Source organism: Allorhizobium undicola ORS 992 = ATCC 700741 (genome assembly GCF_000621665.1).
In the GTDB taxonomy this organism is placed as follows: domain Bacteria; phylum Pseudomonadota; class Alphaproteobacteria; order Rhizobiales; family Rhizobiaceae; genus Allorhizobium; species Allorhizobium undicola.
The window spans coordinates 169852-226614 of record NZ_JHXQ01000005.1 but is presented as its reverse complement, the minus strand read 5'-3'; the positions used below and the strand labels follow the sequence as shown (position 1 = coordinate 226614).

The 56763-nt window shown below is 61.2% G+C and carries 49 protein-coding genes and 2 pseudogenes (1 of these 51 only partly in view); 22 read left to right on the top strand and 29 right to left on the bottom strand.

The features are described 5' to 3' along the window. Positions 1-434 precede the first annotated feature (434 nt). A complete protein-coding gene (locus tag T424_RS21725) occupies positions 435-1073 on the top strand; it encodes a TetR/AcrR family transcriptional regulator (RefSeq protein ID WP_051558855.1) in 639 nt (212 codons plus the stop codon). On the opposite strand, the gene T424_RS0108115 is transcribed toward T424_RS21725, so the two are convergent. Further along, positions 1074-2027 (bottom strand): LysR substrate-binding domain-containing protein, encoded by a 954-nt coding sequence (locus T424_RS0108115; protein WP_027487292.1) that lies wholly within the window; start codon positions 2025-2027, stop codon positions 1074-1076. It abuts the gene before it with no gap. Positions 2028-2220: 193 nt separating this feature from the next. On the opposite strand from T424_RS0108115, the gene T424_RS20470 reads away from it, so the two are divergent. After that, on the top strand, positions 2221-2517 hold the full coding sequence (locus T424_RS20470) for a DUF1127 domain-containing protein (RefSeq protein WP_245269488.1): 297 nt from the start codon (positions 2221-2223) through the stop codon (positions 2515-2517). A 301-nt stretch (positions 2518-2818) separates the two neighbouring features. On the opposite strand, the gene T424_RS0108105 is transcribed toward T424_RS20470, so the two are convergent. Both T424_RS0108105 and nspC read right to left on the bottom strand, forming a co-directional pair. Continuing rightward, complete coding sequence (locus T424_RS0108105) at positions 2819-4057, bottom strand: saccharopine dehydrogenase family protein (RefSeq protein WP_027487291.1); 1239 nt, start codon at positions 4055-4057, stop codon at positions 2819-2821. Between the two features lie 38 nt (positions 4058-4095). Further along, entirely contained in the window at positions 4096-5190 is a 1095-nt protein-coding gene (gene nspC / locus T424_RS0108100; RefSeq protein WP_037066960.1) for a carboxynorspermidine decarboxylase, read from the bottom strand. A gap of 330 nt (positions 5191-5520) precedes the next feature. Here nspC and T424_RS0108095 point away from each other — a divergent pair, with 330 nt between their 5' ends. Further along, on the top strand, positions 5521-6396 hold the full coding sequence (locus T424_RS0108095) for a methylenetetrahydrofolate reductase (RefSeq protein ID WP_027487289.1): 876 nt from the start codon (positions 5521-5523) through the stop codon (positions 6394-6396). A 3-nt stretch (positions 6397-6399) separates the two neighbouring features. Here the strand turns inward: T424_RS0108095 and T424_RS20465 are convergent, their stop codons facing one another. From T424_RS20465 to T424_RS0108050, 9 genes are all read right to left on the bottom strand, one after another. Beyond that, positions 6400-8598 (bottom strand): hypothetical protein, encoded by a 2199-nt coding sequence (locus T424_RS20465; protein WP_051558854.1) that lies wholly within the window; start codon positions 8596-8598, stop codon positions 6400-6402. Beyond that, positions 8595-10919, bottom strand: coding sequence for a cellulose biosynthesis cyclic di-GMP-binding regulatory protein BcsB (locus tag T424_RS0108085; RefSeq protein ID WP_051558867.1), 2325 nt, complete (start codon positions 10917-10919; stop codon positions 8595-8597). Before T424_RS0108085 ends, T424_RS20465 begins: the two co-directional genes overlap by 4 nt. A gap of 92 nt (positions 10920-11011) precedes the next feature. Beyond that, on the bottom strand, positions 11012-13192 hold the full coding sequence (gene bcsA, locus T424_RS0108080; protein WP_027487287.1) for a UDP-forming cellulose synthase catalytic subunit: 2181 nt from the start codon (positions 13190-13192) through the stop codon (positions 11012-11014). A 229-nt stretch (positions 13193-13421) separates the two neighbouring features. Next, entirely contained in the window at positions 13422-14333 is a 912-nt protein-coding gene (bcsN, locus tag T424_RS20460) for a cellulose biosynthesis protein BcsN (protein ID WP_051558853.1), read from the bottom strand. A gap of 604 nt (positions 14334-14937) precedes the next feature. Then, on the bottom strand, positions 14938-16704 hold the full coding sequence (locus T424_RS0108070) for an acetyl/propionyl/methylcrotonyl-CoA carboxylase subunit alpha (RefSeq protein ID WP_027487286.1): 1767 nt from the start codon (positions 16702-16704) through the stop codon (positions 14938-14940). Continuing rightward, positions 16701-18311, bottom strand: coding sequence for a 5-oxoprolinase subunit B/C family protein (locus tag T424_RS0108065; protein ID WP_027487285.1), 1611 nt, complete (start codon positions 18309-18311; stop codon positions 16701-16703). Before T424_RS0108065 ends, T424_RS0108070 begins: the two co-directional genes overlap by 4 nt. Before the next feature lie 7 nt (positions 18312-18318). Beyond that, the gene (locus T424_RS0108060; protein ID WP_037066957.1) at positions 18319-19125 is read right to left on the bottom strand and encodes a putative hydro-lyase; all 807 of its coding nucleotides are present in this window, start codon (positions 19123-19125) and stop codon (positions 18319-18321) included. Positions 19126-19132: 7 nt separating this feature from the next. Then, positions 19133-19900: a LamB/YcsF family protein gene (locus T424_RS0108055; protein WP_027487283.1), complete on the bottom strand. Its 768-nt coding sequence runs from the start codon at positions 19898-19900 to the stop codon at positions 19133-19135. 15 nt (positions 19901-19915) lie between these two features. Beyond that, entirely contained in the window at positions 19916-21169 is a 1254-nt protein-coding gene (locus tag T424_RS0108050) for an NRAMP family divalent metal transporter (RefSeq protein WP_027487282.1), read from the bottom strand. A gap of 253 nt (positions 21170-21422) precedes the next feature. On the opposite strand from T424_RS0108050, the gene T424_RS0108045 reads away from it, so the two are divergent. After that, positions 21423-22088 carry a GntR family transcriptional regulator gene (locus tag T424_RS0108045; RefSeq protein WP_027487281.1) on the top strand — a complete coding sequence of 222 codons (666 nt, stop codon included), beginning with the start codon at positions 21423-21425 and terminating at the stop codon, positions 22086-22088. A gap of 3 nt (positions 22089-22091) precedes the next feature. Here the strand turns inward: T424_RS0108045 and T424_RS0108040 are convergent, their stop codons facing one another. Continuing rightward, positions 22092-22556: an Lrp/AsnC family transcriptional regulator gene (locus T424_RS0108040; protein ID WP_027487280.1), complete on the bottom strand. Its 465-nt coding sequence runs from the start codon at positions 22554-22556 to the stop codon at positions 22092-22094. 160 nt (positions 22557-22716) lie between these two features. Between T424_RS0108040 and T424_RS0108030 the strand changes: the two genes are divergently transcribed. Then, positions 22717-23730: a 1-aminocyclopropane-1-carboxylate deaminase gene (locus tag T424_RS0108030; RefSeq protein WP_027487279.1), complete on the top strand. Its 1014-nt coding sequence runs from the start codon at positions 22717-22719 to the stop codon at positions 23728-23730. 73 nt (positions 23731-23803) lie between these two features. On the opposite strand, the gene T424_RS0108025 is transcribed toward T424_RS0108030, so the two are convergent. Together T424_RS0108025 and T424_RS0108020 are read right to left on the bottom strand one after the other, a co-directional pair. After that, positions 23804-24256, bottom strand: coding sequence for a hypothetical protein (locus tag T424_RS0108025; protein WP_154664840.1), 453 nt, complete (start codon positions 24254-24256; stop codon positions 23804-23806). A gap of 119 nt (positions 24257-24375) precedes the next feature. Then, complete coding sequence (locus T424_RS0108020) at positions 24376-24681, bottom strand: hypothetical protein (RefSeq protein ID WP_027487277.1); 306 nt, start codon at positions 24679-24681, stop codon at positions 24376-24378. A gap of 115 nt (positions 24682-24796) precedes the next feature. On the opposite strand from T424_RS0108020, the gene argE reads away from it, so the two are divergent. The 3 genes from argE (at position 24797) to T424_RS0108005 (ending at position 28478) form a co-directional block, all read left to right on the top strand. Then, the gene (argE, locus tag T424_RS0108015; protein ID WP_027487276.1) at positions 24797-25918 is read left to right on the top strand and encodes an acetylornithine deacetylase; all 1122 of its coding nucleotides are present in this window, start codon (positions 24797-24799) and stop codon (positions 25916-25918) included. A 101-nt stretch (positions 25919-26019) separates the two neighbouring features. Then, positions 26020-26943, top strand: a complete 924-nt coding sequence (locus T424_RS0108010) for a 2-hydroxyacid dehydrogenase (protein WP_027487275.1) — start codon at positions 26020-26022, stop codon at positions 26941-26943. A gap of 77 nt (positions 26944-27020) precedes the next feature. Beyond that, positions 27021-28478, top strand: a complete 1458-nt coding sequence (locus tag T424_RS0108005; RefSeq protein ID WP_027487274.1) for an NAD-dependent succinate-semialdehyde dehydrogenase — start codon at positions 27021-27023, stop codon at positions 28476-28478. Between the two features lie 119 nt (positions 28479-28597). Here T424_RS0108005 and T424_RS0108000 read toward each other — a convergent pair whose 3' ends face one another. The 6 genes from T424_RS0108000 to T424_RS0107975 form a co-directional block, all read right to left on the bottom strand. Beyond that, the gene (locus T424_RS0108000) at positions 28598-29470 is read right to left on the bottom strand and encodes a DUF937 domain-containing protein (protein WP_027487273.1); all 873 of its coding nucleotides are present in this window, start codon (positions 29468-29470) and stop codon (positions 28598-28600) included. Positions 29471-29662: 192 nt separating this feature from the next. Next, a complete protein-coding gene (locus tag T424_RS0107995) occupies positions 29663-31036 on the bottom strand; it encodes a glutamate--cysteine ligase (protein WP_027487272.1) in 1374 nt (457 codons plus the stop codon). Positions 31037-31370: 334 nt separating this feature from the next. Then, positions 31371-32108, bottom strand: a complete 738-nt coding sequence (locus T424_RS0107990; RefSeq protein ID WP_027487271.1) for a 16S rRNA (uracil(1498)-N(3))-methyltransferase — start codon at positions 32106-32108, stop codon at positions 31371-31373. 50 nt (positions 32109-32158) lie between these two features. Continuing rightward, the gene (locus T424_RS20455) at positions 32159-33739 is read right to left on the bottom strand and encodes an inorganic phosphate transporter (RefSeq protein ID WP_051558852.1); all 1581 of its coding nucleotides are present in this window, start codon (positions 33737-33739) and stop codon (positions 32159-32161) included. 138 nt (positions 33740-33877) lie between these two features. Beyond that, positions 33878-34333, bottom strand: coding sequence for an NUDIX hydrolase (locus T424_RS0107980; protein WP_051558866.1), 456 nt, complete (start codon positions 34331-34333; stop codon positions 33878-33880). A gap of 256 nt (positions 34334-34589) precedes the next feature. After that, complete coding sequence (locus tag T424_RS0107975; RefSeq protein ID WP_027487269.1) at positions 34590-35486, bottom strand: LysR family transcriptional regulator; 897 nt, start codon at positions 35484-35486, stop codon at positions 34590-34592. A gap of 149 nt (positions 35487-35635) precedes the next feature. On the opposite strand from T424_RS0107975, the gene T424_RS0107970 reads away from it, so the two are divergent. The 6 genes from T424_RS0107970 (at position 35636) to T424_RS0107940 (ending at position 43111) form a co-directional block, all read left to right on the top strand. Continuing rightward, positions 35636-37639: a putative bifunctional diguanylate cyclase/phosphodiesterase gene (locus tag T424_RS0107970; RefSeq protein ID WP_027487268.1), complete on the top strand. Its 2004-nt coding sequence runs from the start codon at positions 35636-35638 to the stop codon at positions 37637-37639. Between the two features lie 97 nt (positions 37640-37736). Continuing rightward, positions 37737-39200, top strand: a complete 1464-nt coding sequence (locus T424_RS0107965; protein WP_027487267.1) for an FAD-linked oxidase C-terminal domain-containing protein — start codon at positions 37737-37739, stop codon at positions 39198-39200. Then, positions 39197-40429 (top strand): FAD-binding protein, encoded by a 1233-nt coding sequence (locus T424_RS0107960; protein WP_027487266.1) that lies wholly within the window; start codon positions 39197-39199, stop codon positions 40427-40429. Before T424_RS0107965 ends, T424_RS0107960 begins: the two co-directional genes overlap by 4 nt. A gap of 1 nt (position 40430) precedes the next feature. Then, positions 40431-41735: a glycolate oxidase subunit GlcF gene (gene glcF, locus T424_RS0107955; protein ID WP_027487265.1), complete on the top strand. Its 1305-nt coding sequence runs from the start codon at positions 40431-40433 to the stop codon at positions 41733-41735. Between the two features lie 93 nt (positions 41736-41828). Further along, positions 41829-42296 carry a hypothetical protein gene (locus T424_RS0107950; protein ID WP_027487264.1) on the top strand — a complete coding sequence of 156 codons (468 nt, stop codon included), beginning with the start codon at positions 41829-41831 and terminating at the stop codon, positions 42294-42296. 365 nt (positions 42297-42661) lie between these two features. Further along, complete coding sequence (locus T424_RS0107940) at positions 42662-43111, top strand: DoxX family protein (RefSeq protein ID WP_027487262.1); 450 nt, start codon at positions 42662-42664, stop codon at positions 43109-43111. Between the two features lie 258 nt (positions 43112-43369). Here the strand turns inward: T424_RS0107940 and hisG are convergent, their stop codons facing one another. From hisG to hisS, 3 genes are all read right to left on the bottom strand, one after another. After that, entirely contained in the window at positions 43370-44062 is a 693-nt protein-coding gene (gene hisG, locus T424_RS0107935) for an ATP phosphoribosyltransferase (protein ID WP_027487261.1), read from the bottom strand. After that, entirely contained in the window at positions 44062-45180 is a 1119-nt protein-coding gene (locus tag T424_RS0107930) for an ATP phosphoribosyltransferase regulatory subunit (RefSeq protein ID WP_027487260.1), read from the bottom strand. The genes hisG and T424_RS0107930 overlap by 1 nt, the downstream gene beginning before the upstream one ends. A 245-nt stretch (positions 45181-45425) precedes the next feature. Then, positions 45426-46943, bottom strand: coding sequence for a histidine--tRNA ligase (gene hisS, locus T424_RS0107925; RefSeq protein ID WP_027487259.1), 1518 nt, complete (start codon positions 46941-46943; stop codon positions 45426-45428). 154 nt (positions 46944-47097) lie between these two features. On the opposite strand from hisS, the gene T424_RS0107920 reads away from it, so the two are divergent. The 6 genes and pseudogenes from T424_RS0107920 to T424_RS0107900 all read left to right on the top strand — a co-directional run bounded on the left by T424_RS0107920 (position 47098) and on the right by T424_RS0107900 (position 50717). Beyond that, entirely contained in the window at positions 47098-48231 is a 1134-nt protein-coding gene (locus T424_RS0107920; protein ID WP_161712545.1) for a glycosyltransferase family 4 protein, read from the top strand. A 10-nt stretch (positions 48232-48241) separates the two neighbouring features. After that, a complete protein-coding gene (locus tag T424_RS0107915; RefSeq protein ID WP_027487257.1) occupies positions 48242-49000 on the top strand; it encodes a hypothetical protein in 759 nt (252 codons plus the stop codon). Between the two features lie 43 nt (positions 49001-49043). Continuing rightward, entirely contained in the window at positions 49044-49379 is a 336-nt protein-coding gene (locus T424_RS0107910) for a hypothetical protein (protein WP_154664839.1), read from the top strand. A 113-nt stretch (positions 49380-49492) separates the two neighbouring features. Further along, positions 49493-49654 (top strand): annotated as a pseudogene (locus T424_RS22940) (CopM family metallochaperone); the annotation flags it as partial. Positions 49655-49764: 110 nt separating this feature from the next. Beyond that, positions 49765-49896: pseudogene (locus T424_RS22005) on the top strand (DUF305 domain-containing protein); the annotation flags it as partial. Between the two features lie 110 nt (positions 49897-50006). Then, complete coding sequence (locus T424_RS0107900; RefSeq protein WP_027487255.1) at positions 50007-50717, top strand: HAD family hydrolase; 711 nt, start codon at positions 50007-50009, stop codon at positions 50715-50717. Here the strand turns inward: T424_RS0107900 and T424_RS0107895 are convergent. Beyond that, positions 50701-51336, bottom strand: a complete 636-nt coding sequence (locus tag T424_RS0107895; protein WP_027487254.1) for a DNA-3-methyladenine glycosylase I — start codon at positions 51334-51336, stop codon at positions 50701-50703. The two genes, T424_RS0107900 and T424_RS0107895, sit on opposite strands and share 17 nt — an antisense overlap. Positions 51337-51508: 172 nt before the next feature. Between T424_RS0107895 and T424_RS0107890 the strand changes: the two genes are divergently transcribed. Beyond that, positions 51509-52300 (top strand): L,D-transpeptidase, encoded by a 792-nt coding sequence (locus T424_RS0107890; protein WP_027487253.1) that lies wholly within the window; start codon positions 51509-51511, stop codon positions 52298-52300. Positions 52301-52447: 147 nt separating this feature from the next. Next, positions 52448-53101 carry a L,D-transpeptidase gene (locus tag T424_RS0107885; RefSeq protein WP_027487252.1) on the top strand — a complete coding sequence of 218 codons (654 nt, stop codon included), beginning with the start codon at positions 52448-52450 and terminating at the stop codon, positions 53099-53101. Positions 53102-53207: 106 nt separating this feature from the next. Here the strand turns inward: T424_RS0107885 and T424_RS0107880 are convergent, their stop codons facing one another. The 4 genes from T424_RS0107880 to T424_RS20445 form a co-directional block, all read right to left on the bottom strand. Then, entirely contained in the window at positions 53208-53636 is a 429-nt protein-coding gene (locus tag T424_RS0107880; RefSeq protein WP_084268429.1) for a hypothetical protein, read from the bottom strand. A 719-nt stretch (positions 53637-54355) separates the two neighbouring features. Further along, entirely contained in the window at positions 54356-55996 is a 1641-nt protein-coding gene (gene groL / locus T424_RS0107860; RefSeq protein WP_027487250.1) for a chaperonin GroEL, read from the bottom strand. Positions 55997-56066: 70 nt separating this feature from the next. Next, positions 56067-56363 carry a co-chaperone GroES gene (groES, locus tag T424_RS0107855; RefSeq protein ID WP_027487249.1) on the bottom strand — a complete coding sequence of 99 codons (297 nt, stop codon included), beginning with the start codon at positions 56361-56363 and terminating at the stop codon, positions 56067-56069. A 194-nt stretch (positions 56364-56557) separates the two neighbouring features. Further along, positions 56558-56763 carry the final stretch of an MFS transporter gene (locus T424_RS20445; RefSeq protein ID WP_027487248.1) on the bottom strand. 712 nt of this gene lie beyond the right edge of the window, so 206 of the gene's 918 nt are visible here — the last part of the coding sequence; its start codon lies off the right edge, out of view; it ends in the stop codon at positions 56558-56560.

Here is a 56763-nt window from a genome sequence, read left to right as displayed (position 1 = left end):
TTTAAATCTGCTGCATAATTTTCACCTTAAATCGATCCCGATTTAAGGAATTATGCAGTAGGATTTTCAGGAAAAGTGTCGGCACGGTTTTCCGTCCGGAAATGCGTAAAACAAAAGCAATGGCGGCGGCGCATTTTATGCGAATGGCCCGTGCCGGGGCCGTTCAGGAATGGGTCACTGGTCCAAGGACGCTGCACGGCATGTGCATAACCCCGGCCGATTTATGGGGGAACGCGCGGGCAAAGGCTTTTGAAAATCAGAAAAATGTATTTTTATGAAGCACTTCGTTCGAAATTGACACGCATGTGAGTGCCGCGTTTCATTAGAATTTACCAGCCTGCGTTAATCAAAATTGAACACCCTTCCCCTAGAGCCGTTCGATGTGTTCCACATGAGGCGGAACAGAGTCCTTGGATGTAGGGAACAGGACGGCAATGAATCGCCCGAAAGACAAGTCGCGCATCGAGACGCGCAAGGAGCCGAAGCAAAAGCGCAGTATTACGCGCTTTCACAGCATTCTCGGGTCGGCGGAAAGCCTGATTGCCGAGCATGGCGTGGTGCAGATGAAAATGACAGATGTTGCCGCTCATGCGGGCGTACCTGTCGGATCGGTCTATCAATTCTTCCCGGAAAAGGCTGCCATCCTGAAGGCGCTTCTCGATCAGCGCCTGCTGGCCCTGAAGCAGGATATTACCAACGGGTTAATGAATATCCGCGATCAGCAGGATGCGCGCCAGCGCGTGGTGAATTTCATCGATCACGCGGCGGCCATGCACCAGACCCACCCGATCTATCGCGAGCTATGGGCGGGCATGTCTCTGGACCCGGAACTGCGCAGCTTGCAGTTTCGGGCGCATGACGAATTGGGGGGGCTTGCGCTTCGCTATCTCGAACCCTTCATTTCCACGCGCGACGGCTGCCGGGAAAGCCGCTTTTTGCTGATTGCCATGCTGACGGGCTCGGTCTTGCGGTGTCTGGCCGAGGGGCATGATCGGGCAGAGGCGCTGCTGGAAGAGTGGAAAACCACGGTTTGCGACATTTTGTTTCCGCAGCAAGCGGTGCCGGCGGCCTGATTACCAGCCGGGGATCGTCTGCCCGGCGCGAAGCCGCGGATAGAGGCGGCTGAAAGACTTCAGCTCGCTATCGAGATTGTCCTCCATGGCTGCCGGGTTGATATTGTCCAGACAGGCCGTGATATGATCGGTAATGGCATTGAGAAGGGAAGGGGAGAGCCCCGGCCTCTTCATGATGCCGATCTGTACGGGCGGCAAGGGCGGAAAGCCGTCATTCTGGGTCAGGACTTTCATGCCGGTGCGCAGGGCCGATTCGGGCAGTACCGAAACCGCCATGCCAGCCAGAACGGCCGCCGCAACCACCGTGGAAGACCAGCTGGTGAAAAGAACCTGATAATCGCGCCCGTCGGCATCGAGCGCCGAGCAGGCAAGCTGTCGCCAGGTGCAATCGCGCCTGCCCACCGCAAGCGGTATGGGGGCTTCTTCCTTGAGCGGATGATTGGATGAGCCCACCCAGCAAAGCGGCTCGGTGCGCACCACATCCGATTGCCGGGCCTGCGGATTGTGGGTGACAAGGGCAATATCCAGCTCGCCACGCGCCATCTTCTCGCTCAGGCTCATGGAGGGCTCACACACGATGTAAAGCTCGACATTGGGATGGGTCTTGGCAAACCGGCCAATGATTTCCGGCATATAGCGATCGGCATAGTCATCGGGCGTGCCGATCCTCAAGGTGCCCTCCAGCCTGTTGTCGTCGAAGGCTGCAATGGCTTCGCTGTTGAGGCGGATGATGCGCCTTGCGTAATTCAACAGCTTTTCGCCCTCGGCCGTCAGCCGGTTGCCGCGCCCGTCCTTGACGAAAAGCTGCTTGCCGACCCGTTCCTCCAGCCGCCGCATCTGCATGGAAACGGCAGATTGCGTTTTGAAAACCCTGGCTGCCGCCTTGGTGAAGCTGCCGGTATCCACAATGGCCGTGAAGGTTTGCAACTGGTCGATGTCGAGGGGAGCTGACATGGAAGAGCCTATCAGAATGTTTGATGACAATTATTAGAAACATTCGTTGGACTGATCAATAGCCATTCTGCAAAAGTCTGGATTGTAAACAACAACCAATGGTCTCCGTGGGAAGAGTGTCGTCGCGGCTTTTTTATCCGCAAATGCTGAACGACGCCGGGAGACCGCCCCTTGATCTATGGAAGGATATAAAGTGACCAGCGCCTCCGGAATGCAGAGATTTGCAGCTCTTGCCCCCTTTGCCGTGGCAAAGGCCGCGGCAAACGCAATCGCGATGCAGGTGCAGGCCGCTATCGCCAGCCGTCACAACCGGCGCATCGTCAATGGCCTTACCGAGCTGGACGATAGCCTGTTGCGGGACATCGGCTTGACGCGCAAGGAGCTGGATTCGGTGTTGCTGACATCGAAAACCTTCGAGGACCCATCCTCCAAACTGGCTGTCAAGGCACGAAATGGCAAAAATGGCCTTGCCGAACTTTCGCTTGGCTGAAACTATGTCGCCGCCATCGCCAGTCCGTTTGCCGCAGCTTAACCGCGACGTGATGGCGCGATGAATTCCATTTTCGATATTTCCGGACGATCTCGCCGGACCTTATCCCCGCAGGGCAAGCCAATCAGCCCTGCCGCTTGCCCGGTAACAGACCCTGTTGCCGGGCCTTTTTATATCCGGCCTGTGGCCTGCGGGTTTTATCAAGCGCACAAGGGGCGCTGTATCCTCAAGCCTTGATATAAGGCAGCAAAAAGGCCCGCATTGCTGCGGGCCTTCCATATCAGGCACGGTTGCGGCCCTGTCAGAATTCCACGGCGCGATCGCCGTTTTCGTCCTGGATGCGGGTCGGCAGGCCGATGCGGTTCAGGAGGTTGATGAAGGGCCTGGGCGGCAGTTCTTCCACATTGGCCATCTTCTTCACATCCCATTCGCCCGTTGCCACCAGCATGGCGGCAGCGACCGGGGGAACACCGGCGGTGTAGGAAATGCCCTGGCTGCCCACTTCGTTATAGGCGTCCTTGTGGTCGGCGACGTTGTAGATGAACACCGTCTTTTCCTTGCCGTCCTTGAAGCCCTTGACGTAATCGCCAATGCAGGTCTTGCCGGTATATTCCGGGGCAAGCGATGCGGGATCGGGCAGGCAGGCCTTGACCACCTTGAGCGGCACGACTTCCGAACCGTCGGCGAGCTTCACCGGCTGCTCGGAGAGCAGGCCGATAGACTTCAGCACGGTGAAGACGTTGATGTAATGATCGCCAAAGCCCATCCAGAAGCGGACATTGGCGCCATCCATGTTCTTGGCCAGCGAATGCACTTCATCATGGCCGCACAGATAGGCCTTGCGCTTGCCCACGACCGGCAGATCGTATTCCTTGCCGATCTCGAACATCTTGTTCACGTTCCACTCGCCATTCTGCCAGGAATAGACGACGCCGGTGAATTCGCGGAAGTTGATTTCCGGGTCGAAATTCGTGGCGAAATACTTGCCATGGCTACCGGCATTGATATCGACGATATCGACATCCGTGACCTTGTCGAGATATTCGTCCTTGGCAAGGCGGGCATAGGCATTGACCACGCCCGGATCGAAACCGGCGCCGAGAATTGCGGTAATGCCCTTCTCTTCGCATTCGGCGGCGCGCTTCCACTCGTAATTGCCGTACCACGGCGGCGTTTCGCAGATCTTGTTGGGCTCTTCATGGATGGCGGTGTCGATATAGGCGGCACCGGTATCCATGCAGGCGCGCAGCACCGACATGTTGAGGAAGGCTGTGCCGACATTGATGACGATCTGGATTCCCAGCTTGCCGATCAGCGCCTTGGTGGCCTCGATGTCGAGAGCATCGAGCGCGTGCGCCTCGAACACGCCCTCCTGCTTCATCGCCTTCTTTTCGTGCACGCTGGCAATGATGGCATCGCATTTTGCCTTGGTGCGCGAGGCGATATGCAACTCGCCCAGCACGTCGTTGTTCTGGGCGCATTTATGCGCCACGACCTGGGCGACGCCGCCGGCGCCGATGATAAGCACGTTCTTTCGCATGATAGGGACCAACTCCTTATGTCCAATCGTCAGACGCCTTATGAAAGGCTTTGTTCATAATCCGTGTAACCGAAGTCACGGACCGTCCTGATGCTGCCATCCAGTTCACGGATGGCGATTGCCGGCATTTTCACGCCGTTGAACCAGTTCTTCTTCACCATTGTATAGCCTGCGGCATCCTGCACGGAGATCCGGTCGCCGATTGCAAGCGGCTTGTCGAATTTGAACTCTCCGAAGATGTCGCCGGCCAGACAGGATTTCCCGCAGATCATGTAGCTATGTTCGCCTGCATTGGGCTCGATCTTGGCATTCTCGCGGTAGATCAGCAGGTCCAGCATGTGCGCCTCGATGGAGCTGTCTACGATGGCGAGGTTCTTGCCATTGTAGAGCGTATCCAGCACCGAAACTTCCAGCGTGGTGGATTTGGTGATCGATGCTTCACCGGGCTCCAGATAGACCTCTACGCCATAATCGCCGGAAAAGCGCTTCAATCGCTCGGCAAATTGTTGCAGCGGATAATCCTCGCCGGTGAAATGGATGCCGCCGCCGAGGCTTACCCATTCGGCGCGTTTGAGAAGCGGCCCGAATTTCTGCTCGATATCCGAGAGCATCCGGTCGAACAGGGCGAAATCCTTGTTTTCGCAATTGTTGTGGATCATGAAACCGCTGATGCGGTCCATCACCTTTTCCACCTTGGCCATGTCCCATTCGCCAAGCCGCGAAAAGGGACGGGCCGGATCGGCAAGATCGAAGGACGAGGAGGAGACCTGAGGATTGAGACGAAGCCCGCGCACGATGCCCGAAGCCTTGTCGGCAAAGCGTTCGAGCTGGCTGATGGAGTTGAAGATGATCTTGTCGGAATAGGAGATCACCTCGTCGATTTCGTGGTCGCCATAGGCCACGCTGTAGGCATGGGTTTCCTTGCCGAAACGCTGACGCCCGAGGCGTACCTCGTAAAGGGACGACGAGGTGGTGCCGTCCATATAATCGCGCATGAAATCGAACACGCCCCAGGTGGCGAAGCACTTGAGCGCCAGCAAGGCCCTGGCGCCGGATTGCTCGCGCAACAGCGCAATTTTCTCCATGTTGCGAAGAAGTTTCGTCTTGTCGATCAGGTAATACGGAGTCTGCATCGCCACGCCCACCTCTTTTCCAATTCGTCGCGGCGGTCCTAGGGAATTTAAAGGAGGAACGCAAGCCGACACGATCAAAATGCAAACGTCCGGCACGATTACCCGAGCTGCCCTGATGTTTTCCCCGTCAATTGCTTCAGTCTCATGACAGGCTTGCCGCAGGCGGGAAAAATCGTCATCCGCCATTGCGCGACATTGCATGGCGAGGGGCTTTGGCTTTAAGGAATTGTTCTGAAAGAGTGACCGCCGTTTTCCCGAAAGCTCGTAGGGAAGCATCACAAAAGAGCAGCCCTTCCGTTCGGTGTGAACGCGAAAGGCGATGGACGCGATATGGATAATCCGGTTTCCAATCCTGACATTGCTGGTCATCTAGCCGCAAGCCTGCCCTGCCGCTCGCTGGAGGTCATGCCGCGCACGGCGGCCGCCATTGGCGATTTTCGCCTTCTCCTGACCGAAAATACCCGCATTTACGTGGCGCATGTGGATGGTACATCGCTGGATGACATGGTTGCCACGGCCCGCAGGTTGAGGCTGGAAGGCTTTGCGGTGATGCCGCATGTTCCGGCCCGATCGCTGGCGGATGCCGCCGAACTGGATGGCCTGCTTGCCCGCTACCGGGCGGCGGGCATTGCCGAGGCGCTGCTTCTGGGCGGCGGTGCAAGAAGCCCGGCGGGCACCTTCACCAGCGTTCGCGACATGCTGGAAACCGGGCTTTTCGAACGGCATGGCTTCACCCGGTTGCATGTGGCCGGTCATCCGGAAGGCAATCGCGACATCGACCCGGATGGTTCCAGCCTGGAAGCCGACCGGGCCCTGCTGTGGAAGCAGGATTATGCCGCCCGCCATGGCGTGGACATGGCCATCGTCACGCAATTTGCCTTCGAACCGCAATGTTTCATCGAATGGAGCGAGCGCATCGCGGCTCTTGGCGTCACGCTGCCGGTGCATGTGGGCCTTGCCGGCCCCACCAAGCTGAAAACCCTCATCAAATACGCCATTGCCTGCGGTGTGGGTCCATCGCTGAAAGTATTGCAGAAGCGCGCCCTGGATGTGCGCCGCCTGCTGACCCCATTCGAACCGGGAGAACTGGCGGATGCCCTGCTGGACTACAAGCGCGCAAATCCGCACAGCCTGCTTACCGCGCTTCACGTCTTTCCGCTCGGCGGCATAGAGCCCGCCGCGCAATGGCTGCGCCGCAGGACTTAGAGCCTAGCGTATGCCCGCCCACTCGTTCATGGCCTGACGGGCATCGTTCAGGCCGCGGCGGGCATCCGTGTTGCCGGTGGCGGCGGCGGCTTCGAAAATCCGCATGGCGTCCCCATACATCTTCAGGCTGAGATAGCTGTAGCCGCGCAACACCATCAGGTCGGTGCGCTCAGGCGCGATGGCGGCACGCTGATCGAGCAACAACAGGGCGTTCTTGTAAAGCTTGGCATTATAAGCGGCGATGGCCCTGTCGGAGAGGATAGAGGCCTGCAATTCCATGGCTCTCGCAGGGGCAAGCGGGGCGCGGGTGGCCGCCACGGCTGCCTTTCCTGTCAGGCCGAGCCGCAAATAGGCAAGGCTCAGGCCGTAGGCGGCATCGGAACGCTCCTGAGACTGGCGGCTTTGCAAAGCCTGCTCGAAGGCCGAGGCCGCCTCAAGCGGCCGGTTGAGCCGCATGAGGCACCAACCCGCCGAAAGGGAGAGAGCGGGAAAGCCTGCGCCCTGAGCCGCGCAGGCGCCGGAACCGGAGGCGGCTGCGGGGCTTGCGGCGGGCTTTGAAAACGCGGCATCGCCAGGCGAAGCCGTCGCGCTGGAGGCAGGTCTTTGACTGGCGGGCGTTTGGGCGGCAGGCATACGCGCAGGCTTGGCAGGCTGTTCCGGCGCGGTCGTTGCACTTGCAAGGCCAACCTCGGCAATGCGCGGCGAACGGTCGGCCCATTGGCCTTTCAATGCGGCAAGGGCGGCTGCATTTTTCTGCTGGTCCAGCGTCAGCGCCAGACCATAGGCGGAGGGCTCGTCATCGGCCTTCCATGAGAGCGCGGTCTGAAACCAGCGGCGTGCCGCTTCCCCCTGATTGAGGGCGCGGGCATACCAGCCGAATTGTTGCGCGGAGGCGGCGTCGCGTCCGGCCATCACCGCCCGCGAGATGCGCGTCAATACCTCTGGCGAAAGAAGGGCGGGCGGGTCCTGCGCCAAAAGATTGGCGGTGGCGGCGAAATAGGTCTTGCGGCTGTCTTCGTTTGCGTCGCGAAAACGGTAAAGGGCGTCCTCCGCCTGGTCGAAGGCTTTACGCTCGATCAGCGTCAGCGCCAGACCCTGGGCAGGATCGGCTTGCGGCTTGCGGTCATTGGCCAGCCGGAACCAGCGCTCGGCATCGGCATATTGGCTGCGGCGGAATGCATACCACCCAAGCAGGGTGGCATCATTCGAATTGCCGCCTTCGGCGGAAACGCGCAGGCGCTCCAGCCAGAGGGGATCGAGCGTCAGGGCCTGATCCTTGTTGGCCTCGGCGGCGAAATGGCGCGCGAGATCGTCGCGAATGCCGTCGAATTCGCGCGCACCGCTCGCTGCCGGCTTCTCCAGAGCCAGCAATTGCATCATGGCCGGATAGGGCAGCAGCGCGGATGCCTTTTGCACGGTTGCAATCCGCTCAGGTGCGGCCTGACAGGTTTTCAGGATATAGCCATAGGCATCCAGGCTGCGTTGCGTTCGCCCCGTGCGGCCAAAGGCCTCCGCAAGCCGCCAGAGCACATCCACGTCACTGCAATTGAGAAGGCTGGGCGTGGCGGCTGCCTTGGCAATGACCTCCTCGAAACGGCCCTTGTCGGAGGCATCGATGATCGCAAGGCGTGTTTCGGCCGCCGCCAGCCGTTCCAGCATATCCTCCGGTGGCGTCCAGCCCTGTTCGGCGGCCAGCCGGTCATTGATGGCCTTGCGCACATCGCCGTAACGGCCTTCGGAATAAAGCCGCCACAGGGTTTCCATCTGCCTGTCGGGATTGGCAGGAACCGTCAGCGGGTCGGCAGGAGGGCGCCAGTTGGGATAAAGCGCCTTGAGGCGGCTGATTTCCGCCTCGAGGCGGGCGGTATCGCCACGGGCGGCGAAATAGCGCAGGGCGCTTTCATCCACATCCTCAGTGGCCGCCGCTGCCTGAGGCACGGGCGAAATTTGCGCGGGCGAAGGGGGAGCTGCCTGCGCCACGGTCTGGGGCAGAGACAGATCGGCCTCGGCCAGCAACCTGAAGCCGCCCTCGTGAAGATCCTCTGCGGAACCGGCAGCGCCAGGCTCCAGTTCCTGCGCCTGCAATGTCCCCGGCATGGCGATGGTGAGGGAAAGGGCCGCAAGCAGGGATGCGGTGAGGAAGCCGCGTGTCCTGGCGTTTATCATTGGGTGGCGAAGCCGAACCGAAGCGCTGGCCGTCATGTCGATCTCCCCAGCCGCCGGAGCAGGAAGGCCATGAGGGCTCCGCAGAGCATGGCCAGCAGCACCAGCGCGAATGCGTAGAACAGGATGTTGGATGAAAGCCAGTTGGCGGCGATCAACCGCATATTGCCGAGCGACACGTCGGTTGGCGTCTCAAGCTTTTCGCTCACGCCCGGACGGGTCTCGATGGCGCCGCTGCGGCTGGAATAGGTCATGATGGCGCCATTCAGCCGGTCCCAGTCGGACAAGCCCGCAACCGCCTGCATACCATTGTCGAGATCGGCGGCATCGGGGGCAGACACCATGGTCCAGTGGTGGCTTCCTTCCGGGCTTGGGCCCTGGGCAATGAGGAAGGTATCCAGCGTGCCCGGTGTGAAGTCCCGCTGACTGCCCGGCAGCAGGTGGAAAGTGGTGGAGGAAATGTCGAAATTGCGCTGCATCCAGGCTTCGATGGCGCGCAGCTTGGCGCGGATCAGATTGTCGGTGATCTTCGAGCGCCAGTCGTCGAGGCGCACGCCCTCCGCGCCGCCACGGCTGAGCGCACTGCTGCTTTTCCAGTTGCTGGTGCTTTCGGCCGAAACGCCGACCTGGGCCAGAACCCGGCCCGGCATCTGGCCAATCGAGCCGATGAAAATGGCATCGCGTTCGCCGACAGCCTGCGGTGTGCTGGCAATTTCGAAGCGCAGCGGTTCGCCGGCCGCAATGGCCAGACGCGCAAGAAAGGTTCCGGCAGCGCCCAGCGTCTGGGCATCGGCGCGGTCGAGGTAAAGGGCGATCGGTTCCGGCGCTTCCGAATAGGGCCAGCCCGTGCCGGCAAGGGCTGCCAGATTGGGAGAGCGACCGATACGGGCAAATTCCGGCATCACGAATTCGGATGTGTCGAAAAGGGCAAAACGGGCCGGCGCCTTGGCGGCATTGCCGGGCGCGCAGACCGCATCGGCCCGGTTCAGCAGGTTGGCCTCCAGCGTGATGCGGTTGAGGCCCGGCTTGAGATGGCGCAGCGTCACCCGCACGGGGAAATGGTTGAGCAGCCCGCCGCCCGCCGCGGTAATCGGCACGGTGGTGGCGATCCGGTCGTTGACATAAACGTCGATATGGCTGCCGGGACCGACTGCCGCCGTATAGGCGGCGTCCATCATGATCTTTGCTTCGCCATAGGCATTTGCATAGAAATCGGCGGGCACGGCAATGTTGAAGCCGGTTCTGTAACGGCTGCCGGAAAACTCGACGCTCGATACGCCCAGTTCAGAAAGCCGCAAGCGGCGCGGCCCGCTCAGCATGGGGGCATCCGGCTCGCTCCAGCGGCTGGTGGCCAGCATGTCGCGGCTATTGCTGTCGGAGCGGCGATAGGTGTTGACCAGCGCATCGGCGGCGCTGGAAATGGCCGACCAGGAGGGGCCGCTCAGCACCAGTATGGGGCGGCCCGAGGCCGGGTCGTTGACATAGCTTGCCCCGGCGCTGTTCTGGATGGAGGCGGGCAGGGCGGGAAAGACCGGCGCCAGCTCCTCCGGCGTTCCGACCGCAATCACCATATTGCCGGGGCGGGAGGCGGGCAGGCTGTCGCGGGAGAATTCCACCCGGATATTCGGCATGGCTGGCAGAACCGAAAGTCCCTGTGCCAGTGTCAGCACAGGCCTTGTCGTTCCCGGCTGTCCAAGCCCCGGCACCAGGAAGGAAAGCGTTGTGTGTCCTTCGCCATCCACGCCGATGGAGCGCAGGACATCGGCGGCATTGATGCGGTTGTCGCTGCTTGCGGCAAACTCGAAATAGGTGCCTTTCGACGACAGCCGTGTCCAGAGTTCGTAAGTCGATTGCAGGTCGCAATCCGTGCGGTGGCGCTGGCTGGCAATGAAGGTCAGGCTGTTTGCGCCGGGCCGCAGAAGACCTGCGGGAATATCGAAGCGCAGCGTGCTTGCATTTGCCGAGGAGCGGATGGCGGTTTCGCCCACCGGGCGGTTGTTGACCATGACCGTCAGCGTCGATGCTTCCGGTGCGACCACCACCGCGTTCTGATAGCTCAACACGAAATGCGCCGGCGCTCCCGCCTGATCGGGCGTGAGGTAAATGCTCCACGACCGGCGGTCATATTCACCGGCAAGGGTCAGGTCGCTCTCGGGAATGGCATAGCGGAGCGTGCGGGCGGGGTCAGACCCGCTGCGGGCGGGCGCAAGGCCGGTTGCCGGTGTGCCGGTCTGCATATTGGCGCCCTGGGAAGCAGGGGGGGCTGCACGCGGGGGCAGGGATTGCGGCGTCTGCACGTTCTGTTGTTGGCGCTCCGGGCTCATGTCGAAGGGCATATCCTCGGCCTGCGCGCTCGCCATGCCGGTGCAAACGCCCGGAAAAAGGCCAGCGCCCAGTAAAAGACCAGTGCCCAGAAAAAGACCGGCGGCAAGACGCAGCTTTCTGGAAAGGGTCATGGCTTTGTCCCCTCCCTTGCCGAACGCTGCGGCTTGAGGCTGCGCAGGAAATAGGTCAGCCCCCGGCTGGTCTGGAACAGCGACATGCCGAGGAACCACACCGTACCGCGAATGAGGCCGGGATTTTTGCGACGTGATTTCTGGAAATCGCTCCACTGGTCGGAGTTGGCGAAGATGAGATCGACGATCTGCCGGTGGTCCTTGGCGCTTTGCGGCATATACTGGCAGCCCAGGGCCAGGATCTCGCCCTGCTGTTCGGTGTTGCGGATGATGAGCGGAAGGGTTGCCATTTCCTCGCGGCCGTGCAGCCGCATCCGGATCTCGGCCACCGCGCCCGGCTGCATTTCGGCAAACCGGCGGCTGAACACGTTCAGCCTTGCGCCCCGCACAGAGACGTCTTCGATCGAGGCGGGAGACCATTGCCCGTCAAAGCCGAATTCGCAGCGCCTGCGAACCCGGATGCGGCGGCTGGAGGCGCGCTCGCCGCGCTCCGACACCACCCCCAGAGCACAACCCGCCATCACGAGGTTGATCATGTTCCAGCCGCCGACCACGAGCGTAACATCGGCCTTGTAGGGTTCGGCATAGATGCGGAAAACGGTGATGGCGACGGCGATGAGCTGGGCGGCAAAAATCACGAAGAAGGGCCGGCTTATTTCCGAAAGGCGGCTTGTGGCCACCGATTCGTCCTTGGCCGTCACCTTGAAGGTCGGCTTGCGCGGGTTCAGCACCACCGAAACGATGGCGGGCAGCAGATGCACGGTCTGGACATATTCGTAAAGCTCGGAAATCCACGGCCACCGGAAGGCGCCGTAGAGATAGTTCTGCATCATCAGGTTCACCAGCATGTATGCCAATGTATAGGCCATGAATTCTCCGCCCGAGGCGGTGAAGATTTGCAGGTCGAACAGCAGGTAACAAAGGGGAGCGAACAGGAAGACGGTTCGCGGGAAGGGGAAAAGCCAGAACAGGGTGGAGGACATGTAGCACAGGCGCTGCGGCAGGCTCAGCCCGCGTTTCAGCAATGGAAAGCGGAAGCGCAGAATCTGCATCATCCCTTGCGCCCAGCGGCTGCGCTGGCCGATGAAGCTGGCGAACGTGGCCGGTTGCAGTCCGGCAATCAGCGGCTTGTCCACGTAGATGCTGTTCCAGCCGGAACTGTGCAGCGCAAGCGCCGTTTCGCAGTCCTCGGTGATGGAGATGCCGCTGAAGCCGTCCGTGGCGTTCAGCGCCTTGCGTGACAGAACTGCCGCCGAGCCGCAGAAAAACGCGGCGTTCCATTTGTCCAGGCCACGCTGGATGATGCCGTAGAACATCTCGTTTTCGCTTGGCATGGTGTCGAAGGTGCGCAGATTGCGTTCCAGCGGATCGGGATTGATGAAGAAATGCGGGGTCTGTACCAGGAAAAGCTTGGGATCCTCGGCAAAATAGCCCACCGTTTCCTTCAGAAAGTCGCGGGCGGGCGCATGGTCGGCGTCGAAAACGGCGATGAGGTCGCCGGAGGAATGCTTCAGTCCGTTATTGAGGTTGCCGGCCTTGGCGTGTTCGTTGCGCTCCCGCGTCAGGTAGTTCACGCCAAGCTCTCGGCACAGTTCCTGCAATTCGGCGTGGCGGGCGGTGGCAATCTGCGCGTCCTGAAGGTCGTGGGCATTGCGCTTTTGCACCGTGCCGCCATCGTCGAGAAGCCAGATCGTCAGCTTGTCTTCCGGATAATCCATGGCCTTTGCCGCAGCCAGCGTGTTGGCCAGAAGCAGGGCGTCTTCGTTATAGGAGGGAACGAAGACGTCAACGCTTGGAAAATCCGTGATGGCCTCCTTGCGGGACGGGCGCGAGGGCAGAGGCAGCGCCACGATGAACAGGCTGAGCCCCAGCATCAGCACGTTATACATTTCGGCCAGATAAAGCAGAATGCCGGGAATGAAGTTTTCGGGCTGGCTCAGCGGCGGAATGGTGCTGGTGCTGCGCCAATAAACATAGCGAAGCACGATGACTGCACCAAAGGACAGCGCAATCAGCCGCCAGACGCCATCTGCCTTGAGGATCTTGATGACCGCCATGACCGAAACCACCGCTATGCTGGCAATGAGCTGCGTTTGCAGGCTCACCGGCAAGGTGGCCAGCACAAGCAGGCCGAATGCCGCCAGCGCTGCCAATACGGAATTGACGATCAAATTCATTCGATCTGCTCCTTTTACCGCCCCGCAAGGGGCGGGCGGCCTGCAACTCATGTTGCAGCCATTCCTGATCTGGCCAATGCGGCGCGGTCGCACGCTGCTTTCCTGCCGGTATGTGAGGACATGTTTATTTCATATTTCTTAAATGATTTGTTCCTTTCTGATCCTCATGTCCAGCATGGGTCTCGCACGCCTTGCCAATGATCGCCTTTCACACCGGCAGATCAACCCTTCATTGCGTCGGCAGCGGTACCACAACGGTCGGCGTGGTGGTTGCCTTGGGCGCGGAACTGTCCCGTTGCGATGCAGTTGCGGCTTGAGGCAGGGGAACGGGCGGGCCTTTCGCCACGGGCTCCACCATGCTGTCGGGCACCGGGCTTGCGGCCGGCTTCGGCGCGGCCGGTCTTGCGGGGTGGGGTGCTGCCACGGGCGCTGTGGGGATGGATGGAGAAAATGCTGCGGAGGCCGGGCGCGCCGTGCCGGCCAGCACGGCCTCTGCCGATCTCGGTGCGCCATAGGGGTTCCATGCGGCAGAGCCGTAAGCCCCGGTGACGGTATAGCCCAGCATGGTTTTCAACAATTCGTTCTCGCCCGCCTGCCGGTCGCAAAGTCTCGCCCGGATGTCCACCACGCCGAGATTGCCAAGGGAGGACCGCTGGTTCTCGGGGCTCCTGATCTGCTGCCAGCCATAGATGCAATGATCGCCGCTCGGCCCCTTGCCTGAGGCGAAGCCGAAAGGCCCGTAGCTGTTTTGCATGAAAAGGGCGGAAGGCTGGGATGCCACGCCATTGGTGGCATTATAGGCTTCCCTTTGCAGGCCGGGCGCGCTCAAGCCACGGTGGCTGCCGCCCTCGCCGGCGGGGGTTGAGCCATAAAGCCTGATGTTGAGATAGTTCTGCCCCGGCACGTTGGAATTTGTCGCCAGCAGAACCCGCTGTTCCGTGAGGTTTCCGGCAGTTTTCTCGATCACCCCGGAGACCGAATGGCTGCCGGGTGGCGGCAGGATCATGGCCCGATCGGCCTCCACCATGCGCACGCTCTCCAGTGGCTTCGCCACCTGCTGACTGGCGCAGCCGGAAAGCAACAGCACCGCAAGAGCGGTGCAAAGCGGCAGATGCCGGCGGGGTGAAAAATGGGCTTCCATACAGTCCGCCTGCGAAAATCCGTCTGCTTGCCATGGGCGTTGCCGTATCCGGCGAAATTGCGTCATTCCCGGTTGCGCGGTGCCTGTCCGATCTCCAAACGGTTGAAAGCCGGACTCTACCTGTTTATGTCTCGCATAGTTAACTATTAGTTAATGGAAGCGGAAGCGTCGGGCGTCAGGAACCACAGTCCGTTTTTGGGCGGGAAAATTGCTGCCGGAAACGGCAAGGGGAAAATCCAAATGATCTCGCCGCGCGGTTTCGCAAACGGACAAAGAACGTTTTAATGCTTTGAATATAAATGATAAATATTACCTGAAGCTGGTTCCGGTCCAAGGAATTATGCAGGCGCAAACAATGATCTTCCATGGCGTCGGGCTCTGGTCCACCAATGCATTGTTCCGGAAAAAGTGGAACCCGGATTTCGTCCGAAATTGCGTAAAAACAAACGGTTAGAGTGGTCCATCGTTTCCTTTGAACAGTGAACTGCTCTTGTGCGGCGGTCTTGGTGAATTGAAGTGTGGAAAAGCCCTTGGCCCCAGGCGGGCCGGAGCAGAAGAGGTGCGCCCAAGCTGGCCGCACCTCCATTTCTGGCGTGAAATTCCGTTACTGAGGGGTGATTCGCCCGAGAACCTTGCCCGCCTCGATATAGTCTCCGGCCTTGGCGTCCTGCTCGAAAGTCCCGTCGGCGTCTGCCAGAAGCTGGGTTTCCATCTTCATGGCCTCCATCACAGCCAGCAGGTCGCCTTTCTTCACCCGGCTGCCTGCCTCGGCCTTGTAGGATTGCAGGGTGCCGGAGACGGGAGCGATCACGGCGCCCGAAGGGGCTGCGGGCGCGGAGGCATTTTTTCCGGTCGCGTGATCCGGCCTTGTTACCATTCCGGTTCCCATTCCGGTTCCCATTCCGGCAAGTCCTCCGAGCAGGGCGGGCGGCAGGCCAATGCGGTGCCGCTTGCCATCGATCTCCAGCACCATCCGCACCAATCCGTCCTGCGGCAGGGGGTCCGGCCGGGCCATGGCCGCCAGCCCCGGCGCAAAATCCGTTTCGATCCAGCGCGTATGCACCTTGAAGCCGTCCTCGCCGGTAAAGTCCTTTTCCTCCAGCACGGCGCGGTGGAAGGGCAGAACGCTTGCCACGCCTTCGATGGTGAATTCGCTCAACGCCCGGCGGGCGCGCCGCAAGGTCTCTTCGCGGGTCGCGCCGGTGACAATCAGCTTGGCGACGAGGCTATCGTAAAGGCCTGGAATGGCGGAGCCGCTCTCCACGCCGCTATCGAGCCGGATGCCGGGGCCGGAGGGCGCCTGAAAAGCCGAGATCCTGCCGGGCGTCGGCAGAAAGCCCCGGCCCGGATCCTCGGCATTGATGCGAAATTCCATGGAATGGCCGCGTGGCGCGGGCGTTTCGGTGAGACTGAGCGGCAGGCCTTCGGCAATGCGGAACTGTTCGATGACGAGATCGATGCCGGTGGTTTCCTCCGTCACCGGATGTTCCACCTGTAGCCGCGTATTGACCTCCAGAAAGGAGATGGTGCCATCCGCGCCCAGCAGGAACTCCACCGTGCCCGCGCCGGTATAACCGGCCGCTGCACAAATGGCCCTGGCGGCGTCATGAATCTGGCGGCGCTGTTCATCGCTGATAAAGGGCGCCGGAGCCTCTTCCACCAGTTTCTGGTTTCGCCGTTGCAGCGAGCAGTCCCGCGTGCCCATCACCACGACATTGCCATGCGTATCGGCCAGAATCTGCGCCTCGATATGGCGCGGACGATCCAGAAACCGCTCCAGAAAGCATTCGCCCCGGCCAAAGGCGGCCTTCGCCTCGCGCACGGCGGATGCGTAAAGCTCGGCCACCTCTTCCATCTTCCACGCAACTTTGAGGCCGCGCCCGCCGCCGCCATGGGCAGCCTTGATCGCCACGGGAAGGCCATGGCGCTCGGCAAAGGCCACCACCTCGGCAGCCGATGAAACCGGCCCGTCGCTGCCAGCCACCAGGGGTGCGCCCACGGATTTTGCGATGTCGCGGGCCTTCACCTTGTCGCCCAGCGCCTCGATCACCTCTGGCCGGGGACCGATCCAGATCAGCCCGGCATCGAGCACGGCTTGCGCGAATTCCGCCCGTTCGGAGAGGAAGCCATAGCCCGGATGCACGGCATCCGCGCCGGAGCGTCTGGCGATGGCGATCAGCTTTTCGATGTCCAGATAGGTTTCCGCCGGAAGGCTGCCGCAAAGGCCATAGGCCTCGTCGGCATGTTTGACGAACAGCGCCTCGGCATCCGGGTCGGCATAGACGGCCACAGATTGCAGTCCATGATCCCGGCAGGCGCGGATGATGCGCAGCGCGATTTCGCCGCGATTGGCGATCAGCACTTTTTTCATCGGGGTTCTCCTCCCTGTTTTTGTTCTGGCTGGATTTCGGCAAAATCGCGGACAGGCCGGAAACGGATCGTGGCGTGAACGGGAATTTGACCGGCAAGGTCAAGATGATATTCGGCCACCGCCCCGATGACCGGATAACCACCGGTCAGCGGATGATCGGCCAGAAACAGCACCGGCTGGCCGCTATGCGGCACCTGAATGGCGCCGGTGGCCGTGCCTTCGCTTGGCAGCTCGGCACTGTCCTTGCGCTCGATGGCAACGTCGCCGCCGAGACGGATGCCGACGCGGCTTGATTGCGGCGTGACCTGAAAGCTTTGCCCTGTCAGCGTTTCAAGCCCTTTTTCGGTAAACCAGTCGGTGCGCGGCCCAGCCACCACGTCCAGCACCACCTCCTCGCCCATGGCGGGAAAGGCGAAGGCGGGGGCTTCTGTAGTGGAAACGGCTGAAAGACCCTCGCAATGGCCTTTCAGCGCCAGCACGGTTCCAACCGTTACCGGCTCCGGCCCCACCACGGCCAGCGTATCGGTGGCGGCACTGCCCAGCACGGGTTTGACGGCAAAGCCGCCGCGCACCGCAAGATAGGCGCGCATACCGCAAGGCGGGTGGCCGAGCGTGACGACATCACCCGCTTCCAGCGGAACCGGTTGCCATGGCGCGGCGTCGATCGTCTGGCCGGAGGCGTCGCGAATGCTGATCGGACAGGGCGCACCGGCAAGGCCGATGACGGCGCGGCAATTCACCTCGAAGGCCAATCCGCCAAGGGTCACTTCCAGTGCTGGCGTGTTGAACGGGTTGCCGACAATGCGGTTGGCGGCATTGAAACTCCCCCGATCGAGCGCGCCGGAGGCCGAGACGCCCTGACCCGTCTGGCCGAACCGGCCAAGATCCTGAAAGACCGGCGGCATGGGTGCGGCCAAAACCCTGAGCTGCGGGGCGTCTTGCGGTATGGGGTCCGGTGCTGCTTTTGGAGCCTCGACGGGAATGACCGTCTTTTGCCTGGCCATGTCGATGAAGCGTACCCGGTAGCCCGGCTGGAACAGCGCGCCGGGATCGCGGCCAATGTCCCACATTTTCAGCGGCGTCGAGCCGATCAATTGCCAGCCGCCGGGGCTTGCCTGCGGATAGACACCGCTGAACGCCCCGGCCAGCGCCACCGACCCTGCCGGAATGCGCGTGCGCGGGCTTTTGCGGCGCGGCACATGCAGCCTCCGATCACCACCGACGAGATAGCCGAAGCCGGGCGCAAAACCGCAAAAGGCCACGGTGAAAACACTCTCCGTGTGGCGGCGGATGACCTCTTCCACCGGAAGTCCGGTGAGATCGGCAACATCGCCGAGATCCTCGCCGTCATAGGTGACGGGAATTTCGACAAGCCTGTCGGAGGGCGGAATTTTCGCCGATAGATCGCGGCTGGCAATTTCGGCCGCCAGTGCCCCGACGCTGATTGTTTCCGGACGAAAGCGGATCATCACCGTGCGGGCGGCAGGCACCATGTCTTCGATGCCCGCAACGGGGGCTGCTTCAAGCGAGGCGAAAAGTGCCAGCGTCTCGTCGAGATCGGCCAGTTCCACAAGGATCGTCGTCAGGCTGACGGGAAGAATGCGCATCCTGGCCTCAGGCGTGATAGACGGAATCGGGAATATCGGTAATGAACATGTGCCCCGGCGCATGGGTAATGGCGAAGGGCACTTTCGAGGCCATCACGGCGGCTTGCGGGGTGACGCCGCAGGCCCAGAACACTGGCACTTCGCCGGGCTCGATGCGCACGGCATCGCCGAAATCCGGCTTCGAAAGATCGGCAATGCCGATGTCCTGCGGTGCGCCCACATGCACGGGTGAACCGTGCACGGCGGGAAACCGGCCGGAAATCGTTGCCGCATCGGCCACGCGGCTTGCCGGAATGGGCCGCATGGAGACGACCATATTGCCGGTCAGCCGCCCCGCCGGGCGGCAGGCGCGATTGGTCAGATACATCGGCACATTGGTCTTGTCGGTGATGTGGCGGATCTCGATGCCCGCCTCCAGCATCGGCGTTTCGAAGGTGAAGCTGCATCCGATCAGGAAGCTGACGAGATCGGGGTGTTCGCCCCAGGCCGCACTGGCATCCGCCGTTTCCTCCACAAGTCTGCCGTCGCGCCAGATGCGGTAGAGCGGCAGGTCGGTGGCAAGATCGGCGTCCCTGGCCAGTTGCGTGTGCCGCGAGCCGGGATCGGACACGTCGAGAACGGGGCAGGCTTTCGGGTTGCGCTGCGCATAGAGCAGAAAGTCGAAGGCCCAGTCGCGCGGCAGCACGATCATGTTGGCCTGGGTAAAGCCCGGCGCAACGCCTGCCGTCGGCTCCACGGCGCCTGCGCGGTAACGGCTGCGGGCGGCGCGTGCTGCCTCCGCATCGACATGGGCAAGATGGCTCAGATCGGTCATGGCAGCCTCAATGGGTTGGAAGGAAAGAGGAAACGGCAATGCCTTCGGCCTTGAACCGCGCCGCGATGGTTTGCGCAATCGCCACCGCGTCGGGGCTGTCGCCATGCACGCAGATGGATTGCGCCTCGATGGCGATGATGCTGCCATCCACGGCTTCCAGCTTGCCTTCGCGGGCAAGCCGCACCATGCGGGCGGCAATCTCTTCGCGGTCATGCAGCACGGCACCTGCCTCGCGGCGGGAGACAAGCTCGCCCTTCGGGGTATAGGCGCGGTCGGCAAAGGCTTCCGCCACGGTTTTCAGGCCGGATTTCTGCGCAAGGGCAAGGATCGGCGCATTGGCAAGACCCATCAGCACCAGCGAGGCATCCACGGCCTTGATGGCATCGATCACTGCCTGGCCCTGTTTCGGGTCATGGGCAATGCGGTTGTAAAGCGCGCCATGCGGCTTCACATAGCGCACCGTGGTGCCTGCGGCAGCGGCAAGGCCCTTCAGCGCGCCAATCTGGTAGATCACGTCGCCGATCAGTTCCTCGCTGGTGACATCCAGATCGCGGCGGCCAAAGCCGACCCGGTCGGGATAGGAAACATGCGCGCCGATGACCACGCCCCTTTCGGCGGCGGCCTTTACCGTTCGATAGATCCCGGCGGGATCGCCGGCATGAAAACCGCAGGCAATATTGGCGCTGGAGACGACGGCCAGCATGGCGGCATCATCGCCCATGCGCCAGGCGCCGTAGCTTTCCCCAAGGTCGCTGTTGAGATCGATGGCGGGCATGTCTTCCTCCGTTTGTCAAAGACCGAGCAGGGCAAAGATCGGCCCGATGGCCTTGTAGCCCATATACCATGTAAGGCCAGCGGTGAGGGCGCCGAGCACCAGCAGCCATGCCGGATATGTGTAGCCCTCCATGAGATCCTGACGTTTCCACGCGGCATAGATGAAGATGGAGAAGCCGATGGGCAGGATAAGGCCGTTGAGGCCACCGACGAAAACCAGCATCTGGGCAGGCGGCGTGGTGATGACCACGTAGAAGAACAGCGATACCGCGATGAAGATCACCGTCGCGACATTGCGGGCGCGTTCGCTCATATCCTGCTTGAAGACGGTGAGGAAGGATACGGAGGTATAGGCCGCGCCGATGACGCTGGTAATAGCGGCTGCCCAGAGAATGACGCCGAAAATGCGCAGGCCAAGATCGCCTGCCGCGGCCTGAAATGCCTGTGCTGCGGGATTTGCACCCTTGCCGGAGGTGTCGATGACAAGGCCTGCGGACACGACGCCCAGAATGGCAAGGAACAGTACGAAGCGCATGAGGCCTGTCACGGCAATGCCCGTGAGGGCGGCGCGGTTGACGGCGGCAAGGTTTTCACGCCCCGTCATGCCCTTGTCCAGCAGCCGATGGGCGCCGGAATAGGTGATGTAGCCCCCGACCGTGCCGCCGACAATGGTCACGATGGCGGCGAAGTTGATCGTGGACGGCAGGAAGGTCTCGTAAAGGGCTTGTCCCACCGGCGGACCGGAAACGATGGCGACGAACAGGGTGAGGGCAATCATCATCACGCCCGCAACAATGATGAAGCGGTCCACCAAGAGACCGGCGCGGCGTGAGAGAAAGATGCCGATGGCGATCAGCGCGCTGATGCCGCCGCCGATCTTCGGATCGAGCCCCAGCATGGCATTGAGGCCAAGGCCACTGCCGCCGATATTGCCGATGTTGAAGAACAGCCCGCCGAAAATGACGAGAACGGCCAGCAGATAGCCGGAACCGGGAATGGCTGCATTGGCAATGTCGGAGGCCCGGCGGCGGGTAAGCGTCACGATGCGCCAGATGTTGAGCTGCACCACGAAGTCGATGAGGATGGAAGCCAGAATGCCGAAGGCAAAGGCGGCCCCCAGCGAAGCGGTGAAGGTCGCGGTCTGGGTAATGAAGCCGGGGCCGATGGCTGAGGTCGCCATCAGGAAAATCGCGGCCATCAGCGCGTTGCGGCTGGTTTTTCGGCTGCCCGTCTGCGGGTCGCTGTTTGCGTCTGCCGGCGTGTGCTCCATGGCCTTGCTCCTTGTTCTCGTCATCCGCCCCTCGCGGATGCTGTGGCCATGACTTTGCCACGTTCAGCGCTTTCGTCAAGATTGTTCAACAATAATTCTATATTGCTCTGCAATATTGCCTAATTGTGCAGCGCGATGCATAGGACATGGTCAGCCATTGCGCATTGCTTGTGCAAAGACGGGCGGCTCGCGGTGGCTCCCTTGCCGCTCATCGGGGCATAGGCAATAGTCCCGGCAACAACAGGACCGCGCGATGACCGAAGAGACCGAAACGCTTTCCCTTGCCGAGCGGCTGGCGGGCCAGATCCGCGACCGGCTGATTGCAGGCGAGCTGACGCCGGGTCAGCGTCTTTCGGAGGCAGCACTCAGCGCAAGGCTCGATGTGTCGCGCAATTCGCTGCGCGAGGCCTTTCGTCTGCTGACCAAGGACGGGCTTTTGCGGCACGAGGCCAATCGCGGTGTGTTCGTTTCCACCCCCAGCATGGCCTCGATCATCGACATTTACCGCGTGCGGCGGCTGGTGGAATGCCGGGCGCTGGAGCAGGGCTTTGCCCATCATCCGGCCGTCAGGCAGATGAGCGAGGCGGTGGAGGAGGCCTGTCACTGTCTTGAAGCGAAGGATTGGCAGGGTGTGGGCAGCGCCAATATGCGCTTTCACAGTGCCATTGTCGATCTTGCCGACAGCCATCGCCTCAATGATTTCTACGCCCGCATCGCTGCGGAATTGCGGCTGAGCTTCGGTCTTCTGGCCGATCCCGAACTGCTTCACGCACCCTTCGTGCCGCTCAATCGCGAGATCCTCGACCTCCTGCTTCAGGGCAAGCCGCAAGCCGCCGCCGCGGCACTCGATGCCTATCTCCAGCGCTCCGAACGCATGGTGCTGGCGGCTTTTGCCCGCAGCGGCGATATGGCGAAGTAAACTTCAAAAATCCAGCGGGCGGTTATCGACCACCTCTTTCATCACGAAAAAAGTGCGCGTCTGGCGCACGCCCGGCAGTGCGATCAGCTGGCTGCCATGAATGCGGTTGAAATCGGCCATGCCGCCGACGCGGATCTTCAGGAAATAATCGAAATCTCCCGCCACCAGATGGCAGTCCAGCACGCAATTGAGTTTCGCGGCGGCGGCCTCGAAATCGGCAAAGCTGTCCGGCGTGGACCGGTCCAGCACCACGCCAACCATGACCAGCGTGCCAAGATCGACCTTGGCCGGATCGACCAGCGCGCGCACGCCCGCAAGATAACCATCGCGAAACAGTCTCTGGGTACGGCGATGGCAGGTGGCGGGGCTGATCGCCACTTTCTCCGCCAGTTCCGCATTGGTCAGCCGTCCATCCTTCTGCAACAGGCGCAAAATCTTGACGTCGATACGGTCAAGCGGTTCCGTCATGAAAACCTCTTTCGTAATTTGCTTCCCGGTGGATCATTTCAGATAATATGAGAAGAAATAGCGGATTTTATCTGCAAACTGAACATCAAAATAGAAAGGACGTTTCAGCCCGGTTTCGCTAGGCTTTTTCCGGTTTCCACCCTGCAACACCGGAAAGACCATGCTGGAAAAATTCGAACGCTATCCGCTGACCTTCGGTCCCACCCACATCGAAAAGCTTGAACGCCTTACCGGCCATCTCGGCGGCAAGGTTGAGATTTACGCCAAGCGCGATGATTGTAATTCCGGCCTTGCCTATGGCGGCAACAAGCTGCGCAAACTGGAATACATCATTCCCGACGCCATTGCCTCCAATGCCGATACGCTGGTGTCCATCGGCGGCGTGCAGTCCAACCACACCCGCATGATCGCGGCGGTCGCTGCCAAGATTGGCTTCAAATGCCGTCTGGTGCAGGAATCCTGGGTGCCGCATGAGGATGCGGTCTATGACCGCGTGGGCAATATCATGCTGTCGCGCATCATGGGGGCGGATGTGCAAATGGTGGATGAGGGCTTCGACATCGGCATCCGCAAGAGCTGGGAAGACGCCATCGAGGATGTGAAGGCCAAGGGCGGCAAGCCTTACCCCATACCCGCCGGTGCTTCAGTGCATAAATATGGCGGGCTCGGCTATGTCGGCTTTGCCGAAGAGGTGCGCAAGCAGGAAGAGGAGCTTGGCTTCCGCTTCGATTATATCGTTGTCTGCACCGTTACCGGCTCCACCCATGCCGGTATGACGGTGGGCTTTGCCAAGGATGGCCGCGCCGACCGGGTGATCGGGATCGATGCCTCCTTCACGCCGGAAAAGACCCGCGCCCAGGTGCTGGAGATTGCAAGGCGCACCGCCGATCTGGTGGAGCTTGGCCGCGAGATCACGGCAGACGATGTGGTGCTGATCGAGGATTATGCCTATCCCGTCTATGGCGTGCCATCGGAGGAGACCAAGGAGGCAATCCGTCTCGTTGCCCGGCTGGAGGGCATGATTACCGATCCGGTCTATGAGGGCAAATCCATGCAGGGCATGATCGATCTCGTGAAGAAGGGCTATTTCCCGGAGGGCTCCAAGGTTCTCTATGCCCATCTTGGCGGCGCACCGGCGCTGAATGGCTATGGCTACGCCTTCCGCAATGGTTGACCTGTCCTGAAACGAAAAAGGCGGCCCGAAAGCCGCCTTTTTCAGGGTCATGCGAGAGAAAATCTCCACTCGATCAATAGCTTTTGCCACCGGCCACGCGGCGCAGCGGCTGGGCTGCGGGCTTGGCAATTGTGTTGCCGTTGGCGGCGGGCTTTTCCAGCGGGCGGCGCAGCGGCTGGGCCGGGCGCAGCGTGAAGGGCTTGGCAGCCACGACAGCCACAGGCTTGATGGCCTGCTTCGGCTTTTTCGGGCCGTTGATCCAACGCATCAGGGCTTCGAAGCCATGGCGCGCTTCGCGCTTGGCGACCTTCAGCCCTTCCTCGCTCAACTGACAGGTGGCACCGATTTCGCGCCAGTTCAGGCGCCCCGCATGAAGCGGCGGCAGCGCGCGGCGCATGGTCAGGCCCAGCATATAGCTGCTCAGGTTGTTATAATCTTGCTTGCCCAGAACAGGGGCAAGGCGCACCTCACAGAAGCTTTCAATCTTCGCGTGAAAGGTGGCAATGGAAGGCATTATTTGCGGCATCTACTCACAACTCACTTTGGCCGGCGCATCGTGGAATGGCCGGGCCCGGGCAGGTAAGCGATGTCTGTTAATGAAAGGTTGCGCAATTCACAAGAGGTCTTCGCAAAGCAGGAAAAACTTCAGCTATTCCAAAAACGCAGGGCTCCATTTTTGACGGATATTGAAAAAAAATTAAACATATTCAGTATGTTGGTAATGATGCTCTGCAAGGTCCGGCCAGCTTGACATTTGGCAGCCGCCGGACGTGTCGCGAGAGTGGCAAACCGGCGGAATACGGGCGGGTGCAGGCAGGAGAAAGCCGTTTTGCCGGTTCCAGAGCGAAAAACGCAGCGTCTTGCGAAGAACATTGAAAAATCGATGGCGCTGGCACGTCCGTTGCGAATCACGCGGCCAACCGTGCGGGGCTGCGGCGTTTGCGGCAACATATTCGACTTCTCTGGCTGGCCAACCCGGCAGCTTGTGCCGAATAGAGGGCAAGGAGAGCAGGGAAAATGTGCGTCTGCGGGTGAAAATCCCCTCGGATAACGAATGGGGTGAAGCATGGATTGCGTGGCATTGCTGGAAAAGCTGGTCGGCTTTCCTTCCGTGGTGGGCACGCCCAACCATGCCATTGCCGGATGGATTGCCGATTATGCCCGCGCACAGGGGGCTGCCGTTCACACTCTTCCCGGCCCGGAAGGCGACCGCGCCAATCTTTTCATCACCCTGGGGCCAGTGGAAGAGCGCGGTTATGTTCTTTCCGGCCACATGGATGTGGTGCGCGCCGACGAGCCGGAATGGACGAGCAATCCCTTCGCATTGAGAGCCGATGGCGAGCGTCTTTACGGGCGCGGCACCAGCGACATGAAGGGCTTTCTGGCGGCCTCTCTGGCGCTGTTGCCCAAGCTTGCGGGCAGGCGGTTGAAAAGGCCGCTGCATCTTGCCTTTTCCTATGACGAGGAGGCCGGTTGCCGCGGCGTGCCGCATCTTCTGGCGCAATTGCCAGCGCTTTGCCAGATGCCGCTTGGCGCCATTATCGGCGAGCCCAGCGGTTTGCAGCCCATTCTGGCGCATAAGGGCAAGGCGGCGGCCCGGCTGACCGTTATCGGCCGATCCGGCCATTCCTCCCGGCCCGATCTGGCGCTCAATGCCATTCACGGCATTTCGCGGGTGCTTTCCACCTGCCTTTCCGTCAGTGCGGCGCTGGAAGAGGGGCCTTTCGACGCAAGCTTCGCACCGGCCTGTTCCACCTTGCAGGTAGGGGTGATTTCCGGCGGGCAGGCGGTCAACATCATTCCCGCCGAAGCGCGGATCGAGCTTGAGGTGCGGGCCATTGCCGGGCAGTCGCCCCGGCAATTGCTGGAGCCGGTGGAGCGTGCGGCACAGGCGCTGACGGCGGCGGGCTATGGCGTGGAGTGGCAGCTCGTGAGCGAGTATCCGGCGCTGGCGCTGCCTGCGGGCTCGGCGCTTGCGGGGCTGGCGCGGGAGATTTCCGGGCAGGAACCGCTGGCGGCTGTCAGCTATGGCACGGAGGCCGGGCTTTACCAGCAGGCGGGCATGGAGGCCATCATCTGCGGACCCGGCGATATTGCCCGCGCCCACAAGCCGGATGAATTCATTGCCCGCCGCGAACTCGCCGTCTGCGAGACAATGCTGGAGCGTCTTGCCGCGCATTTGTCATGAGCGGCTTTTTCAGCGTGATCTGCCGTTGTCGGTTGTCGATTCAGCGTCTTCTTCCGTGTGTCTGCGGCACACTCTGCTGAAAATCCAAAAGGATGCGGCCCATGGCCTTTCTTTTCAATTCCGATGCGGCGCGGGGCGCAATCTTCCAGGCGGCCTTTGCCGAGGCGTTGCCGGACCTGCCCTTTCATATCGGCGCAGCCGGGCTGGACCCCGCAGCGGTGCGCTATCTCATCACCTGGACGGTGCCGGAGGATCTGGCCCGCTATGACAATCTCGAAATCCTGTTTTCCATCGGCGCGGGCGTCGATCAGTTCAATCACGACCTCGTGCCGCCGCAGGTCAGGATCGTGCGCATGGTGGAAGAAGGCATCGTGCGGATGATGCAGGAATATGTGACGCTTGCCGTGCTGCTTCTCCATCGCAACCTGCCGGTCTATCTGGCGCAGCAGCGGGCGGGCCTGTGGAAAGCCCAGCCCGTGCTTCAGGCGCCGGGGCGGCGGGTCAGCGTGCTTGGGCTTGGCATGTTGGGCAGCGCGGTGCTGGAGCGGCTAAAACCCTTTGGCTTCGTGTTGCAGGGCTGGAGCCGGTCGAAACGCCAGATTAACGGCGTGGATTGCCGCCATGGAAAAGAGGCGCTGCCGCAGCTTCTGAAGGAAACCGACACGCTGATCTGCCTTTTGCCGCTGACGGCTGAAACACGCGGCTTTCTCGATGCCAGGATCTTCGCCCTGTTGCCGCAAGGCGCCTCGCTGGTGCAGGCGGGGCGCGGGCCGCAGCTTGACCATGAGGCGCTTCTGGCGGCGCTGGAAAGCGGCCACCTGTCCGGCGCGGTGCTGGATGTGACCGATCCCGAGCCGCTGCCCGCCGATCATCCGCTCTGGCATCACCCCAAAGTGATTGTCACCCCGCATATCGCCAGTGTCACCCAGCCGGAAACGGCGGCCCGTTCGGTTATCGCCGCCATTCTCCGCCATCAGGCGGGGCTTGCCCCCGAAGGCCTGGTGGACCGCCAGCGCGGCTATTGATGGTGAAGGGATTTTTCTGTGAACACGCCTCTGAATAGCAGGCATCCAAAGCAAACATGAACACGCCGGAGGTTTCCATGTCCGACCTGAAAGACAAGATGCTGTTTCGCGAGCAGGGCCTGATCGGTGGCCAATGGAGGTCTGCGGCCTCCGGCAAGGTGGTGGAGGTCATCAATCCCGCCACCGGCAAGGCCATGGGAAGCGTGCCGGACATGGGCGGCGACGAGACGCGCGCGGCCATCGATGCGGCGAATGCGGCTTTTCCCGCATGGAAAAAGAAGACGCATGGCGAGCGCGCAGCGCTGCTGGAAAAATGGTTTGCCCTGATGATCGAGCATGTCGATGATCTCGGCCTGCTTTTGACGCTGGAACAGGGAAAGCCGCTGGAAGAGGCGAAGGGCGAGATCCGTTACGGCGCCTCCTTCGTCAAATGGTTTGCGGAAGAAGCCCGCCGCATCGGCGGCCACACCATTCCATCTCCCACGCCCGATCGCCGCATATTGGTGCTGAAAGAGCCGGTCGGCGTCTGCGGCATCATCACGCCCTGGAATTTTCCCAATGCCATGATTACCCGCAAGGTGGCGCCAGCGCTTGCCGCAGGCTGCACGGTGGTTATCAAGCCTTCGGAATTCACGCCGTTTTCGGCGTTGGCGCTCGGCGTGCTGGCCGAGCGGGCGGGCATTCCCGCGGGCGTCATCAATATCGTGACCGGAATGCCTGCCGAAATCGGCAACGAGATCATGGCCAATGAAACGGTGCGCAAGATTTCCTTCACCGGCTCCACCCGCGTTGGCTCCTTGCTGATGCGCGGCGCGGCCGACAGCGTCAAGCGGCTGTCGCTGGAGCTTGGCGGCAACGCGCCGTTCATCGTCTTCGACGATGCCGATCTCGATCTGGCCGTCGAAGGGGCAATCGTCTCGAAATTCCGCAATGGCGGGCAGACCTGTGTCTGCGCCAACCGCATTCTGGTGCAGGCTGGCGTCTATGATGATTTTGCCGCCCGCCTTGCCGCCCGTGTCAATGCCATGAAGGTCGGGCCGGGAACCGAGGCGGGCGTCACCATCGGCCCGATGATCAACGCGGCGGCAATCACCAAGATCAACCGGCATGTCGAGGATGCGCTGGCCAGGGGTGCCAGCATCATCACCACGCCGCACAGCCTGCCGGAGGGCGCGCAATATACCGCGCCCGTGGTGCTGACCGGCGCGACGACGGATATGCAGCTTGCCGCTGAAGAAACCTTCGGACCCGTGGCGCCGCTCTTTCGCTTCGAAACCGAAGAGGAGGCCATTGCAATCGCCAATGGCACGCCCTTCGGTCTTGCCGCCTATTTCTATACGGAAAACCTCAAGCGCTCCTGGCGGGTGGCCGAGGCGCTGGAATTCGGCATGGTCGGCCTCAATACCGGGGCGATTTCCACCGAGGTTGCCCCATTTGGCGGCGTCAAGCAATCCGGTCTGGGCCGTGAGGGCGCTCAGGCTGGCATCGAGGAATATCTGGAAATGAAGAGCTTCCACATCGGCGGACTGGCCTGAGGGGGGCGGCAGGGATTAGAGCATAATCCGACCGGAGTGAAACGAGGATCGACAAGATTATGCTTCAAAAATAACATCTTAAAGCGCCGTGCGTCTGATAAAACGCACGGCGCTCCAGGTCATTTTTCTTGCTGCTCTTCCGGTTCGGATTCCGGCTGATCCTTCGAGGCCTTCATATAGGTCTCGAAGATCTGCTCCATGCTTTTCTGGTAGGATTTCTGCACCTCCAGCCCGCTGTCGAACATGGTGTTGACCATGTTGCGCATGGCTTCCCCGGCTTCGGCCTGCGGTTCGGGTTTGGGCGGCTCCGGGGCTTTGGGCGTCTGGCCCATGGAGGCGCTGACCATATCCGTCCATGCCTTGGCGAAGGGATTGTCGAGAAAGGGATTGGTGGCCTTGGTCTCCGGCGCGGTCTTGACGCCCATCATTTCCTGCCATGCCTTGAGAAAGGGATTGTCGAAGACGGGATCGGGCTGCTTGGGTTTCGGCTGAAAGCCGGTTGCCTGAAGCCATTGGTCCAGCATCGGCGCGAAGGGGGCGGTGGCGAAAGCGCCCTGTGCTTCGGAAAGCTGGCCCATGCTTTGTTTGAACAGGCCTCCCATGATCGTATCGGCCAGACCCGGCATCATGCGCTTGAGAATGTCCTGGCCAATGCCGGTAATCTGTGCGGCCTGCGCGGCAATGGCCCGCGAAACCTCCTTGGAGCCGAATAATTGCTCCAGCACGCGGTTGCCGTCGGCAATGCCTTCCGGCGTGAAAGCCTTGCCCATGTCTTCGAAATAGCGGGCATAATTGCCCGACGCCATGGCCGAAAACAGGGCGGAAAGATCGTAAGGATTGGCGGCGGTGCGCTTGAGGCCGGAGGAGAAGGCGGGCGCCAGCGCGGCAAAGGCCTGCGCGGCCTGTTCCTGTGCCAGACCAAACTGCTTTGCCATGGCCTCCACGGCTGCGCCGTTCTGGGCCCTGAGCATCATTTCAAACAGTGGCATCATGGCGTTTCCCCTCATTTTGGCCCTCGTTGCCAACGACTATAACGGGAAAACGATTCTTGCCTACTGCCTATCCATCCGCGCTGCGAGATTTCCGGATGTCTCAAGGGGCGGCCCGGCAGCATAATTCCTTAAACCGGAATCGATTCAAGAAAGTATGCAGCAGCCCTAAGAGCCATAGTGCCGCTTCGCCCGTCAGTAATGATAGACGTCGAAAGCCGGTCTTACGCTGCCATTCCAGTCGCCGTGATAGGCGGCCAGCATATCCTGTGCCAGCGTCCGGCCATTTTCCAGAATGGTGTCGAGCGGGGCGAGATAGATTGTTTCATCCTCGCCATTGCCGTTCAATTGCCTGCGGGCCTTCAGGCCCGCGCGGGAAATCTCCACCACGTCGCGGGCAATGTCGTTCAGGGCGCGGCCATCGATCCGTGCCGTGAGCCCTGCCGTGGGCACGCTGGCGCGAAGGGCCGAAACGGCCTCGAAATCCCAGGCTGCGGTCAGTTCGTCGGCGCTGGCCAGCGCCGCATCATCGTAAAGCAGACCGACCCAGAAGGCTGAAAGGGCGGGAATATGGCTTTCCGGGCCGTTATCGGCGCCACGCATTTCCAGAAAGCGCTTCAGCCGAACATCGGGAAACAGGGTGGAAAGATGATTGGTCCAGTCGCCCATGGTCGGCTGCCAGGCGGCAAGCTCACCCTTCAGCGCGCCGTCCATGAATTGCCGGAAGGTGACATGGGTGCAATCATGGTAACGCCCGTCGCGCACCACGAAATACATCGGCACATCCAGCGCCCATTCGACATAATCGCCGAAACAGAAATCGGGCCGGAAGGTGAAGGGCAGCAAACCGGCGCGCCGGTTGTCGGTATCCGACCAGATGTCGCCGCGCCAGGACTGGAAGCCGTTGGGCTTGCCATCGGTGAAGGGCGAGGCGGCGAAGAGCGCGGTGGCCAGCGATTGCAGCTTCATGGAAACCCGCATCTTGCGGGCCATGTCTGCTTCGGAGGAGAAATCGAGGTTCACCTGAATGGTGGCGCTGCGATACATCATGTCCAGTCCCTTCCTGCCCACTTTGGGCATGTAACGGGTCATGATGTCATAGCGGCTTTTCGGCATTCGCGGCGTTTCGGCAAGCGTCCACAGCGGGCTGCCGCCCACCATCAGGAAAGAGATGCCGAGCGGCTCGCAAATCTCCTTCAGCGCCTGCATATGGGCGCTGGTTTCCGCCGCCGTTTCATGCAGGGTGGCAAGGGCTGCGCCCGAAAGCTCGAACTGGCCGCCGGGCTCGATGGAAATCGCTCCCTGGCCGCTGCCACCGGCAAGGCCGATGATGTTTTCGCCATCCATGATCGGTTCCCAGCCAAGCTTTGCCTGCATGGCCTTCAGGATCGCGCCGATCCCGGTTTCGCCTTCATAGGGAACCGGCGAAAGATCGTGGGTGTGAAAACCGAACTTTTCATGCTCGGTGCCAAGCCGGAACGCCTGCTTCGGCTTGTTCCCCTCGGCCAGATGGGCCGCCAGCATGTCTATGGAAGAAAGCGGCGTATCATCGGTGGTATCGCGAGCCATGGATCGTCCTGTCAAAAGATCTGTCACGGGGTTAAAGCATATCGTGCAAAAGTGTGAAACGGTTTTGCGATGACGTTATGCGTTAAAACAAGAAGTTAGATCGGTTCATTTTTTCACGGAAACATTGAGTCGATCTAACTATTTGTTTTTACGCATTTTTATACGGAAAACCGGCTTCCACTTTTCCTGAAAATGCTCTAAAGCCCGTTGCGTGAGGCTGATCACCGGCAGCGGGCTTTAAGGCGGATATAGAGCATTTCCGGAAAAAGTGAAAACCGGTTTTCCCACCGGACATTCGCAAGAACAAATATTTAAAACCCTGGGCTTTGTCTCTTCAATTCCAGTCTCCCGCCGTGGCTTGCAGCACGGCAAGTGCGGCAACCGCTGCCGTATCGGCCCGCAGAATGCGCGGGCCCAGCGGAATGGCGGTCACGAAGGGCAGGCTGCGCAAAAGCCCGCGCTCTTCCTCGGAAAAACCGCCCTCGGGCCCGACCAGCAGCGCAAGTCTGCTCGTCTTCAAGGATTGGAGGGCCGGCAGCGGGTTGTCGGTCGCGCTGTCTTCGTCGCAAAAGACAATGTGCCGGTCCTGTGGCCAGGTTTCCAGCAGGGTCTTCAGCTTCTGCGGGGAGCGCATTTCGGGAATGGCCAGAATGCCGCATTGTTCGGCTGCTTCCACCGCATTGGCCTGAAGCCGTTCCAGCGAGGTGATCTTGCCCTGCACATGCTGTGTCATCACCGGCTGGAGCGTGCCTGCGCCCATTTCCACGGCCTTCTGGATCAGATAATCCATGCGTCCCACCTTGAGGGGCGCAAAGAGGAAGACAAGGTCGGGATGCGCCGGTTGCGGGCGGGTCTGTTCCACCGGCGTCAGCAGGATCTTCTTGCGGGTGGGAAAGGCAAGCCTTGCCCTCCACTCGCCGTCGCGGCCGTTGAACAGCAAAAGCTCGGCCTCGTCGGCAAGCCGCAGCACATTGGCCAGATAGTTGAACTGTTCGGCATTGGTCTCCAGCGGCTGCTCCGGCAAAAGATCCGCCTGCACGTAAAGCCTTTGCATTCTGTAATTGGCGCGCATGGTCTTCTTCGTTTCACACTTCGAGCATCTTCTGGCTTTACGGGAAAGCTTTAACGGAAAAGCGCGAGCATAATGCGATAGACGATGGCCGCAAGCCCGGCTGAAACCGGCAGCGTCACCGCCCATGCCAGAAGAATGCTCATGAGATAGGAGCGGCGCACCAGACGGCGGCGGCGCGCCTCGTGCTTGTTGGCTTTCTTCTTGCGTGGGCGCGGCGGCAGAGCCTCGTCATTGCTGCTCTCGCCTGGCAAAAGGTCTTGCGCCCGCGCCGCCAGATAGGCCTGACGCCGTGCAGAGGTGCGGTTGTAATATTCCCGGAAGAAGCCGACGCCAAACACCGCTCCCACGGCGATATGGGTCGAACTCACCGGCAGGCCAAGTGCCGAGGCCGTGATGACGGTGACGGCTGCCGACATGGAAACGCAGAAGGCGCGCATCGGATTGAGCCGGGTGATCTGAGAGCCGACCAGCCGGATCAGGCGCGGCCCGAACAGCAGCAGCCCCACCGAAATGCCGAAGGCGCCTATCGTCATCACCCAGACCGGGATGACTGTATCGGCGGCAGGGCCGGAGCCCATCGGCCCATAGCTGTGCAGGGCATTGACGATGCCGGTCAGCGGGCCGATGGCGTTGGACACATCGTTTGCGCCATGGGCGAAGGAAAGCAAGGCGGCTGCGCCGATCAGCGGAACGCGAAACAGGTCGCGCAGCGACTGGTTGCGGTTTTCGAGCCCTATGGATTGCTTGCGAATAAGCGGGCGGCTCATCAGCCACGCCGCCACGCCCACGCCGCAGGCCATGGCAAGAGCGGGCGCCGAGCCGACCAGAAAAACGCGCCCGATGCCTTTGATGGTGAGGTAGAGCGAAAAGCTTCCGGCCATGACGCCGATGAGAACCGGCAACCAGAGCCGTGCGGCGGCGATCTTGTCGGCGCGGTAGACGATGAGGTCGTAGATCAGAAAAAGGAAGCCCGCCGCAATCAGCCCGCCCATGACCGGCGACACCACCCAGGCAAGTGTGATGGTGCTGATGACGTGCCAGTTGACGGCGCTGGGCCCGACGGCGGCAAAGCCCGCGCCAATCACGCTGCCGACGATGGAGTGGGTGGTTGAAACCGGCGCATTCAGCAGCGTGGCCAGATTGATCCATGTCGCCGCCGCCAGAAGCGCCGACATCATGATCCAGGCAAAGACTTCGCTGTCGCCGACAAGGGCGGGCGACACCACGGAGGCGGAAATCTTGCGCACCACCTCATGCCCGCCGATCATGGCGCCGGCGATTTCGAAACAGGCGGCCATCATGAGGGCGCCCGTCACGGTAAGGGCGCGCGCGCCCACCGCCGCGCCCACATTGTTGGTTACGTCATTGGCGCCGATATTCATCGCCATATAGGCAGCCAGCGCCGTCCCGGCCATCAGGAACACCACATCCTTGTCGTCGGTGCTGAAGCCCAGCGCGTAGGCTGCCGCCAGCACCATGAAAATCAGGCCTGCGCCAAAGGCTGCAAGCCTGCGCGTGACGTGATGGGTTGCGCTTTCCAGAAAATTCAGCCGGTCGAGATCCTTGTCCAGGCTGCGCCTGCCCGATGCGGCCGTGGACCGTTTGCCGGTTTTGGACGAGGTTTCATTCATGGTGACGATCTACCGTAAGACTGGCCTTGCGGAACCGTCAGCGCCAAAGGGCAGGACGCGGACGGGGGCGCAGGGGCAAGACGCGGTCACAGCCACAGGTCCCGCTCACGCTTCCAGAAACCGAAAACGGTGCGGCCGTCAAGCTTTTGCGACAGGTGGGGCAAGCTTTTGCGGCAAATTGCGCAACAAGACCTTCAATTGCGGTTCGCGCACCTGTTCGGCAGCGCTTTCGGGCGAAAACCATTCAAGCCGGCGCGCGCCCATTTCCGGGAAATCCGTCTTCAGTTCGCGCACCTCCAGCAGGAAGACCAGCACCATGCACGGCACAGCCATGCCGCCGGGCATGGCTTTGTCATAGCTGTAATCGCCATAGGGCTTCTTGCCCACCTTGCCCTTGACGCCAGCCTCTTCGTAAGCCTCGCGCTCTGCCACGGCATGGGATTTCTTCTGCCCCATGGGCCATCCTTTCGGAATGACCCAGCGGCCCGTATCGCGGCTGGTGATCAGCAGCACTTCCAGCCGGAGCGCGCCTTCGCTTTCATTCCAGCGATAGCAGATCGCGCCAAACTGCTGCCTGGGCGGGCGCCTGAACATCAATTCTATCTCGGCGGCGATTTTGCCCAAAAGTTTCAATCCTGTTCTCACTTTCCAAGGCCGGAAAAAAGGCCGAAAACGCGAAGGTGCCCAGCTAATTCATCCAGTAGTTTTACATTTTAGGCAGCAACCGCATACAGTTTTATGACGGTCATATGATGGCATTCACATCCAATTTGGGGTGTTCATGCGAAATGGCGCAAAGGTTTTCAATCCCGGATTTTCCGGAAAAACACAGTATTTGTCGGTTCGAACCCTATAGATCCCAATAGGGTTCCGGGCCATAGAGTTCGGCCAGGTAATCGATGAACAACCTGATTTTGGCAGCCAGAAAGCGACGGCTGGGATAAACCGCCGAAAGGCACAGATCCTTTGGCCCCTCGTAATCCGGCAGGACCTGCACCAGCCGCCCGCCCTTCAGATCCTCGCCCACATCCCAGGTGGAGCGCAGGCCGATGCCAAGGCCAGACAGGACAGCGGCCCGCACCACTTCGCTGGAATTGGTATGCAGCATGGCTTCCGGCTTGAAGGAAACCGGGCCTTGCGGGCCCGTCAGCCGCCAGTTTTCCTGATTGTGGGAGGGAATGCACTGGTGCTGTTTCAAATCATCCAGGCATTGCGGCACGCCGTGGCGTTGCAGATAGCCGGGGCTTGCACATAAAAGCCGGCGCACCGGCGCCAGCTTGCGGGCCACCAGCGAGGAGTCCCGCGGGGCGGCAATGCGGATGGCGACATCGAAGCCGCCACCGATCAAATCCACCAGATCGTCCGAAAGAGACAGGTTGAGGGAAAGCTGCGGGTGAGCCTCCATGAACGGCCTGAGATGCGGGGCAATATGCACGCGGGCAAAGGAGGTGGGCGCCGAGACCCGCAGCGTGCCGCTGACCTTCGTGGAACGGCCCGAGGCATAGGCTTCCGCTTCCTCCAGCCCGCTGAGCAGGGTGGCGATGCGCTCGTAAAAGCCCTGACCCGCCTCCGTCAGCGAAATCTGGCGGGTGGTGCGCTGAAGAAGGCGCACGCCCAGTCTTTCCTCCAGCCGCTTGATCCGCTTGGAGATCACCGCCGGAGAATGGCCCAGTTCGCGGCCCGCCAATGTCATGCTGCCCAGCGCGATGACGCGGCTGAACACCTCGAGATCGCCAAGATGACCCATGCCCCATGCCCTCCAATACCCCCGGAATATCGGGGGGATGGCGTTTCGAAACAAGGGCGCAATTATCTTTTGCGCCGATTGCTTTGTATTAACCCATGCTGTTTTAGGGTGGTATCTTGAAAAAGCTAAACCGGGGCAGGCAGCCGCCTATGGCCGACAGTCATCTCTCATCGCATATCGGCCGCTTGTGGCGCAGGCTGTTCAGCGTTCCCAACGATAATCCGGAACTGACGGCGGCGCAGTTCCGTGCCTTCTCGCGGCAGGTGCCGCTGCTTTATTTCATTCTTTCCATCAACATGATGGCCCTGTGCTGGACCCATCGCCATATTGCGCCGCCTTATCTCACGCTTTACATCCCCGGCGCCTTCGTGACGCTGTGCGCGCTGCGCACGTTCGGCTGGTGGCGCAAGCGTCACGTGGAAGTGGATGCGGCAACCGCCTTTGCCCGGCTGAAATCCACCAATCTCCTGGCCGGTCCCATCGCGCTTTTCTGTGCTGTCTGGTCGCTTAGCCTCATTCCCTATGGCGACCTTTCCCATCAGTCGCATGTGGCGTTTTTCATGGCCATCACGGTCATTGGCTGCATTTTCTGTCTCATGCATCTGCGCTCGGCGGCGTTGATCGTGACGCTTCTGGTCAATGCCATCATCGCAATTACCTTTATCACCACGGGCACGGAAACATTGATGGCCATGGGCTTCGACGTGGCGCTGGTGAGTGGCGCGCTCATTGCCATCCTGCTTTCGCAATATCGCGATTTCCGCATTCTGCACGAATCCCGCCAGGCCTTGCAGCACCAGCAGGAAGTGCTGCGCCAGCAGAACGAAGCGGTGCGCCATCTTTCCGACGAAAACCTGCGGCTTGCCAATCTCGACAGCCTGACCCTCATCCCCAATCGCCGCAGCTTTTTCGATCATATCGAAAGGGTCTATCAGGAGGTGCGGCCCGGCGGTTCGGGCTTTGCGGTCGGGGTTGCCGATCTCGATGGTTTCAAGCCGGTCAACGACCTGCATGGTCATGCGGCGGGCGACAGGCTGCTGTGCAAGATTGCCGAGAGACTGACGGCATTTTCGCGTCCGGGCCTGTTCGTGGCGCGGCTTGGCGGCGATGAATTCGGCATTCTGGTGCGCGGCGAGACCGGCACGGCGGAGCTGGAAGAAATCGGCGCGGAATTTTGCGCGGCAATCGGTTTGCCGGTCAAGATTGGCGCGGGCAGCGTGCAGGTCACGGGCTCTATCGGGTTTGCAGTTTATCCCACCGGTGGCGTCGATGCCCAGGATATTTACGAAAAGGCCGATTACGCTCTTTACAACGCCAAGAAGCATCGCCGCGGCGGCACAATGATCTTCAACCTCGATCAGGCCGTGGAAATGTCGCGGCATAAGGCCATCGAAGAGGCCTTCGTCACGGCCGATCTCGAGCAGGAACTATATCTGCTCTATCAGCCGATCATTGAGCTGAAAACCGGGCGCTGTCTGGGTTTCGAGGCCTTGGCGCGCTGGGAAAGTCCCATCACCGGCCCGGTGCCGCCCTCGCATTTCGTGCCGATAGCCGAACATACCGGACGCATTGCGCTCATCACCCGCAATCTCCTGAAAAAGGCGCTGGATCTGGCGGCAAGCTGGCCTGCCGGCACCATCCTGTCCTTCAACCTCTCGGCAAACGACCTCACCACCCATGAGGGCGTGCTGCGGCTGGTCTCGATCATCGAGGCAAGCCGGGTGCCGCCTGCCTCCATCAATCTGGAAATTACCGAAACCTCCATGTTGCAGGATTTCGAGCAGGCCCGTATGGCGGTGGAAATGCTCAGAAGGCTTGGTGTCGGCGTGGCGCTGGATGATTTCGGCACCGGCTATTCCAGCCTCAGCCAGCTGCACAATCTGCCGCTGACAAAGCTCAAGATCGACAGAAGCTTCGTGGTGGATCTGGAAACCTCGGTCTCCAGCCGCAAGATCGTGCGGTCCGTGCTGGCCCTTTCAGCCGATATGGGGCTCGACGTCATCGTGGAAGGCGTGGAAACCGAGGCGCAGTTGTCCCAGTTGAAGCGCATGGGGGCGAAAGTGGTGCAGGGCTTCTACTTCTCGCCCCCCGTGAGCGCCGAGGAAACCCATGCATGGCTGGGTAGCGACGGCCGCAAGCACAAAAGACGGTAGATTTTCCCCGCACGCTTCAAGGCCTTTCCGCTTCAACTTTACCGCTTGGGCTGCTATTTCTGATTCCGGGCACCGGATCGAAGGCAAGGGAGAGAGCATGGCGGATTCCATTCGTTTTCTCGCGCCCGACCCCGCAATCCTCGCTCAGCGCGATGCCATCGTGCAGGAACTGGCCGGGCTTCTTGCGCCCGAACGGCTGATCCACCGCGAACGGGAGCTTGTGCCCTTCGAGACGGACGGGTTTCTGGCCTGCCGCCGCAGGCCGCTTGCCGTAGCGCTGCCGCAAACCACCGCAGAGCTTGCCGCCGTCATGGCCTGTTGCCACCGCCGCAAGGTGAAGGTGGTGGCGCGGGGGGCTGGAACATCGCTGTCCGGCGGGGCAATCGGGCAGGAGGATGCGGTGATCATCGGCCTTTCGGCCATGACGAAAATCCTCGACATCGATCTTTTCAACCGCACCTGCACCGTGCAGGCGGGCGTAACCAATCTCTCCGTCTCCGAGGCGGTGGGCCCGCACGGCTTCTTCTATGCGCCCGATCCCAGCTCGCAGCTTGCCTGCACCATTGGCGGCAATATCGCCATGAATTCCGGGGGGGCGCATTGCCTGAAATATGGTGTCACCACCAATAACCTGTTGGGTGTGAAGATGGTGCTGGCCGACGGATCGGTGATCGAGCTGGGCGGCAAGGCGCTGGATGCGCCAGGCTATGACCTGCTCGGCCTCGTTTGCGGATCGGAGGGCCAGCTTGGCATTGTCACCGAGGCCACGCTGCGGCTTCTGGCCAAGCCGGAAGGCGCGCGTCCGGTGCTGTTCGGCTTTGACAGCGCCGAGGCGGCGGGCACCTGCGTTGCCGACATCATCGCCGCCGGAATCTTGCCGGTCGCCATCGAATTCATGGATAAGCCCGCCATCGAAATCTGCGAGGCCTCCGCCAGGGCGGGCTATCCCATGGATGTGGAGGCGCTGCTGATTATCGAGGTGGAGGGATCGCAGGCCGAGATGGAGGCGATGCTTTCGGCCATCTGCGACATTGCCCGGCAACACGGCGTGAAGACGATCCGGGAAAGCCAGTCCGCCACGGAAGCGGCGCTGATCTGGAAGGGCCGCAAATCGGCCTTCGGCGCCACGGGCCGCATTGCCGATTATATCTGCATGGATGGCACGGTGCCGCTTGGCCAACTGGCCCATGTGCTGAAAAGGACGGGCGAGATCGTGGCGGGCTACGGTCTGCGGGTCGCCAATGTCTTTCACGCTGGCGATGGCAATATGCATCCGCTGATCCTCTACAATATCAACGATCCGCAGGATGCCGCCCGCGCCGAGGCGGCGGGCAACGATATTTTGCGGCTCTGCGTGGATGCGGGCGGCTGCCTGACCGGCGAACATGGTGTCGGTATCGAAAAGCGCGACCTGATGCGCCATCAGTTCGGCAAGGCCGATCTCGACCAGCAGATGGCAGTGCGGGCCGCCTTCGATCCCGGCTGGCTGCTCAACCCCTCCAAGGTGTTTCCGCTGGAAGGCCGCCCGCCGCTGAACGGCGCAAAGGAGCAGGAGGCATGACTGCTGCCCTCCTTGCCCCGGCCTCTGAAGAGGAGGCCGCCAGACTGGTGGCCGAATGCGCCCTGCGCAACACGCGCCTTCGCCTGTGCGGCGGCGGCACGCGCAGCGGCTTTGGCAACCGGGTGAATGCCGAAGCCACCCTGTCATCGCGTGGGCTTTCCGGCATCGTCGCCTATGATCCGGCGGAGATGGTGCTGACGGCGAAGGCCGGAACACCCATGGCCGAGATCGAGGCGGCGGTGGCTGAGGCAGGCCAGGCACTGGCCTTCGAGCCGCCGGATCACCGGGCGCTGATGGCAACATCCGGCACGCCGACGATTGGCGGTGTTTTCGCCAGCAACGCATCCGGCCCGCGGCGGCTTCTGGCGGGGGCGGCGCGTGACCACCTGCTTGGCCTGCGCTTCGTCAATGGCCGGGGCGAGATCATCAAGGCCGGGGGCAGGGTGATGAAGAATGTGACGGGGCTCGATCTCGTCAAGCTTCTGGCGGGCTCCTTCGGCACGCTGGGCTTTCTGACGGAAGTGACCTTCAAGGTCATGCCGCGCCCGCGCGCTTCTGCCTGCCTTGTTCTGTCCGGGCTGGATGACGGTGCCGCCGCCCGCGCCATGGCGGCGGCCATGGCCCTGCCTGTGGAGGTGAACGGGGCGGCACATTTGCCGGAACTGGTCAGTCCTCGGCTCATCGCGGGGCGGCTGCCCGCTGGTCCCGCCACGATTTTCCGGCTCGAAGGACTGCCCGCTTCCGTCAGCGAGCGGTTGGAAAAGCTGGCGTGGGTGCTTGGCCGCCTTGGCCCGGTCAGCCGGGTGGAGGACGGTGAAAGCGCCAGCCTGTGGCAGGCGGTGGGGGATGTGATGCCCTTTGCCGATGGCACGGAAAAGCCGGTCTGGCGGGTTTCCATGGCGCCGATGCGGGGCCATGAACTGGTGGCGGGCCTGCGGCTCCATGCCGCCATCGATGCCTTTTATGATTGGCAGGGCGGCCTTGTCTGGATGCGGATGGAGGAGGAGCCGGAGGCAGGGCTGATCCGTGCGGGTCTTGCCGCCCTTGGCGGTGGCCATGCCAGCCTGCTGCGCGCCACGTCGTCCATACGCAATGGCCTTGCGGCCTTCCAGCCGGAGACGGCGGGTGTGGCGCTTCTGTCGGAGCGGCTGCGCAGGTCGCTCGATCCGGCAGGCATTTTCAATCCCGGCCTGATGCACCGGCCCGCAGACCGGGCGGAAGGGGCCTGACATGCAAACCTCCTTTTCACCCGCCCAGCTTGCCGATCCCAGACTGGCGGAAGCCGAAAGCATTTTGCGCAAATGCGTGCATTGCGGCTTTTGCACCGCCACCTGTCCCACCTATGTCACGCTGGGCAACGAACTGGATAGCCCGCGCGGCCGCATCTACCTCATCAAGGACATGCTGGAAGAGGGCCGTCCGGCGGATGAGGAGGTTGTCACGCATATCGACCGATGTCTCTCCTGTCTTGCCTGTACAACCACCTGTCCTTCGGGCGTGGATTACATGCATCTGGTCGATCACGCCCGCGCCCATATCGAGAAAACCTATCGCCGCCCCTTGGCCGACCGTCTGCTGCGCGGTGTTCTTGCCCGGCTGCTGCCTTATCCGCGACGTTTCGCACTGGCGCTTTCGCTGGCGCCGCTGGGCAGGCTGCTGCTGCCGCTGATGCAAAAAAGGGCAGCGTTGAAGCCGCTTGCCGCCATGCTGGCGCTTGCGCCGCGCCATCTGCCGAGAAGGGAGCGCCCGCGCATCGCGCGGCCCGGTCGAGTGCAGGGGCAAGAGCGGGGGCGCGTGGCGCTGTTGCAGGGCTGTGCGCAATCGGTTCTCGATCCCGGCATCAATGCGGCGGCAACGCGGCTTCTGCTGCGTCACGGCATCGAGGTGGTTTGCGTGGCGGGAGAGGGCTGTTGCGGCGCGCTGACGCATCATCTGGGCCGGGAGGCCGAGGCGCTGGCCTTTGCCCGGCGCAATGTGGATGCGTGGTTGAAGGAAATCGAAGGGGCGGGGCTGGATGCCATCGTCATCACGACCTCCGGCTGCGGCACCACCATCAAGGACTATGCCCATATGCTGCGCCATGATCCCGTCTATGCGCCCCGCGCCGCCAAGGTGGCGGCCCTTGCCTGCGACATCAGCGAATATCTGGCGCGGCTCGACCTTCCGACGCTTGCCGGAAAGGATCTGGTCGTGGCCTATCATGGCGCCTGTTCGCTCCAGCACGGACAGAAACTGACGGAACTGCCGAAACAATTGCTGCGCGCCGCGGGCTTTGCCGTGCGCGAACCGGCATCGGCGCATTTGTGCTGCGGTTCGGCCGGGACCTATAACATCTTGCAATCCGACATTGCCGCCACCTTGCGCACGCGCAAAGCGGCAACGCTGGAGGCGCTGAAACCGGATGTGATTGCCGCCGGCAATCTCGGCTGCATGACGCAGATCGGCTCTGCCACTGCTTTGCCGGTGGTGCACAGCGTGGAGTTGCTGGACTGGGCCTATGGCGGAGAATGCCCGCTAAAATTAAGGGAATTATAAGGGGCATCTGCGATAATGGCGGTATTTTCAGGAAAGGGGATGTCCCTTTTCGGAAATGCTCTCTGCAAGGCTTGCTTCGGGAGGGAGTGGCCCATGATGCGCCGCGTGACCTTTATCAGCCTCTGTCTTGCCTGCATGTCTGGCTGGGTCGGGCCACGTCAGGCCCTTGCTCTCGATCGCTACTACTGCGCCGTTGACGATGCCAGACTGAAACTCGTGGTCGAGGCCGCTTTTCGCGAAGATCCGGGCTGGCCTCTTGCCCATATGCGCGGCATCGTGCTGTTCAAGCCGGGCCGTGGCCAAAGGCTCGAGGGGCAGGTGGATATTGCCGCCGCCAATGTCAAACAATATTGGCGCGATGGCGAAACCCTGCGCCTTTATACCTCGACACCGTCCGGGGAAGGCCAGGATGCCCTGACAATCGGCCTGAAACTGGAGAGCAGCGTGACGGCGGACGATCTCAACCGCTTTCAGGGCACCTATGCCGTCAGCGTTCGCCAGAGCGGACAGACGGCAAAACCCGTGGAAGTCACCGGGCCGCTGACCTGCTCGAGGTTCTAAAGCATTTCCAGGAAAAGTGGGAACCGGTTTTCCGTCCGGAAATGCGTGAAGGCCAGCTCATTTCCAGGAAAAGTGGGAACCGGTTTTCCGTCCGGAAATGCGTGAAGGCCAGCTCATTTCCAAGAAAAGTGGGAACCGGTTTTCCGTCCGAAAATGCGTGAAGGCCAACTCATTTCCAGGAAAAGTGGGAACCGGTTTTCCCTCCGGAAATGCGCAGCATCGGGATGCCGGAAAGGGTCTCCAATCTGATTGTTCTCTTTTTGTGAACGATACGTCTTTTTTCGTCGGCCTATGCAAGACAATCCTTTCCCGGCACAGTCTTGACGAAAGATAACGGGGCGGGAGCCCCATTCGGGAGTTTCGTCATGTCCAGCACCAATAACGCCATCATTCTGGTGGCCCGTGTTTTCCTCTCCGCCATGTTCATCCTGTCGGGCTTTGGCAAGCTTGCCGATCCTGCCGGTACGGCTGGCATGATTGCCCAGGCCGGAATGCCGGCTGCCACCGCGCTTGCCTATCTTGCCGGTCTCTTCGAACTGGTCAGCGGCCTTGCCGTTCTCATCGGCTTCCAGACCCGGCTGGTCGGCTGGGCGCTTGCGGCCTTCTGCGTCTTTACGGGTGTGGTTTTCCATGGCCATGCCATCAATGTTCCGGGCTTTCCGGATGCGGCCAATGGCTTCCTCAGCACCATGAATCAGATCATGTTCATGAAAAACCTGACGCTGGCCGGTGCCTATGCCATGCTTGCCACCTTCGGCCCCGGCGCATATTCGCTCGACGCCCGCCGCGGCAGCTACAAACCCGCGATTGCCTGAGCAGCTTCTGCCAGACGTTCAAGGCGGTTTTCACCCCGCAAGGCGATAAATGAAAACAGCAAAGCCCGCCGGTTCCGCCAGCGGGCTTTTGCATGTTCGGGAGCCGGAACTGCTCTAGGGTGTGTGGACATTCGGCATTGGGGGTGGCGAAAACGGTGATTTTCGAGAACCGGAGCGGAGTGTACTTAATGTACATGAGCACCGGGAGCGCAGAAAAGTACCGTTTGCAGCCCGCTCAAGGGCGAATGTCCACACACCCTAAACCACCGCGCGGACGCTTTCGATGATACGGGCAATCCGGGCATTGCCCTCATGTTCCGGCTTGCGGGCGCGCACAAGGCAGGCCTGCGAGCGCAGGATGACGCCATCCTGCAAGATCTTCAGATGGTTGGCCTTCAGCGTCGAGCCGGTGGAGGTGATGTCCACGATGATGTCGGCCTGACCGGCAGCCGGAGCGCCTTCGGTGGCGCCAAGGCTTTCGACGATGCGGTAAAGCTGGATGCCGTGCTGGCGGGAGAAGAATTGCTGCGTCAGCCGCCAGTATTTCGTGGCAATCGCCAGACGGCGGCCATGGCGGGCGCGAAAATCGGCGGCGACATCGCCAAGATCGGCCATGCTGTCCACATCCAGCCAGAGTTCCGGCACCGCCACCACCACATCGGCATGGCCAAAGCCGAGACGCGCTGCAATCTCCACCCGCCTGTCGGCATCGGCCAGACCTTCGCGCACCAGGTCCTCGCCGGTGACGCCAAAATCCACGGTGCCATTGCCGATTTCGCGGGCAATTTCGGAGGCCGAGAGAAAGGCGATCTCGATATCCTCGCCTTCGACCCGGCCCCGATAGGAGCGGTCATTGCCGACTGCGGTGATCCTGAGACCTGCCTTTTCGAAAATGGCGGCGCAATCTTCCTTCATGCGGCCCTTGGAGGGCAATCCGATGGTAACGGTCATCAGCGCGACCTCGCGGTTTCGATACGGTCCAGCCACAGCGAAAAGCCTACGGCGGGAATGGGCTGCTGCGCGCCAAGCAGGGTGAGAAGCCGGTCGAAGCGGCCGCCACCGGCCAGAACCGCCTTTGCATCCTGTTCGGCCACCTCGAAGACGAGGCCGGTGTAATAATCCAGCGGGCGGCCAAAGGCGGCGCGATAGGTCATGCCGGAAAGGTTGAGCCCCAGCCGCGCCATGGCCGCCACCCGTGCCTCGAAATGTTCAAGGGCGCTTCCCAGCGCAAGCCCCGCCGCATCGGCAAAACCGGCAAGCGCGCCTGCCGCCTCGTCCAGCGGCAGTTCCAGCGACAGGAACTCCCTCAAAAGCAGGATTGCCCGGCCCTCAAGCCGGGTGCGGGCCAGCGCCCGGTTTTCCTTCAGCCGGGCGGCGATTTCCTTGGGGCTGCGGCTGGCATTGCTGGAATAGCCGGTTTCTTCCATGCGCGCGGCAATCAGCGCCACCAGCGCGGCATCGTCGCCGTTTGCCAGAAGGGCTTCCACCTCGTCCGATTGCGCCGTCACCGCCTTCGGGCTTGCCAGATCCTCCAGCAACTGGTTGAGATGCGTGCTATCGCCAAAGGCCTGGATCAGCCGCTTCTGCCAGCCGCCGGGCAGGCCAAGCGCCCGCACGACCGCCTCGAACACGGCCTGATCGCCCAAGGTGATCGTCAGCACGCGGCCCGGCAGAAGCTGCGCCAGAATGCCCACCGCATCGCTCACCGCACGGGCATCGGCGCGTGCCGTCGCTGTCTCGCCCAGATCCTCGATGCCAGCCTGATAGAACTCGTTTGCGCCTTCGCGCCGCTGGCGAAACACCTCGCCCAGATAGGCATAGCGTTTCGGCGTGCCGGTGGCGGTTTCGATATGGCTGAGACAGACCGGAATGGTGAATTCCGGGCGAAGACACAGGCTTTCGCCGGTTTCGCTTTCGGTCAGGAAAATCCGGCGGCGCAAATCCTCGCCCGCCATATCCAGAAAGGGTGCTGCGGGCTGGATGACCGGCGTATCGACACGGGTTGCGCCGCGCGCGGCAAAATCCGCCAACAGCGATGCGGCAAAATCCGGCATGTTGATCAGGGGCATGAAGGGGCTCCTGTGAGAGAGGGCACAGTACAGGACGCAAGGATTTTCGTGCGGGGCCTACCCCCCTCTGTCCTGCCGGACATCTCCCCCTCAAGGGGGGAGATTGGCAAGACGCAGTCACTCCATCTTGATTTCCCCCGCTTGAGGGGGGCATAGCTTGCCAGGCTTGTGTGGTTGGGCAAGGCCTGAAAACGGTAAGGCCGTGTCGTGTGGAGAGAGGGGCGGCTCATGAGGTCACGCGCCTTTCAGGCTTTTGCCCGGTCACGATCGGCCTTTTGCGCGGCCAGCATTTCCTTGACCTTCGCCACCAGCTCGGCTTCCGGCACCACGACCTGCGCCACGCGGGCCTCGCGCCATTCGCTGTTATCGGTGATTTCGCCGGAAAGCCGCTTGCCTTCGATCAGGTCCTTGATCTGCACCACGCCCTGGGCACGCTCGTCACCGCCCTGAATGATGGCAATCGGCGCACCGCGACGGTCGGCATATTTCAGCTGATTGCCGAATTTCTTCCAGTTGCCCTGATACATTTCCGCACGGATGCCTTCGGCCCTCAGCGCCTGGGTAAAGCGCTGATAGCGCCCCATGGCCTCGACATCGCCATCCATGACCGTGACGAGAACCGGCGCGATCACCTCATCGGCCCCGAGCTTGCCGAGGTTTTTCAGCGCCGTCATCAGACGCGACACGCCGATGGAAAAGCCCGTGGCCGGAACCGGCTGGCCCATGAAGCGCGAGACGAGACCATCATACCGCCCGCCGCCGCCGACCGAGCCGAACACGACCTTCTCGCCCTTTTCATTGGTGACGTCGAAGGTGAGTTCGGCTTCGTAGACGGGGCCGGTGTAGTATTCGAGGCCGCGAACGACGGAGGGGTCGATTTTGATGCGGGAGGCGTCATAGCCTGCACCGGAAACCAGCGCGCCGATGATGTTCAGCTCCTCGACACCTTCCGCGCCCTTTGCCGTTTCGGCAACCAGAGCGGCAAGATCGGCAGCGCTTTGCGCATAATCCTTGATGCCGACGAAGAACAGCACCTTCTCGATCTGCTCCTCATCCAGCCCCGCACCCTTGGTGAAGTCGCCGCTCTCATCCTTGCGGCCCGCACCCAGCAAAAGCCGCACCCCTACCGGGCCAAACTTGTCCAGCTTGTCGATCGCCCGCAGCACGTTGAGCCGCCGTGCGGCATTCTCATCGCCGCCCAGGCCGATGGCTTCCATCACGCCATCCAGCACCTTGCGGTTGTTTACCCGGATCACGTAATCGCCGCGCTTGATGCCAAGCGCTTCCAGCGTATCGGCCATCATCATGCACATTTCGGCATCGGCCTGCACGCCGGGCGCGCCGACGGTATCGGCATCGAACTGCATGAACTGGCGGAAGCGGCCGGGACCCGGCTTTTCATTGCGGAAGACGTAACCGGCGCGGTAGGTGCGGTAGGGAAGCTGGATCTCGTTGAAATTTTCCGCCACATGGCGGGCCAGCGGCGCGGTGAGATCGTAGCGCAGGCTCATCCATTGCTCGTCATCGTCCTGAAGCGAAAACACGCCCTCGTTCGGGCGGTCGCTATCGGGCAGAAACTTGCCCAGCGCATCGGTATATTCAAACAGCGGCGTTTCGACGGGATCGAAACCGTAGCGCTCGTAAACGGCGCGGATTTTCTCCACCATTTCGTTGACGGCGCGAATGTCATGAGCCTCGCGATCCACGAAACCGCGCGGCAGGCGGGCTTTGAGTTTCTGCGGCTTCTTGGTCTTCTCGCTCATGATCGGCAACCGGCTGTCTGGATGTTGGAAAGTGCCTGTCTCTTAGAGGATGCAAACGGCGGCGGCAAGGCGAAAGGCCAGAGCCGCCAACAACCAGTCCCGCGCAAGCAGGCCATGGCATGATCGTCCGGATGCAGGCGGAGCGGTGCATGACATGAAAATTCTGTTCTTCAACATGGGCGACAAGGATTTCGATCCGCAAACCCCGCTGCACGGTCCGCTTGGCGGCACGGAATCGGCCATTGCCTATCTCACCGCCGCGCTGGCGCGGCAGGGTTGCGCGGTCACGCTGGTCTCGCGCACGGACAAACCGCGCGTGGTGGATGGGGTGAGGGTTGTGCCGCTCACGGGAATTTCGCCGCAGGAAATCGATGCTCACGATCTGGTTTGCGTCATTTCGGTGGCGGCGGGCAGCCGCATCAAGATGCATCTCAAGCTTACCGCGCCCATGGTGCTGTGGTGCCACATGGCCATAGACCAGCCCACGGTGCAATTGCTGGACCGGCCGGAGGAACAGGCCGCCTGGGATGGCTATGTCATGGTCAGCGAGTGGCAATCCCGGCTCTACCGCGAACGGTTCAAGCTTGAGCCTGCCGCCGTTCACGTCATCGGCAATGCCATCTCTCCCGCCTTTGCCGCAAAGCCGCTTGCACCTGCCTGGTTCGAAACCGGCGCGCCGCCAACCCTTCTTTACAGCAGCACGCCCTATCGCGGTCTCGACCGGCTGTTGATGAGCTTTCCCGCCATTCGCGCCCGCGTGCCGCAGGCCCGGCTCAAGATTTTCGCAGGCATGGCGCTTTACGGGGCCGATCCCGTCACCGACCGTTACCGCTATCTCTACGATCTCACCCGCGCTCTGGAGGGGGCCGACTATATCGGTCCCGTCGGGCAGGCCGAGCTTTCGGAGGCCTATGGCGCTGCCGCAGCCCTTGCCTATCCCAGCAGCTTCCCGGAAACCTCCTGCATCACGGTCATGGAGGCCATGGCCAGCGGGGCCGATGTGCTGACCACGGATATGGGCGCGCTCAAGGAAACGCTGGCCGGATTTGGCCGCATGATTGCCCCGGAGATCACTCTGGGCAAGCTGGTGCAAACGCCGACCGACATCATGGATTATGTCGATATGGTGGTCGATGCGCTGGCGCAGGCGCAGGCCAACCCCGCCGCTGCCGCCGCCGAGCGGCAAAAGCGGGCCGGTTTTGCCCGCGAACATTATAGCTGGGATGCCCGTGCCAGACAGTGGATCGCGCTGGCGGAGGGGCTTGCGGCCAAACGGCGGGCGGCATAGCGTCCGGCTCATGATCCTTGAAGCCCTGAATTATGCCGCAACGTGGAAGGTGACGACACCGCCACACCGACCCTTCATCCGCTCCTCCATCGATTTGTGGTCGCGCGCCCGCCGCTGCAAGGCGCAGTGGGCCGAACACGAGGAAAACACCCGCCGTGCCATTCTGGCGGCGGCCTCGGCGGCAAGCCCAAGGCGCACGGCCGTCATCCTCGGTTCCGGCCTGCTCCGCGATGTGCCGATCCGCCCGCTGGCCGCAGCCTTCGATACGGTGGTGCTGATCGATCTCGTGCATGTGGCCAGCGTCCGGGCGTGGCTGGCTGCGCAGGGGCTGAAGAATATACGCCTGATCGAGCGGGATCTTTCCGGCTATGACCTGTTGCAGGCCGGACGGCCGGTGGAGCCGCTGGATTTCCTGCGCCGCGTTCCCTATCTCGATTTCGTGGCCTCCGCCAACCTTCTCTCGCAGATCGGGCGGGGCGTGAAACGGCGCATGAAATTGCAGCCCGATGCCGCAATGCCGGAGGATGCCGTGAGCCGCTTGATCCATGCGCATGTGGAAGGGCTTGCGCAGCTGCCGGCCAAAACCTGCCTCGTCACCGATACGTCCTTCGACCTGATCGACCGGAACGGCGTGCTGCGGGAAAGCACCGATCTCATGGCGGGCGTGAAGCTGCCGCCGCAAAAGGCTGAATGGCGCTGGCCTGTCGCGCCGCCGGGAGAGGAAAGCCGGGATTACCGGATCGAGCATCACGTCGGCGCGTGGTTTTGAAAACAAGAGTGCCAAACACCGGCACATGGCGTATGATGGCGCCATGTCCCTATTGCGCCGCCTTTTGCTGACAGTGATCGTGATGCTCTGGAGTGCCATGCCGTTATCCGTCATGGCCTGCACGCAAGGGCCATTGGCGCGTTCCTCCGCCAGCATGGCTGAGATGGCCATGCACGGCCCAGCTGAGCGCCACGACCGTTCAGCGCCCATGGCGCCTATGACCTCCTGCATGGATCATTGCCTGTTTTGCATGGCGCTGCCGGTTTTACCCTTTGTCGCGGCGGAGCGGCCCCTGCGGCATGATGCGCCACTGCCTTTGCGTAAAGAGGTGCAGGTCTCTCTCGCCCACCGCCCGATCCTGCCGCCGCCCCGAAGCTGAGTGCCGCCCTGTCGCCTGCGGGCGATGCACGTCAAGTTTCAAGCAAAGGATCATATGACATGAAAACCACCCTTATCGCGGCGGCAATTCTGCTCGCTGCTTCCGTCTCCGCCATGGCCCAGCAGCATGACATGTCCATTCATAACCGGGCAGGCGACGCGCCCTCCACCGCCGCTTTCCTTGCGGCCAATGAAAAGATGCACAAGGCCATGGGCATCGATTACAGCGGCAATGCCGATGTTGATTTCGTGCGGGGCATGATTGCCCATCATCAGGGCGCTACTGCATAATTCCTTAAATCGGAATCGATTTAAGGTGAAAATTATGCAGCAGATTTAAAGTGTTACAGCGTCCTTTGTGCGTTTGATAAAACGCACGGCGCTGTATCGACATGGCCAAGGTGGAATTGCAATATGGCAGGAACGATAAGATGCGAAAGCTGGCCGGAGACATCATCGCCGCGCAGGAAGCGGAAATCCACATGATGAAGGAATGGCTGGCGAAGAACGGACAATAACGCCCGGTTGGAATGCCCGGCAGGTTGTTGGGGAGGGGCGACCTTCCCTGGCAGTCTGCCGGGCATGGTCCGGCCGGCATATCTGTCAGGATTGAAGGTTGGAGGAAGGCATGGCCCGCCCGCTTTGCATGATCGGTCTGGATGCCGACGATACGCTCTGGCAGAACGAGCAATATTACCGTTTGACGGAGGAGCATTTCCGCGCGCTTCTTTCCGATTATGCCGCGCCGGAGATGATTTCCGGAAAGCTGCTGGAGGCGGAAAAACGCAATCTTGCCCATTATGGCTTCGGCATAAAGGGCTTCACGCTTTCCATGATCGAGACGGCGCTGGAGGTGACGGAAGGACGCGCACCGGGAACCGTGATCGGCAAAATTCTCGATATAGGCCGTGATCTCTTGCAGCATCCGGTGGAAACGGTGCCGGGCGTGCAGGACGTGCTGGAAGGTCTGGCGGGGCGGTATTTTCTGGTGATGATTACCAAGGGCGATCTTTTCGATCAGGAGCGCAAGCTGGCGCAATCGGGCCTTGGCGATTTCTTCGATGCGGTGGAAATCGTGTCCGACAAGACGGCAACGACCTATCGCCGCATTTTCTCCCGCCATGGCGAGGAGCCGGAGCGCGCCATGATGGTGGGCAATTCGTTGAAATCGGACATTGTGCCGGCCCTTGCCACCGGCGCCTGGGGCGTGTTCGTGCCGCATGAGCTGACATGGATTTTCGAGCATGTCGAAAAGCCGGTCGATGCGCCGCGCTTTCGGGAAATCCAGGCGTTGAGCGAGTTGCCGCAGCTGGTGGAACGCATCAGCGCGGACGGATGAAGGCGGTACGCAGCCCCTCCACCCTTTCCCGGCACAGACAGCCTTCGATATGGTCGTTCACCAGCCCCATGGCTTGCATGAAGGCATAGACGGTTGTGGGGCCAACGAAGGTCCAGCCGCGCTTCTTGAGATCCTTCGACAGGCGGATGGAGGTGGGCGAGGTGGGGTTGGCAATCAGCGTTGCATGGTCCATGCGGGCCGGACGCTCCTTTGGCCCCGGTTCGAAGCTCCAGAAATAGCGGGCAAGCGAGCCGAATTCCGCCGCAAGCGCCACGGCCCTGCCAGCATTGTTGATGGTGGAAACGATCTTGCCGCGATGGCGCACAATGCCCGCATCGGCAAGGCAGCGGGCAATATCCTCCTCGCCGAACAGCGCGACCTTGTGAAAATCGAAGCCTGCAAAGGCGGCGCGAAAATTTTCGCGCTTGCGCAGGATCGTCAGCCAGGACAAGCCTGATTGAAAACCCTCAAGACAGATTTTTTCAAACAGGCGGTGGTCGTCCACCACCGGATGGCCCCATTCCTCGTCGTGGTAACGGCGGTAATCGTCAAGGCCGCCCTGCCAGAAGCAGCGTAGCGCGCCCGTTTCATCGGCCATCAGGCCAGCCGTCTCAACCATGCGAATCTCCTCTCCCTCATGTGTTTACTATTTGTTCACGCTCTTTCCAAATGATTTGCTAACCCTGACAAAAGCTTTCCGCCTTTACTCAAATTGAAATACCGCGCCGTTTACCATTTGCGCACTTCGCATGGCCAAGGTCGTGGCAGTTCAGTTCTTGTCCGGGGCCATCATGCTCTCTCGCACCTTTTTCCATGCCTTTGCCGCTGCCATAATGTGCCTGCCTGCCGCCGCCCTGGCGGATGATCGCTATCAGGCTCGTCCGCCGGTTATCGTCAGCCCGGATCTGGCCTCGCCATGGCTGATGCAGCTTGGCGTGCAGCCGGATCGCCGGGTGCAGCCGCAGCCGGGCAGGGTGGCCGCGCCCGTTTATGCGCCGCCTGTGGCGCCGCGCCGGGTGGCCGTGGCTCCCGCCCGGCCCGCTGGCCTTGCGCCGGAGGCCATGCAGCTCAGGCCCGCCGTGCAGCAGGTGGCCATGCAGCCGGTGCGCAAGCAGATGACGCCGACCGATCCGCAATTTCTGCCGCAGGTTGTGGAGTACCAGACAAAGGAAAAGCCCGGAACGCTGGTGATCGATACCAATAGCCGTTTCCTTTATCTGGTGATGGAAGGCGGTAAGGCGAGGCGCTATGGCGTGGGTGTCGGCAAGCCCGGCTTCGAATGGGCAGGCGAGCATAAGGTGACGCGCAAATCCGAATGGCCGGAATGGATCCCGCCGCAGGAAATGATTGAGCGGGAGGCCGCCAAGGGTCATTATCTGCCAGCGCGAATGCAGGGCGGACCGGAAAATCCGCTGGGCGCGCGCGCCCTTTATCTGGGCTCGACGCTTTACCGCATTCATGGCACCAATGCGCCATGGACCATTGGCTACGGGGTCTCCTCGGGCTGCATACGGATGCGCAATGAAGATGTGACCGACCTTTACGAACGTGTGCCGGTGGGCACCAGGGTCATCGTGATGTGAGTGGGGTGGGCGTGAAACTTTTCCAAAAGGATAGCGAGAGAGGGGCAGGGCATGGCAGGACTGATTTCAGAACATAATCCAACCGGCGCGGAGCGGGGAAGATCAGGGCGCCGGTCGCTTTCAAGCGGAGCAAGATGCGGGCTCGCAATGGCGCTGTGCGGATTGATGCTGACCGTGGCTGGTGGAGCTGAGGCCGCGCCGCGGCCCGATTCCACCGCAAGCTCGGTGGTGACGCCGGAAATGATGAAGCGGCCCGTGCCGGAAAAGTTCAAGCGCAAGCTGGTGCGCCTTGTCACCAACGAGCAGCCGGGAACGGTCATCATCGATACCAACAACAAGTTTCTCTATCTGGTCGAGAATGACAATCGCGCCATTCGTTACGGCGTGGGCGTGGGGCGCGAGGGCTTTGGCTGGTCGGGCGTGGTAAGGATCGGCCGCAAGGACGAATGGCCGAGCTGGCGCCCGCCGGAGGAAATGCGCGTGCGCGAAGCCCGTCGCGGCCATATCCTGCCGGAAGTGCAGAAGGGCGGGCCGGATAATCCGCTGGGCGCGCGGGCCATGTATCTCTACAAGGGCAATCAGGATACGATCTTCCGCATCCACGGCACCAATCAGCCCTGGTCCATCGGCCTCAACCTGTCATCCGGCTGCATCCGCATGAACAACAAGGATGTCGAGGATCTTTATGCGCGGGTGGATGTCGGCACCAAGGTGATCGTCGTTGGGCCCGGCAACAAGCAGGGCGAAGTCAGCTATGACGATCGCGGTGTGGACTTTCTGCGCACGATTTTCGGCGGCTGAGCGGCATTGTTTCAGGATCAAACTCAATCAGGATGCCGGTGCATGTGACACAGGCCAAAATCAAGACCGCCCGCTGAAACGCAGTTTCACGGGCGGTTTTCGGCTGTCAGGTGGGGCTGGCAGTCTGGAAGCGGGGAAAGATGAAGATGCCCTTCATGCTTCCGACCTGGCTTTTCGTCATGCCCAGCGACTTTCCAAGACAGAAGACCGGGCTGCGATAGCCCGGATGCACGATGGACGTGGAAAAGCAAAAGGAAGACGCCGTGGTGGCGGCCTGTTCGAACAACGCGATGATATGGGCCCGATCATTGGCCTCGTAGCAGCGCGTGAGACTGAGCAGCCCGCATTCCTGAACTTGCAGGCCATGCAACGCAATGGAGCGTGGCCCCAGCGTCAGCACGCCATTGGCCAGGTCGCTCGCCCACTCCTCGATTGCCGCGAATGGTCCGATTGGCGGGTGGTCATCATTGTCGGCCAGAGGCAGAACATCTCCTCCGGTGGCGTGCTCCCATGCACTTGAAATTTTAAAAACCATGCCCACTCCCACGGTTCAAGCCGTGTTTCCTTCTGTTCCCACTCCGAGCAATCGCCTTCAAGGCGAGGATGCTTTAGAGCGGTTCATTGGTTCACGGAAACATTGAACCGCTCTAACCATTTGTTTTTACGCATTTTCAGACGGAAAACCGGCTTCCACTTTTCCTGAAAATGCTCTAACTTCTTGTTTCGGCGCATTTCCGGACGCAAAACCGACTACACTTTTGCTGGAAATGCTCTAGCATCTTCGAGCCTTGGTATTCATCCTGCGATTTGAAGGCAAAGTCCGATCCTGCAATCGCTGGATTTCTCTCGCCCTATCTATCCGACCGGAAAATCCGACTGTTTGATGATCTGCATTCAAGCCGTTTCGACCGGCGAGCCCGATCTCTCCTCCGATCCGACGCCTCATCGCTTGCTCCATCCCATCAACAGGCGATAACTCGCTTGCAAATAAAATGAATGCTCTTCACATACTTAATAATTCAATCAAGAAAAAGAGGCGATTTTTAAAGGTGTGCCGATTTGGCTGAAAAATTTCGCTTCTTGTGCGAAAAATTCGCATTTTCGCCAAGAATTTTGGTTTTTGGCCGCAGATTGCACGAAATGCCACCCTGAAACATCGACTGCGGTCATCTGGCAAAAAACAGAAAAGGGCGGCCAGAGGCCGCCCTTCCCGAAAGGAACCGGATGGTTCAGATATGCAAGGCTGATGCCTTATCACATCATGTCCATGCCGCCCATGCCGCCCATTCCGCCGGGCATACCAGCCGGAGCGTCCTTCTTCGGCAGTTCGGCGATCATGGCTTCCGTCGTGATCAGCAGCGAAGCAACCGAAGCGGCGTTCTGAAGGGCGGTGCGAACGACCTTGACCGGATCGACGATACCCATGGCGATCATGTCGCCATATTCGCCGGTCTGGGCGTTGTAGCCGAAGTTGTCGTCAGCCTTGTCGAGAACCTTGCCAACAACGATGGAGGCTTCGTCACCGGCATTGTCGGCGATCTGGCGAACCAGAGCCTGGAGAGCGCGGCGAACGATGTTGATGCCGGCTTCCTGGTCGTCGTTGACGCCCTTGACGGTGATCTTCTGGGCCGAACGCAGGAGAGCGGTACCACCGCCCGGTACGATGCCTTCCTGAACGGCAGCGCGGGTTGCGTTCAGAGCGTCGTCGATACGGTCCTTGCGCTCCTTCACTTCGACTTCCGTTGCACCGCCAACGCGGATCACGGCAACGCCGCCAGCGAGCTTTGCAAGGCGCTCTTGCAGCTTTTCGCGGTCATAGTCGGAGGTGGTTTCTTCGATCTGGGCCTTGATCTGGGCAACGCGGCCTTCGATGTCGGACTTCTGGCCGTTACCATCGACGATCGTGGTGTTTTCCTTGGAGATCGAAACCTTCTTGGCGCGGCCGAGCATGTCGAGCGTGACATTTTCGAGCTTGATGCCGAGATCTTCGGAGATGACAGTGCCGCCGGTGAGGATGGCGATGTCTTCCAGCATGGCCTTGCGGCGATCGCCGAAGCCCGGAGCCTTGACGGCAGCGATCTTCAGGCCGCCACGCAGCTTGTTGACCACGAGCGTTGCGAGTGCTTCGCCTTCAACGTCTTCAGCGATGATGACGAGCGGCTTGCCGGTCTGAACGACGGCTTCGAGAACCGGCAGCATGGCCTGGAGGTTGGAGAGCTTCTTCTCGTGCAGGAGAATGAAGGCGTCTTCCAGATCGGCAACCATCTTTTCCGGATTGGTGACGAAGTAGGGCGACAGGTAGCCGCGGTCGAACTGCATTCCTTCGACGACTTCCAGCTCGGTTTCAGCGGTCTTGGCTTCTTCGACGGTGATGACGCCTTCGTTGCCAACCTTCTGCATGGCTTCCGCGATGTCGCGGCCAACCTGCGTGTCACCGTTTGCGGAAATGGTGCCAACCTGGGCAACTTCTTCCGAGGTGTTGATCTTCTTGGCCTTGGCCTGAAGATCCTTCACCACTTCGGCAACGGCCAGATCGATACCGCGCTTCAGGTCCATCGGGTTCATGCCGGCGGCAACGGCCTTCTGGCCTTCGCGAACGATAGCCTGGGCCAGAACGGTTGCCGTGGTGGTGCCGTCGCCGGCGATGTCGTTGGTCTTGGACGCAACTTCACGCACCATCTGGGCGCCCATGTTCTCGAACTTGTCTTCCAGTTCGATTTCCTTGGCGACCGATACGCCGTCCTTGGTGATGCGCGGAGCGCCGAAGGACTTGTCGATAACGACGTTACGACCCTTCGGGCCGAGCGTGACCTTTACGGCGTCCGCGAGGATATCAACGCCGCGCAGCATCTTTTCGCGAGCGCTGCGGCCGAATTTGACTTCTTTAGCTGCCATTTTTCATTACTCCCGGGCTTGCGCCCTTAAATGAATATCTGGATTGGAACAGGTATGGACCGGGCTGAAATCAGCCGATGATACCCATGATGTCGGCTTCCTTCATGATGAGAAGGTCAGCGCCGTCGATCTTCACTTCCGTGCCGGACCACTTGCCGAACAGAACGCGATCGCCGACCTTGACGTCGAGTGCGATCAGCTCGCCGCTGTCCTTGCGGGCGCCGGGGCCAACAGCGACGATTTCGCCTTCAGCCGGCTTTTCCTTGGCGGTGTCGGGAATGATGATGCCGCCCTTGGTCTTTTCTTCAGACTCGACACGACGAACCACAACGCGGTCGTGCAGCGGACGGAAATTGGTGCTTGCCATTGTCTAATCCCTCGATCAAATGACATTCGCAATCCGGACTGGATTGCCTTGATGCTGTTAGCACTCACTCCCTGCGAGTGCTAGCGGAATGGAGATAAGGATGCCTCGTGATCGAGTCAAGAACGGGTCGGGGAAAAAATTTCATGGAGCATGAGTAGGGCGTGAGCATGACAGGATCATGTATCCCGCTCCATTCACTCAGCGGTGATCTTTTCCTCCGGACGTGCCCTGATTTGCGGCATCCGCATGGCCGCAATCGCGGCAAGCAGAAGAAGGGCGATGGAAATCAGGGCGGCTTTATGCAATCCGCCGTGAACCTCTGCCGGCGTATTTCCGGCCAGCATTCCGAAAACCGCCACGCCCATGGCGCCTGCCGCCTGTCTGGCTGCATTGATCGAGG

What these genes read in the sequence shown, in the direction of transcription:
- bcsA (WP_027487287.1), bottom strand. Translation starts at nt 13,192, where the DNA reads ATGAATTTGATCGTCAATTCCGTATTGGCAGCGCTGGCGGCATTCGGC.
- T424_RS0107915 (WP_027487257.1), top strand. Translation starts at nt 48,242, where the DNA reads ATGATCCTTGAAGCCCTGAATTATGCCGCAACGTGGAAGGTGACGACA.
- T424_RS0108115 (WP_027487292.1), bottom strand. Translation starts at nt 2,027, where the DNA reads ATGTCAGCTCCCCTCGACATCGACCAGTTGCAAACCTTCACGGCCATT.
- T424_RS0107995 (WP_027487272.1), bottom strand. Translation starts at nt 31,036, where the DNA reads ATGGCTCGCGATACCACCGATGATACGCCGCTTTCTTCCATAGACATG.
- T424_RS20465 (WP_051558854.1), bottom strand. Translation starts at nt 8,598, where the DNA reads ATGACGGCCAGCGCTTCGGTTCGGCTTCGCCACCCAATGATAAACGCC.
- T424_RS0108030 (WP_027487279.1), top strand. Translation starts at nt 22,717, where the DNA reads ATGCTGGAAAAATTCGAACGCTATCCGCTGACCTTCGGTCCCACCCAC.
- T424_RS0107885 (WP_027487252.1), top strand. Translation starts at nt 52,448, where the DNA reads ATGGCGCTGTGCGGATTGATGCTGACCGTGGCTGGTGGAGCTGAGGCC.
- T424_RS0107920 (WP_161712545.1), top strand. Translation starts at nt 47,098, where the DNA reads ATGAAAATTCTGTTCTTCAACATGGGCGACAAGGATTTCGATCCGCAA.
- hisG (WP_027487261.1), bottom strand. Translation starts at nt 44,062, where the DNA reads ATGACCGTTACCATCGGATTGCCCTCCAAGGGCCGCATGAAGGAAGAT.
- T424_RS0107890 (WP_027487253.1), top strand. Translation starts at nt 51,509, where the DNA reads ATGCTCTCTCGCACCTTTTTCCATGCCTTTGCCGCTGCCATAATGTGC.
- T424_RS0108010 (WP_027487275.1), top strand. Translation starts at nt 26,020, where the DNA reads ATGGCCTTTCTTTTCAATTCCGATGCGGCGCGGGGCGCAATCTTCCAG.
- T424_RS0108005 (WP_027487274.1), top strand. Translation starts at nt 27,021, where the DNA reads ATGTCCGACCTGAAAGACAAGATGCTGTTTCGCGAGCAGGGCCTGATC.
- T424_RS0107940 (WP_027487262.1), top strand. Translation starts at nt 42,662, where the DNA reads ATGTCCAGCACCAATAACGCCATCATTCTGGTGGCCCGTGTTTTCCTC.
- T424_RS0108070 (WP_027487286.1), bottom strand. Translation starts at nt 16,704, where the DNA reads ATGAAAAAAGTGCTGATCGCCAATCGCGGCGAAATCGCGCTGCGCATC.
- T424_RS0108025 (WP_154664840.1), bottom strand. Translation starts at nt 24,256, where the DNA reads ATGCCGCAAATAATGCCTTCCATTGCCACCTTTCACGCGAAGATTGAA.
- T424_RS0108065 (WP_027487285.1), bottom strand. Translation starts at nt 18,311, where the DNA reads ATGCGCATTCTTCCCGTCAGCCTGACGACGATCCTTGTGGAACTGGCC.
- T424_RS0107895 (WP_027487254.1), bottom strand. Translation starts at nt 51,336, where the DNA reads ATGGTTGAGACGGCTGGCCTGATGGCCGATGAAACGGGCGCGCTACGC.
- T424_RS0107950 (WP_027487264.1), top strand. Translation starts at nt 41,829, where the DNA reads ATGATGCGCCGCGTGACCTTTATCAGCCTCTGTCTTGCCTGCATGTCT.
- bcsN (WP_051558853.1), bottom strand. Translation starts at nt 14,333, where the DNA reads ATGGAAGCCCATTTTTCACCCCGCCGGCATCTGCCGCTTTGCACCGCT.
- T424_RS0107930 (WP_027487260.1), bottom strand. Translation starts at nt 45,180, where the DNA reads ATGCCCCTGATCAACATGCCGGATTTTGCCGCATCGCTGTTGGCGGAT.
- T424_RS0108020 (WP_027487277.1), bottom strand. Translation starts at nt 24,681, where the DNA reads ATGTTGCCGCAAACGCCGCAGCCCCGCACGGTTGGCCGCGTGATTCGC.
- hisS (WP_027487259.1), bottom strand. Translation starts at nt 46,943, where the DNA reads ATGAGCGAGAAGACCAAGAAGCCGCAGAAACTCAAAGCCCGCCTGCCG.
- T424_RS0108000 (WP_027487273.1), bottom strand. Translation starts at nt 29,470, where the DNA reads ATGATGCCACTGTTTGAAATGATGCTCAGGGCCCAGAACGGCGCAGCC.
- T424_RS0108060 (WP_037066957.1), bottom strand. Translation starts at nt 19,125, where the DNA reads ATGACCGATCTGAGCCATCTTGCCCATGTCGATGCGGAGGCAGCACGC.
- groES (WP_027487249.1), bottom strand. Translation starts at nt 56,363, where the DNA reads ATGGCAAGCACCAATTTCCGTCCGCTGCACGACCGCGTTGTGGTTCGT.
- nspC (WP_037066960.1), bottom strand. Translation starts at nt 5,190, where the DNA reads ATGCAGACTCCGTATTACCTGATCGACAAGACGAAACTTCTTCGCAAC.
- T424_RS0107910 (WP_154664839.1), top strand. Translation starts at nt 49,044, where the DNA reads ATGTCCCTATTGCGCCGCCTTTTGCTGACAGTGATCGTGATGCTCTGG.
- T424_RS20455 (WP_051558852.1), bottom strand. Translation starts at nt 33,739, where the DNA reads ATGAATGAAACCTCGTCCAAAACCGGCAAACGGTCCACGGCCGCATCG.
- glcF (WP_027487265.1), top strand. Translation starts at nt 40,431, where the DNA reads ATGCAAACCTCCTTTTCACCCGCCCAGCTTGCCGATCCCAGACTGGCG.
- T424_RS21725 (WP_051558855.1), top strand. Translation starts at nt 435, where the DNA reads ATGAATCGCCCGAAAGACAAGTCGCGCATCGAGACGCGCAAGGAGCCG.
- groL (WP_027487250.1), bottom strand. Translation starts at nt 55,996, where the DNA reads ATGGCAGCTAAAGAAGTCAAATTCGGCCGCAGCGCTCGCGAAAAGATG.
- T424_RS0108050 (WP_027487282.1), bottom strand. Translation starts at nt 21,169, where the DNA reads ATGGAGCACACGCCGGCAGACGCAAACAGCGACCCGCAGACGGGCAGC.
- T424_RS0108045 (WP_027487281.1), top strand. Translation starts at nt 21,423, where the DNA reads ATGACCGAAGAGACCGAAACGCTTTCCCTTGCCGAGCGGCTGGCGGGC.
- T424_RS0108085 (WP_051558867.1), bottom strand. Translation starts at nt 10,919, where the DNA reads ATGGCGAGCGCGCAGGCCGAGGATATGCCCTTCGACATGAGCCCGGAG.
- T424_RS0107975 (WP_027487269.1), bottom strand. Translation starts at nt 35,486, where the DNA reads ATGGGTCATCTTGGCGATCTCGAGGTGTTCAGCCGCGTCATCGCGCTG.
- T424_RS0107990 (WP_027487271.1), bottom strand. Translation starts at nt 32,108, where the DNA reads ATGCGCGCCAATTACAGAATGCAAAGGCTTTACGTGCAGGCGGATCTT.
- T424_RS0108040 (WP_027487280.1), bottom strand. Translation starts at nt 22,556, where the DNA reads ATGACGGAACCGCTTGACCGTATCGACGTCAAGATTTTGCGCCTGTTG.
- argE (WP_027487276.1), top strand. Translation starts at nt 24,797, where the DNA reads ATGGATTGCGTGGCATTGCTGGAAAAGCTGGTCGGCTTTCCTTCCGTG.
- T424_RS0107980 (WP_051558866.1), bottom strand. Translation starts at nt 34,333, where the DNA reads ATGTTCAGGCGCCCGCCCAGGCAGCAGTTTGGCGCGATCTGCTATCGC.
- T424_RS0107900 (WP_027487255.1), top strand. Translation starts at nt 50,007, where the DNA reads ATGGCCCGCCCGCTTTGCATGATCGGTCTGGATGCCGACGATACGCTC.
- T424_RS0107880 (WP_084268429.1), bottom strand. Translation starts at nt 53,636, where the DNA reads ATGGTTTTTAAAATTTCAAGTGCATGGGAGCACGCCACCGGAGGAGAT.
- T424_RS0108095 (WP_027487289.1), top strand. Translation starts at nt 5,521, where the DNA reads ATGGATAATCCGGTTTCCAATCCTGACATTGCTGGTCATCTAGCCGCA.
- T424_RS0108055 (WP_027487283.1), bottom strand. Translation starts at nt 19,900, where the DNA reads ATGCCCGCCATCGATCTCAACAGCGACCTTGGGGAAAGCTACGGCGCC.
- T424_RS0107970 (WP_027487268.1), top strand. Translation starts at nt 35,636, where the DNA reads ATGGCCGACAGTCATCTCTCATCGCATATCGGCCGCTTGTGGCGCAGG.
- T424_RS0107960 (WP_027487266.1), top strand. Translation starts at nt 39,197, where the DNA reads ATGACTGCTGCCCTCCTTGCCCCGGCCTCTGAAGAGGAGGCCGCCAGA.
- T424_RS0107965 (WP_027487267.1), top strand. Translation starts at nt 37,737, where the DNA reads ATGGCGGATTCCATTCGTTTTCTCGCGCCCGACCCCGCAATCCTCGCT.
- T424_RS0108105 (WP_027487291.1), bottom strand. Translation starts at nt 4,057, where the DNA reads ATGCGAAAGAACGTGCTTATCATCGGCGCCGGCGGCGTCGCCCAGGTC.